58 protein-coding genes, 1 tRNA gene and 1 pseudogene (1 of these 60 cut by a window edge) are annotated in these 53,908 nt (G+C 72.6%); 36 read left to right on the forward strand and 24 right to left on the reverse strand.

What is annotated here, in order from left to right:
* The 4 genes from ACQKQD_RS19315 to ACQKQD_RS19330 all read left to right on the forward strand — a co-directional run.
* On the forward strand, positions 1-543 hold a 543-nt coding region (locus ACQKQD_RS19315; RefSeq protein WP_427509297.1), incomplete at its 5' end, for a methyl-accepting chemotaxis protein.
* 104 nt (positions 544-647) lie between these two features.
* The gene (locus ACQKQD_RS19320) at positions 648-1,064 is read left to right on the forward strand and encodes an FKBP-type peptidyl-prolyl cis-trans isomerase (RefSeq protein ID WP_026605341.1); all 417 of its coding nucleotides are present in this window, start codon (positions 648-650) and stop codon (positions 1,062-1,064) included.
* A 36-nt stretch (positions 1,065-1,100) separates the two neighbouring features.
* A complete protein-coding gene (locus tag ACQKQD_RS19325; protein WP_427509298.1) occupies positions 1,101-2,471 on the forward strand; it encodes a Wadjet anti-phage system protein JetA family protein in 1,371 nt (456 codons plus the stop codon).
* A complete protein-coding gene (locus ACQKQD_RS19330; protein WP_020095807.1) occupies positions 2,464-3,090 on the forward strand; it encodes a DUF4194 domain-containing protein in 627 nt (208 codons plus the stop codon). Before ACQKQD_RS19325 ends, ACQKQD_RS19330 begins: the two co-directional genes overlap by 8 nt.
* 169 nt (positions 3,091-3,259) lie before the next feature.
* Here ACQKQD_RS19330 and ACQKQD_RS19335 read toward each other — a convergent pair whose 3' ends face one another.
* Entirely contained in the window at positions 3,260-4,936 is a 1,677-nt protein-coding gene (locus tag ACQKQD_RS19335; RefSeq protein WP_427509299.1) for a methyl-accepting chemotaxis protein, read from the reverse strand.
* A 176-nt stretch (positions 4,937-5,112) separates the two neighbouring features.
* Between ACQKQD_RS19335 and ACQKQD_RS19340 the strand changes: the two genes are divergently transcribed.
* Positions 5,113-8,550 carry an SbcC/MukB-like Walker B domain-containing protein gene (locus tag ACQKQD_RS19340; protein ID WP_427509300.1) on the forward strand — a complete coding sequence of 1,146 codons (3,438 nt, stop codon included), beginning with the start codon at positions 5,113-5,115 and terminating at the stop codon, positions 8,548-8,550.
* A gap of 70 nt (positions 8,551-8,620) precedes the next feature.
* Here ACQKQD_RS19340 and ACQKQD_RS19345 read toward each other — a convergent pair whose 3' ends face one another.
* The gene (locus ACQKQD_RS19345) at positions 8,621-8,836 is read right to left on the reverse strand and encodes a hypothetical protein (RefSeq protein WP_020095810.1); all 216 of its coding nucleotides are present in this window, start codon (positions 8,834-8,836) and stop codon (positions 8,621-8,623) included.
* 413 nt (positions 8,837-9,249) lie between these two features.
* Between ACQKQD_RS19345 and ACQKQD_RS19350 the strand changes: the two genes are divergently transcribed.
* Genes ACQKQD_RS19350 through ACQKQD_RS19360 form a run of 3 tightly spaced genes read left to right on the forward strand, consistent with a single transcriptional unit; the run spans position 9,250 to position 11,390 of the window.
* Positions 9,250-10,380, forward strand: coding sequence for a S1C family serine protease (locus ACQKQD_RS19350; protein ID WP_427509301.1), 1,131 nt, complete (start codon positions 9,250-9,252; stop codon positions 10,378-10,380).
* Complete coding sequence (locus ACQKQD_RS19355) at positions 10,377-10,625, forward strand: hypothetical protein (RefSeq protein WP_020095812.1); 249 nt, start codon at positions 10,377-10,379, stop codon at positions 10,623-10,625. The genes ACQKQD_RS19350 and ACQKQD_RS19355 overlap by 4 nt, the downstream gene beginning before the upstream one ends.
* A 3-nt stretch (positions 10,626-10,628) precedes the next feature.
* Positions 10,629-11,390, forward strand: coding sequence for a J domain-containing protein (locus tag ACQKQD_RS19360; protein WP_091924947.1), 762 nt, complete (start codon positions 10,629-10,631; stop codon positions 11,388-11,390).
* Between the two features lie 137 nt (positions 11,391-11,527).
* Here the strand turns inward: ACQKQD_RS19360 and ACQKQD_RS19365 are convergent, their stop codons facing one another.
* A complete protein-coding gene (locus tag ACQKQD_RS19365; RefSeq protein WP_091924950.1) occupies positions 11,528-12,997 on the reverse strand; it encodes a D-alanyl-D-alanine carboxypeptidase in 1,470 nt (489 codons plus the stop codon).
* A 338-nt stretch (positions 12,998-13,335) separates the two neighbouring features.
* Between ACQKQD_RS19365 and ACQKQD_RS19370 the strand changes: the two genes are divergently transcribed.
* From ACQKQD_RS19370 to ACQKQD_RS19390, 5 genes are all read left to right on the forward strand, one after another.
* Positions 13,336-13,680, forward strand: a complete 345-nt coding sequence (locus tag ACQKQD_RS19370) for a phasin family protein (RefSeq protein ID WP_427509302.1) — start codon at positions 13,336-13,338, stop codon at positions 13,678-13,680.
* A 205-nt stretch (positions 13,681-13,885) separates the two neighbouring features.
* Complete coding sequence (gene clpS / locus ACQKQD_RS19375; protein WP_026605344.1) at positions 13,886-14,272, forward strand: ATP-dependent Clp protease adapter ClpS; 387 nt, start codon at positions 13,886-13,888, stop codon at positions 14,270-14,272.
* Positions 14,273-14,310: 38 nt separating this feature from the next.
* A complete protein-coding gene (gene clpA, locus ACQKQD_RS19380) occupies positions 14,311-16,797 on the forward strand; it encodes an ATP-dependent Clp protease ATP-binding subunit ClpA (RefSeq protein ID WP_026605345.1) in 2,487 nt (828 codons plus the stop codon).
* Positions 16,798-16,889: 92 nt separating this feature from the next.
* A complete protein-coding gene (locus ACQKQD_RS19385) occupies positions 16,890-17,174 on the forward strand; it encodes a hypothetical protein (RefSeq protein ID WP_020095819.1) in 285 nt (94 codons plus the stop codon).
* 64 nt (positions 17,175-17,238) lie between these two features.
* The gene (locus tag ACQKQD_RS19390) at positions 17,239-18,537 is read left to right on the forward strand and encodes a flavin monoamine oxidase family protein (protein ID WP_091976921.1); all 1,299 of its coding nucleotides are present in this window, start codon (positions 17,239-17,241) and stop codon (positions 18,535-18,537) included.
* A 21-nt stretch (positions 18,538-18,558) separates the two neighbouring features.
* On the opposite strand, the gene ACQKQD_RS19395 is transcribed toward ACQKQD_RS19390, so the two are convergent.
* The 3 genes from ACQKQD_RS19395 to egtB are packed head-to-tail and all read right to left on the reverse strand — an operon-like array spanning position 18,559 to position 21,912.
* Positions 18,559-19,623 (reverse strand): adenylate/guanylate cyclase domain-containing protein, encoded by a 1,065-nt coding sequence (locus ACQKQD_RS19395; RefSeq protein ID WP_056525392.1) that lies wholly within the window; start codon positions 19,621-19,623, stop codon positions 18,559-18,561.
* A gap of 27 nt (positions 19,624-19,650) precedes the next feature.
* Positions 19,651-20,625, reverse strand: a complete 975-nt coding sequence (gene egtD / locus ACQKQD_RS19400; RefSeq protein ID WP_427509303.1) for an L-histidine N(alpha)-methyltransferase — start codon at positions 20,623-20,625, stop codon at positions 19,651-19,653.
* A gap of 18 nt (positions 20,626-20,643) precedes the next feature.
* A complete protein-coding gene (gene egtB / locus ACQKQD_RS19405; RefSeq protein WP_427509304.1) occupies positions 20,644-21,912 on the reverse strand; it encodes an ergothioneine biosynthesis protein EgtB in 1,269 nt (422 codons plus the stop codon).
* A 294-nt stretch (positions 21,913-22,206) separates the two neighbouring features.
* On the opposite strand from egtB, the gene murI reads away from it, so the two are divergent.
* The 3 genes and pseudogenes from murI (at position 22,207) to ACQKQD_RS19420 (ending at position 23,913) form a co-directional block, all read left to right on the forward strand.
* Complete coding sequence (gene murI, locus ACQKQD_RS19410; RefSeq protein WP_205833387.1) at positions 22,207-23,082, forward strand: glutamate racemase; 876 nt, start codon at positions 22,207-22,209, stop codon at positions 23,080-23,082.
* A 248-nt stretch (positions 23,083-23,330) separates the two neighbouring features.
* Positions 23,331-23,576: pseudogene (locus ACQKQD_RS19415) on the forward strand (cache domain-containing protein); the annotation flags it as partial.
* 94 nt (positions 23,577-23,670) lie between these two features.
* Positions 23,671-23,913 carry a hypothetical protein gene (locus tag ACQKQD_RS19420; protein WP_427509424.1) on the forward strand — a complete coding sequence of 81 codons (243 nt, stop codon included), beginning with the start codon at positions 23,671-23,673 and terminating at the stop codon, positions 23,911-23,913.
* Between the two features lie 59 nt (positions 23,914-23,972).
* Here the strand turns inward: ACQKQD_RS19420 and ACQKQD_RS19425 are convergent, their stop codons facing one another.
* Complete coding sequence (locus ACQKQD_RS19425; RefSeq protein ID WP_020095826.1) at positions 23,973-24,164, reverse strand: hypothetical protein; 192 nt, start codon at positions 24,162-24,164, stop codon at positions 23,973-23,975.
* 424 nt (positions 24,165-24,588) lie between these two features.
* Positions 24,589-24,801 (reverse strand): hypothetical protein, encoded by a 213-nt coding sequence (locus tag ACQKQD_RS19430; protein WP_427509305.1) that lies wholly within the window; start codon positions 24,799-24,801, stop codon positions 24,589-24,591.
* A 242-nt stretch (positions 24,802-25,043) separates the two neighbouring features.
* On the opposite strand from ACQKQD_RS19430, the gene ACQKQD_RS19435 reads away from it, so the two are divergent.
* The 4 genes from ACQKQD_RS19435 to ACQKQD_RS19450 all read left to right on the forward strand — a co-directional run bounded on the left by ACQKQD_RS19435 (position 25,044) and on the right by ACQKQD_RS19450 (position 27,387).
* Positions 25,044-25,256 (forward strand): hypothetical protein, encoded by a 213-nt coding sequence (locus ACQKQD_RS19435; RefSeq protein WP_020095828.1) that lies wholly within the window; start codon positions 25,044-25,046, stop codon positions 25,254-25,256.
* A 106-nt stretch (positions 25,257-25,362) separates the two neighbouring features.
* Positions 25,363-25,620, forward strand: a complete 258-nt coding sequence (locus ACQKQD_RS19440; RefSeq protein ID WP_042673854.1) for a hypothetical protein — start codon at positions 25,363-25,365, stop codon at positions 25,618-25,620.
* 123 nt (positions 25,621-25,743) lie between these two features.
* Entirely contained in the window at positions 25,744-26,385 is a 642-nt protein-coding gene (locus ACQKQD_RS19445; protein ID WP_042673855.1) for a DUF47 domain-containing protein, read from the forward strand.
* Between the two features lie 15 nt (positions 26,386-26,400).
* A complete protein-coding gene (locus ACQKQD_RS19450; protein WP_020095831.1) occupies positions 26,401-27,387 on the forward strand; it encodes an inorganic phosphate transporter in 987 nt (328 codons plus the stop codon).
* Positions 27,388-27,420: 33 nt separating this feature from the next.
* Here the strand turns inward: ACQKQD_RS19450 and ACQKQD_RS19455 are convergent, their stop codons facing one another.
* The 4 genes from ACQKQD_RS19455 to ACQKQD_RS19470 form a co-directional block, all read right to left on the reverse strand.
* Entirely contained in the window at positions 27,421-27,771 is a 351-nt protein-coding gene (locus ACQKQD_RS19455) for a GCG_CRPN prefix-to-repeats domain-containing protein (protein ID WP_427509306.1), read from the reverse strand.
* Positions 27,772-27,855: 84 nt separating this feature from the next.
* Positions 27,856-28,119: a GCG_CRPN prefix-to-repeats domain-containing protein gene (locus ACQKQD_RS19460; protein WP_042673859.1), complete on the reverse strand. Its 264-nt coding sequence runs from the start codon at positions 28,117-28,119 to the stop codon at positions 27,856-27,858.
* A gap of 181 nt (positions 28,120-28,300) precedes the next feature.
* Positions 28,301-29,674, reverse strand: coding sequence for a sensor histidine kinase (locus tag ACQKQD_RS19465; RefSeq protein ID WP_427509307.1), 1,374 nt, complete (start codon positions 29,672-29,674; stop codon positions 28,301-28,303).
* Positions 29,674-30,408, reverse strand: coding sequence for a response regulator (locus ACQKQD_RS19470; protein ID WP_427509308.1), 735 nt, complete (start codon positions 30,406-30,408; stop codon positions 29,674-29,676). The genes ACQKQD_RS19465 and ACQKQD_RS19470 overlap by 1 nt, the downstream gene beginning before the upstream one ends.
* Before the next feature lie 151 nt (positions 30,409-30,559).
* On the opposite strand from ACQKQD_RS19470, the gene ACQKQD_RS19475 reads away from it, so the two are divergent.
* On the forward strand, positions 30,560-31,639 hold the full coding sequence (locus ACQKQD_RS19475) for a tartrate dehydrogenase (protein WP_427509309.1): 1,080 nt from the start codon (positions 30,560-30,562) through the stop codon (positions 31,637-31,639).
* Positions 31,640-31,664: 25 nt separating this feature from the next.
* Here the strand turns inward: ACQKQD_RS19475 and ACQKQD_RS19480 are convergent, their stop codons facing one another.
* Positions 31,665-32,720 (reverse strand): serine endopeptidase, encoded by a 1,056-nt coding sequence (locus tag ACQKQD_RS19480; RefSeq protein ID WP_427509310.1) that lies wholly within the window; start codon positions 32,718-32,720, stop codon positions 31,665-31,667.
* 260 nt (positions 32,721-32,980) lie between these two features.
* On the opposite strand from ACQKQD_RS19480, the gene ACQKQD_RS19485 reads away from it, so the two are divergent.
* From ACQKQD_RS19485 to ACQKQD_RS19500, 4 genes are all read left to right on the forward strand, one after another.
* Entirely contained in the window at positions 32,981-33,442 is a 462-nt protein-coding gene (locus tag ACQKQD_RS19485) for an anaerobic typically selenocysteine-containing protein (RefSeq protein ID WP_427509311.1), read from the forward strand.
* 4 nt (positions 33,443-33,446) lie between these two features.
* A complete protein-coding gene (locus ACQKQD_RS19490; protein ID WP_427509312.1) occupies positions 33,447-33,866 on the forward strand; it encodes a thiol-disulfide oxidoreductase DCC family protein in 420 nt (139 codons plus the stop codon).
* Between the two features lie 4 nt (positions 33,867-33,870).
* Positions 33,871-34,086, forward strand: a complete 216-nt coding sequence (locus ACQKQD_RS19495; RefSeq protein ID WP_012317770.1) for a hypothetical protein — start codon at positions 33,871-33,873, stop codon at positions 34,084-34,086.
* A 158-nt stretch (positions 34,087-34,244) separates the two neighbouring features.
* Positions 34,245-34,379 (forward strand): hypothetical protein, encoded by a 135-nt coding sequence (locus tag ACQKQD_RS19500; RefSeq protein WP_267965754.1) that lies wholly within the window; start codon positions 34,245-34,247, stop codon positions 34,377-34,379.
* A 467-nt stretch (positions 34,380-34,846) separates the two neighbouring features.
* Here ACQKQD_RS19500 and ACQKQD_RS19505 read toward each other — a convergent pair.
* Together ACQKQD_RS19505 and leuC are read right to left on the reverse strand one after the other, a co-directional pair.
* Positions 34,847-34,931, reverse strand: a tRNA-Leu gene (locus ACQKQD_RS19505).
* A 67-nt stretch (positions 34,932-34,998) separates the two neighbouring features.
* A complete protein-coding gene (gene leuC, locus ACQKQD_RS19510) occupies positions 34,999-36,411 on the reverse strand; it encodes a 3-isopropylmalate dehydratase large subunit (protein ID WP_427509313.1) in 1,413 nt (470 codons plus the stop codon).
* Between the two features lie 244 nt (positions 36,412-36,655).
* On the opposite strand from leuC, the gene ACQKQD_RS19515 reads away from it, so the two are divergent.
* Both ACQKQD_RS19515 and ACQKQD_RS19520 read left to right on the forward strand, forming a co-directional pair.
* Positions 36,656-37,621 (forward strand): 2-hydroxyacid dehydrogenase, encoded by a 966-nt coding sequence (locus ACQKQD_RS19515; RefSeq protein WP_056525355.1) that lies wholly within the window; start codon positions 36,656-36,658, stop codon positions 37,619-37,621.
* Positions 37,618-38,529 carry an AprI/Inh family metalloprotease inhibitor gene (locus tag ACQKQD_RS19520; protein WP_427509314.1) on the forward strand — a complete coding sequence of 304 codons (912 nt, stop codon included), beginning with the start codon at positions 37,618-37,620 and terminating at the stop codon, positions 38,527-38,529. Before ACQKQD_RS19515 ends, ACQKQD_RS19520 begins: the two co-directional genes overlap by 4 nt.
* A 42-nt stretch (positions 38,530-38,571) precedes the next feature.
* Here ACQKQD_RS19520 and ACQKQD_RS19525 read toward each other — a convergent pair whose 3' ends face one another.
* From ACQKQD_RS19525 to ACQKQD_RS19540, 4 genes are all read right to left on the reverse strand, one after another.
* The gene (locus tag ACQKQD_RS19525) at positions 38,572-39,186 is read right to left on the reverse strand and encodes a cytochrome b (protein WP_091679862.1); all 615 of its coding nucleotides are present in this window, start codon (positions 39,184-39,186) and stop codon (positions 38,572-38,574) included.
* A gap of 67 nt (positions 39,187-39,253) precedes the next feature.
* On the reverse strand, positions 39,254-39,820 hold the full coding sequence (locus ACQKQD_RS19530) for an NAD(P)H-dependent oxidoreductase (RefSeq protein WP_244526927.1): 567 nt from the start codon (positions 39,818-39,820) through the stop codon (positions 39,254-39,256).
* Between the two features lie 184 nt (positions 39,821-40,004).
* Entirely contained in the window at positions 40,005-40,664 is a 660-nt protein-coding gene (locus ACQKQD_RS19535; protein WP_427509315.1) for a class I SAM-dependent methyltransferase, read from the reverse strand.
* 2 nt (positions 40,665-40,666) lie between these two features.
* Positions 40,667-41,830: a glycosyltransferase gene (locus ACQKQD_RS19540; protein WP_091679870.1), complete on the reverse strand. Its 1,164-nt coding sequence runs from the start codon at positions 41,828-41,830 to the stop codon at positions 40,667-40,669.
* 137 nt (positions 41,831-41,967) lie between these two features.
* Here ACQKQD_RS19540 and ACQKQD_RS19545 point away from each other — a divergent pair, with 137 nt between their 5' ends.
* Positions 41,968-43,179, forward strand: a complete 1,212-nt coding sequence (locus ACQKQD_RS19545) for a DNA topoisomerase IB (protein ID WP_427509316.1) — start codon at positions 41,968-41,970, stop codon at positions 43,177-43,179.
* Between the two features lie 35 nt (positions 43,180-43,214).
* Here ACQKQD_RS19545 and ACQKQD_RS19550 read toward each other — a convergent pair whose 3' ends face one another.
* Together ACQKQD_RS19550 and ACQKQD_RS19555 are read right to left on the reverse strand one after the other, a co-directional pair.
* Complete coding sequence (locus ACQKQD_RS19550; protein ID WP_427509317.1) at positions 43,215-43,901, reverse strand: LuxR C-terminal-related transcriptional regulator; 687 nt, start codon at positions 43,899-43,901, stop codon at positions 43,215-43,217.
* A gap of 212 nt (positions 43,902-44,113) precedes the next feature.
* Entirely contained in the window at positions 44,114-45,010 is an 897-nt protein-coding gene (locus ACQKQD_RS19555; RefSeq protein ID WP_427509318.1) for a GGDEF domain-containing protein, read from the reverse strand.
* 74 nt (positions 45,011-45,084) lie between these two features.
* Here ACQKQD_RS19555 and ACQKQD_RS19560 point away from each other — a divergent pair, with 74 nt between their 5' ends.
* Complete coding sequence (locus ACQKQD_RS19560; RefSeq protein WP_091679876.1) at positions 45,085-45,441, forward strand: hypothetical protein; 357 nt, start codon at positions 45,085-45,087, stop codon at positions 45,439-45,441.
* Here the strand turns inward: ACQKQD_RS19560 and ACQKQD_RS19565 are convergent.
* Positions 45,413-45,802, reverse strand: coding sequence for a hypothetical protein (locus ACQKQD_RS19565; RefSeq protein ID WP_020095852.1), 390 nt, complete (start codon positions 45,800-45,802; stop codon positions 45,413-45,415). The two genes, ACQKQD_RS19560 and ACQKQD_RS19565, sit on opposite strands and share 29 nt — an antisense overlap.
* Positions 45,803-45,951: 149 nt before the next feature.
* Entirely contained in the window at positions 45,952-46,182 is a 231-nt protein-coding gene (locus tag ACQKQD_RS19570; protein WP_026605348.1) for a hypothetical protein, read from the reverse strand.
* A 319-nt stretch (positions 46,183-46,501) separates the two neighbouring features.
* On the opposite strand from ACQKQD_RS19570, the gene ruvB reads away from it, so the two are divergent.
* From ruvB to ybgC, 3 genes are all read left to right on the forward strand, one after another.
* A complete protein-coding gene (gene ruvB, locus ACQKQD_RS19575; protein WP_042669274.1) occupies positions 46,502-47,557 on the forward strand; it encodes a Holliday junction branch migration DNA helicase RuvB in 1,056 nt (351 codons plus the stop codon).
* Positions 47,558-47,924: 367 nt separating this feature from the next.
* Positions 47,925-48,650: a DUF4142 domain-containing protein gene (locus ACQKQD_RS19580; protein ID WP_042669273.1), complete on the forward strand. Its 726-nt coding sequence runs from the start codon at positions 47,925-47,927 to the stop codon at positions 48,648-48,650.
* Positions 48,651-48,740: 90 nt separating this feature from the next.
* A complete protein-coding gene (ybgC, locus tag ACQKQD_RS19585) occupies positions 48,741-49,193 on the forward strand; it encodes a tol-pal system-associated acyl-CoA thioesterase (RefSeq protein ID WP_091679884.1) in 453 nt (150 codons plus the stop codon).
* 3 nt (positions 49,194-49,196) lie between these two features.
* Here the strand turns inward: ybgC and ACQKQD_RS19590 are convergent, their stop codons facing one another.
* Entirely contained in the window at positions 49,197-49,985 is a 789-nt protein-coding gene (locus ACQKQD_RS19590; RefSeq protein ID WP_427509319.1) for an HpcH/HpaI aldolase family protein, read from the reverse strand.
* A 308-nt stretch (positions 49,986-50,293) separates the two neighbouring features.
* Between ACQKQD_RS19590 and tolQ the strand changes: the two genes are divergently transcribed.
* The 4 genes from tolQ to tolB form a co-directional block, all read left to right on the forward strand.
* Positions 50,294-51,010, forward strand: a complete 717-nt coding sequence (tolQ, locus tag ACQKQD_RS19595; protein WP_012317751.1) for a protein TolQ — start codon at positions 50,294-50,296, stop codon at positions 51,008-51,010.
* A gap of 27 nt (positions 51,011-51,037) precedes the next feature.
* Complete coding sequence (locus ACQKQD_RS19600) at positions 51,038-51,484, forward strand: ExbD/TolR family protein (RefSeq protein WP_020093363.1); 447 nt, start codon at positions 51,038-51,040, stop codon at positions 51,482-51,484.
* Positions 51,485-51,493: 9 nt separating this feature from the next.
* Complete coding sequence (gene tolA / locus ACQKQD_RS19605) at positions 51,494-52,831, forward strand: cell envelope integrity protein TolA (RefSeq protein WP_427509320.1); 1,338 nt, start codon at positions 51,494-51,496, stop codon at positions 52,829-52,831.
* 66 nt (positions 52,832-52,897) lie between these two features.
* Positions 52,898-53,908: the 5' portion of a Tol-Pal system beta propeller repeat protein TolB gene (tolB, locus tag ACQKQD_RS19610; protein WP_091976958.1), read on the forward strand. It continues 327 nt past the right edge of the window; the window shows 1,011 of its 1,338 coding nt (coding positions 1-1,011); its start codon is at positions 52,898-52,900; its stop codon lies off the right edge, out of view.

Raw genomic sequence — 53,908 nt, forward strand, 5'->3', positions numbered from 1 at the left:
CTGGTCCGGGACCTGAGCGAGGCCGTGGCGCGGATCGGCGACGTGGTCGGGCTGATCTCGACCATCGCGGGCCAGACCAACCTGCTGGCGCTCAACGCCACGATCGAGGCGGCGCGCGCGGGCGCGGCCGGCCGCGGCTTCGCGGTGGTGGCCACCGAGGTGAAGGCGCTGGCCGAACAGACCGCCCGGGCCACGGAGGAGATCGCGGGTCAGATCGGGCGGGTGCAGGCCTCGACCGGGCAGGCCGTCGCGGCGATCGGGACGATCACGGCCCGCATCCGGGACATCGACGGCGTGGCGACCACGATCGCGGCGGCGGTGGAGCAGCAGGGCGCGGCGACCCGCGAGATCGTCCGCAACGTCGGACAGGCGGCGCAGGGCGCGGCCGCGGTCACCGGCCACGTCGCCGGCGTCGCCGCGGCCTCCGGCGCGACCGAGGCGGCGGCGGGCGAGGTCCTGGGCGCGGCCGCCGCCCTGTCGGCCCAGGCCGCGCACCTGACCGAAGAGGTCGGCCGCTTCCTCGACGGCGTCCGGGCCGCCTGAGCGGCCGGAGCCGCGGTCGGCGGCCTCCCTGGCCTGGACGGGTTCGAGGCGATAGAAGGCCTCCCGACGGCCGGCGCGCACGGCGCCGGCTCCAGGGAGAAACCATGCCTCGCCTGTCCCCCCTCTTCGGAGCCGCGTTGATCGCCATGACCACAGCCGCCAATGCCGAGACCGTGACCACCCCGTCGGGCCTCAAGTATCAGGACGAGGTCGTCGGCACCGGGCCCGAGCCGAAGGCCGGCCAGACGGTCACCGTCCAGTACACCGGCTGGCTCGACGAGGGCGGCAAGAAGGGCAAGAAGTTCGACTCGTCCCGCGACCGCAACCAGCCCTTCAGCTTCCCCCTCGGCGCCGGCCAGGTGATCAAGGGCTGGGACGAGGGCGTCGCCACCATGAAGACCGGCGGCAAGCGCACCCTGATCATCCCGCCGCAGCTCGGCTACGGCGCCCGCGGCGCCGGCGGCGTGATCCCGCCGAACGCCACGCTGATCTTCGACGTCGAGCTCCTCGGCGCGAAGTAAGCGGCACGGCTGCGCGACCGCGGGAATTTCGACACGATGCTGTTCGCGCAGCTGTCCGACGAGCTGTTCAAGCCGCTGGCCTCGCCGAGCCGCGGCTTCAACGCGGCCCTGCTCCTGCACCTGCACCGGCGCGTCCTCGGGGCCGAGCCGGTGCGCAAGGCCGAGCTCCTGGCCGAGATCGGCGACTTCGCCGCCGGCTGGAGCGACCCCGAGGTCAGCGGCGACGAGCCGATCTCGGCCGACCCGGCCGAGCGCCGCACGGCGCTCTACCGGCGCCTCCTCGACACCGGCTGGCTGATCGAGCGCCGCGAGCGCTACGTCCCGGTCGCGGAGTTCGACCCCGAGGCCCGCCTCCTCCTGGAGGAGCTGTCGCGGCTGGAACGGGGCGAGACCCGCTCCTACGGGGGCGCCGTCCTGGAGGTGCTGGGCGGCCTCGAGAGCGCCCTGTCGGACCCGGCGAACCGCTCCGAGGCGCTGTCCAACGCCGCGCGGGGCGCGGCCGCCTTCCTGTCCCACGTGCGCGGCCTCGCGGCCGGCATGCGCAAGGTCGAGGAGCGCATCCTGCGCGAGCCCGACCGCGCCAAGACCTTCCGGCTGTTCTTCGAGGATTTCGTCGAGCGCCACCTGATCAGCGACTACCGGACGCTGCACACCCGCTTCAACCCGTTCCGCTTCCGGGCCAGCGTGGTGCGCGAGGCCGGCCGGGCGCTGCGCGACGCCCTCACGGTCCGGGCCCTGGCCGAAGGCCTGATCCGCGAGGGGCGGAGCGCCGATCTCGACACGGCGCAGCGGGCCGTCCGGGCGGATCTCGCCCAGATCCTCGCGGTGTTCGAGGGCCTCGACAACCACCTCGACGCCGTCGACGCCGTGGTGGCGCGCCTGGAGCGCCGGATCGCCTCCGCGCTGCACGTGATGGACCGCCCGGACCCGAGCGGCGTCGAGCGCGTGGCCGCGATGCTGCGCGCCGTCGGGGAAGCGGAGATCGCCCCCGAGGTGCCGGGCGACGTCTCGCTGCTGCGGCCGCCGATCGGGCACGCGCATCTCCAGGCGCCGCGCGCCCGCAAGTCGGCCATCGACATGGAGCCGCTGCCCGACATCGAGGACGACCCCGTGGTCGATGCCTTCGCGGCCGCCAAGGCGGAGTTCCGCCGCCGCACCACCGTGACGCCCGAGAGCATGAGCGCCTTCGTGGAGGCCCGGCTCGGCAAGGCGGTGCGGCTGCGCGGGTCGCAGATCGTCATCGCGGGCGTCGACGACTTCATCGTGTTCCAGCGCCTGCGCGAGATCGACGTGCTGTTCGACGCCAAGCTCGGCGCGCGCTACGCCCTGACCCGGCTGCCCGAGCGGGTGGTCAACGGCTGGCTGGACTGCCCGGATTTCCTGCTGGAGCGCCGTCCCCGTGCTTGAGGGCTTCCGCGCGATCATCGACGGCGACGAGCCGCCGCCCCCCGGCGCCCGGGCGCCGGACGCCGAGGAGCTGTGCCGCGCCCTTCAGGTGCTGTTGAAGGGGCAGGTGATCTACGCCGAGACGCAGGGCATCGGCCGCTCCTACGAGCTCGCCCGGCACTACGCGCCGTTCTTCACCGACTACTTCGCCTGCCTCGGCTACGCGCTGACCGTCTCGCACCGCGACCAGATGGTCTCGCTGAGCCCGGCCGCCGACGCCCCGCGCCACGACATCGTCTCGGAGCGCCTGCGCAAGGACGAGACCCTGGTGCTGCTGGCGCTCCGGCTCCTCTACGAGGAGGGCCTGCGCGACCACCGGGCCGGAACGGACGGGATCGTCGACTGCACCACCGACGAGATCGTCGAGAAGATCCGCGCCGTGGCGCGCAACGAGCCCCCCGAGGAGGGCCGGCTCGCCGACATCCTGCGCCTCTACGCCAAGCGCGGCGGCCTGCGCCTCGGCGAGCGCGACCGGGTCGAGCGGGTCACGCCGCTGTCGCTCCTGCCGGGGCTGACGGTGCTGGCCTCCGACGCCTGGATGGAGCGCCTGCGGGCTTGGTCCGAGGCCGGCGAGGCCTGATTCCGCCGTCCGGTCGACCAGTTCGGCGCCGTCTTTGCGAGCGGAGCGAAGCAATCCAGCCAGCGCCACGATTGCCGGCGTCGCGCTGCCCTGGGTCACTTCGCTGCGCTCGCGATGACGGAGTGAGATACGTCAACCGCGACGTGCGGCCGAACCCACGTGACCGCGCTCAGGCCGCCCGGACCGTCGCCAGGAAGTGCTCGACCTCGCTGCCGAGATGGGCCGCCTGGCGGGCCATCTCGGAGGCCGAGGCCAGGACCTGCGCGGCGGCCGCGCCGGTCTCCTCGGCGGCGCCGGCGACGCCGCTGACATTGACGGTCACCGACTCGGTCCCGGTCGCGGCCTCGGCGACGTTGCGGACGATCTCCTGCGTGGCCGCGCCCTGCTCCTCCACCGCCGCCGCGATGGAGTTGGCCATGCTGCTGATCTCGCGGATGCGGCCGGCGATGCCGTCGATGGCCTGGACGGCCTGGCCGGTCGAGCCCTGGATCTGCGCGATCTGCGCCGAGATCTCGGCCGTCGCCTTGGCGGTCTGGTCGGCCAGCGCCTTCACCTCGGTGGCGACGACCGCGAAGCCGCGGCCGGCGACGCCGGCCCGGGCCGCCTCGATCGTGGCGTTCAGCGCGAGCAGGTTGGTCTGGCTGGCGATCGCCGAGATCAGGTCGACCACCTCGCCGACCCGGCGCGCGCCGGTGCTCAGGGCCTGGACGAGGTCGGCCGTGGCGGCGGCCTCGCGGACGGCGGCCTGCGCCAGGTCCGCCGAGGAGCCGACCTGGCGGCCGATCTCGTTGACCGAGGAGCCGAGCTCCTCGGCCGCCGCCGCGACCGTGGTGACGTTGGAGGAGGCCTCCTCGGCCGCCGCCGCCGCGCTGGTGGACTGGCCGGCCGTCTGCGTCGCCGTCGCGGTGAGGCTCTGGGCCGTGGACTGGAGCTGCGTCGCCGCCGACGTCACCGAGCCGACGATGCCGCCGATCGCGGATTCGAACCGGTCGGCGAGTTCGCGCGTCGCCTGCCGGCGCTGCGCCTCGGCGCCGGCACGGGCCTGCGCGGTCTCGGCCTCGAGGGCGCGGGCGTGCAGCAAGTTCTCCCGGAACACCGCGACGGTCGCCGACATGGCGCCGATCTCGTCCCGCCGCGCCGCGTAGGGGATCTCGGCCTGGGTGTCGCCGTCGGCGAGCCGCCGCATGGACAGCGTCATCCCGGAAAGCGGCCGCGACACGCCCGTGAAGGCGTACAGCATGGCGCCGAGCGCGATGACGAGGCTGACGAGCAGGCTCACGACGGTCGTCCGGACCGCGTCGGCCTGGCTGTCGCGGGCCGCGCGTCCGGCCGCCTCGCCGTTCCGGATGTTCAGGTCGGCGAGGGCGCGGGTCGCGCTGGAGGCCGCGAGGTAGTTGGCGTTCATCGGCCCGCGGAAATAGGCGAGCGCCTGATCGTGCTGGTCGGCCGGGAAGGCGCGCAGACGGGTCCAGTCGGCCTGCTGCACCGCCAGCTTGGCGAGCAGGTCGTCGTAGATCCCCTGCTCCTCCTTCGACGCCACCAGGCTGCGGTACGCCTCGGCCTTGGCCTGGCGGTTCCGCATCATCTCGTCGGCGTTCTTCAGGCTGGTCTCGCGCTCGGCGTCGGTATCCGCCGTCACGTAGCGGAACTGCCACAGTCGCGAGCGCATCACGAGGGCGTTGATCGCCTGGGCCTCGTTGATCGACGGCACGGCGTTGTCGATCAGCTCCGCGAGCCGCTGGTCGACCGCCTGCATCTTGTAGAGGGTCACGCCGCCCTGAACGATCGCCGCCAGGAGCAGGAGGGCGAAGAGGCCGCTGAGTTTTGCTTTGAGACTGAGACGCATCGGTCGGTTCCGGTCGTGCAGGCGAGACCCGCAGGACATGAACAGTTTGTGCTAACAGGGTTATAACCTGAGGTAGGATCAGGCTTCACGGGTTCGCGTGTGTCGGCTTGCATACGCGGCCGAGTCCGGCCAACTGGGCCGCTCATTCCTCGCCACCGACCCGACCCACCGACACCGTGTACGTCCTCACCGACATCGCCATCTCGAACTGGTACCTGATCCGCCGCGAGCAGATCCGCCTGCGCGGCGCCGCGGCGCTGGTCGGGCCGACCGGCGCCGGGAAGTCGACGATCTTCGACGCGGTCGGCACGGTCCTGGCCGGCAACAACGCCAGCCGCCTCGCCCTCAACGCCTCGGCCTCCGGCCGCAGCGCCCGCACCGTGCGCGACTACTGCCTGGGCTGGATCAGCGACCCGGCGGAGGGCGGCCGCCCGACGCGGGAATCCTGCGAGACCGTGCTGGTGCTGGTCTTCGAGAACCCCGATTCCGGCCGCGTGGTCTCGGTCGGCCTCGCCCTGGCGGCCCGGGCCGCCGAGCCGAAGGAGACCGTGCTGTCGCGCTTCATCGCGGTCGGGCACCGGTTCGAGGTCTCCGACTACGCCCGCACCGCCCCCGGCGGCACCTACACGGCGCCCTGGAGCGAGATCGCCGCGGAGCTGCGCGCCCGCGCGTCGAGCTTCACCGAGTACCGCACCTCCGGCGAGCGCTTCACGGCCGACGTGCTGGCGACCCTGCGCGAGGGCGCGCCGGCGCCGGAGCCGCGCCACTTCCTGCGCAGCTTCGCCAACGCGGTGGCGTTCAAGCCGATCTTCGACACCAGCGCCTTCGTGCGCGCCTTCGTGCTCGAGCCGGAGCCCCTCGACGTCGAGCGCGTGCGCCACTCCATCGCCAACTGGCGGCGCCTCCGGGAGACCATCGCCGAGCTGGAGACCCGGCTCGGGCGCCTGCGGCGCCTGCGCGACCGCTACGAGGCCTGGGGCGAGGCGGTCCTCGCCGCCGCGACGCACGAGCTGCGGGCGGCCAGCGCCGATCTGCGCCGCCGCAGTCTCGACCTCATCGCCGTCCGGGGCCGCCTCCGCGAGGGCGCCGACACCCTGCGCATCGCCCGCGAGCGCGTCGCGGCGAGCCGCGGCTACGTCCGCGAGATCGACGGCGAGATCGCCGAGAAGAAGGCGCTGGCCGCCGCGGGCGCCGCCGAGGGCCGGCTCGCGGCCTCGACGCTCGGCCTGTCCATGCTGGAGCGCGACCGCAAGGAGCTGATCGGCCGGATCGGCGACCTCGTCGCCCTCGTCGGGCAGATGGCCAAGCTCCAGCCGGTCGCCCCGATCCTGCGGCAGAGCTGCCCGCAGGCGGCCCGCCTCGCCGAGGCCTGCGCCCGGGCGGGCCTGCGTCGGGACGCCTCGCCCGAGGAGATCCTGCGCCCCGACGGCCCGCTGGCCGAGCTGACCGACGGGCTGGCGCGCCTGCCCGACTTCGACGAGGCCCTGGAGCGGGCCGCCGAGGACGCGGCGCTCAAGGCCCGCGCGCAGGAGAGCGAGGCCGAGCGCACGGCCCCGCGCACCGGCGGCGGCCCGGCGGCGCGGCTGTCCTCCGATACGGTGGCGTTCCGCGGCGAGCTGGAGCGACGCGGGATCGACGCGCTACCGATCTGCGAATTGGCCGAGATCGTCGACCCGACCTGGGGGCCGGCGCTCGAAGGGCTGCTCGGGCGCGCCCGCGAGGCCCTGGTGGTCGCCCCGGACCGGCTGAGCGAGGCCCTCAGCGTGCTGCAATCGGGCCGCGACCGCTTCAGCCGCTGCATCCTGGTCAAGACCACCGACACCGCCAAGCAGCGGTCGCGCCGCTACGACGACGGCCCGCTCACCGTGATCGAGACCAGCGACCCCCACGCCGAGGCGTTCCTCGGCGTGCGGCTCGGCGGCTACGACCTCGCCCGGGACGATGCCGAACTGGCGCGCCTGTCCCGGGCCGTGGCGCCCAGCGGCCGGACCACGGCCGGCATGGCCTACACGGTCACCCGCAGCGTCGACCTGCTGATGACCCGCGGCCATCGCGGGCCGACCGCCGACAGCCGCCGCGCCCACGAGATCGCCGTCGCGGAGGCGCGGCGCCTGCGCGGCGAGGCCGCGGTCCTGCGCGAGGCCGCCCGGACGGCCGCCGCGATCCGGGCCCGCGTCGCCCGGGGCCTCGACGCGGTGGATGCGCTGCGGGCCGAGCTCGACGGGCTGGAGGGGCGGCGGCGCACGCTCCAGACCGAGCGGGAGGGCATCGAGAAGCGCGACACGGCCGGGCTCGCCGCCGAGATCGCCGCGCTGACCACCGAGCGGGTCGGCTATCTGCGGGAATTGTCGGAGGAGCTGGAGCCGAAGCTCGACCGCCTGCTCGCCGACGAGGCGGCCCTGCGCGCCCGGATGGGGCCTATGCGCGAGGCGGTCCGCGCCGCCCTGTCGGCCCGCCGCGCGGCCCTGCGCCAGCTGAGCGCGGGCGACGCGGCGCGGGTGCGCCTCGCCCGCGCCGAGCCCTTCGACCTCGGCGCGGTCGCCGAGGCGCGGCGGGCGCTCGCCGGCCTCGACGCCAAGGCGGCCGGGGCGCGGGTGAGCGCCGAGCGCGGCCTCGCCCGGGATTCCGCCGAGGCCGCCCGCTCGCACGGGCGGATCGCCGAGCGCGAGCTGGCGGAGGCCTGCGCCGCCTGGCGGGTCGAGAACCCGCTGGCCTCGGGGGACGCCCCGGCGATCGACGGCTTCGCCTGGGTGCGCCGGGAATACGAGGCGGTCGAGGGGCACGAGCTGCGCCGCTACCGGGCGCAGGCCGAGCGGGCCGAGTCCGAGATGCGCCGCCTCATGACCGAGGACCTGCTGACGCGCCTCGCCGACCGGTTCGAGCGGGTCCATGCCCGGCTCGCGGCCCTGAACGAGCGGCTCTCGGCGCGCAGCTTCACCGGCCAGACCTACGCGTTCGAGGCGGCGGTGGACCGCCGCTACGCCGCCGTCCACGCGCTGGCCACCGAGACCGCCCGCTCGCCCGAGGCCGCGCAGGCGCTGCTCGCCGGCGAGGCGGAGGGGCCGATGGCGGCCGCGCTCGAGGAGATCACCGCGCTGATCGCCGGCGCGGACGACGCGGCGCGGCTCGCCGATTACCGCAACTACTTCGTCTACGAGATCGGCATGCGCGACCGGGCGGGCAACCGCACCACGATGTCGGCCCGGGCGCTGCGCGGCTCCGGCGGCGAGGCGCAGGCGCCGTTCTACGTGGCGATCGCCGCGTCGCTCGCCAGCGCCTACTACCCGGGCGACCGGCCGGGCGACGAGAATCCGGGGCTCGGCCTGTGCCTGCTCGACGAGGCGTTCTCGAAGCTCGACGTGCGCAACAGCCAGGCGCTGGTCGATCTCTACCGCGCCTGGGGGCTGCAGCTCCTGATCGCCGCCCCCGAGGACAAGCGCACGACGCTGACCGAGGTGATGGACACGATCGTGACGGTCTACAAGAGCCCGGATCTGACCTCGGTCCGGATCGAGGCCGAGCACCCGCTCGAGGCGGCCCGCCGGGCGCTGCACGCGATCAACCCCGACCAGGTCGGGATCGAGGGCTTCCGTCAGTCGGACGCCGCGGAGTGAGCCCGCGGGGCACCGGGGCGGGGCTGCGCGCCGCCGTCCCCGGTATCCCCGTTCTCCGGGTGATCGATCGTCAGTTCAGGTAGGTGCGGATCCAGTTCGGCGAGAGGATCTCGCCCTCTTCGGTGATGATCCAGGGCTGCTTGGCCGGGTCGGCCAGGGCGCCGGCCGCGGCGGCGATCGCCTCCCGCAGGGTCCGGTAGCGCTCGGGCTGCGCCAGCGGGGCGGTCGCCGGGGCGGTGCGCCAGATCGTCAGATCCGCGGGCCGTTCCAGAGCTTCGGTTTCCATGGGTACTCGTCCTTCCGAACCGTTTTGGACCGTTCAGATCGCCGCCGCCGGGCTCTGCCGAGGGGCTGCGGCGATCGATGGTCTGAGCGTCAATGCAAGCATCTCTGCGGCAGCTTTGCGATCAATTCGGGCGGTTCTCGAAACCAGCATCCGGTGCCGAGGCACGAGTTCGGGCGCGGTTCGGTGTTCCATGTCCGTATTGAGCGCGACTGAGCTGCCCTGGACTTGCGAGAATTGTGGCTCCTGAATGATGACCATTCCGTTAGCCAGTCTGCGCCGGTCGCCGACGTGCGCCAGAACACGTCAGGGGCCTGTCGGCGGCGGCGCCTCTCTGTGTTGACGCCCCGATCCTGAACGCGCACTTAAGGCTCGGCCCGTCGGGGCCCGCCTACGCGCTTCTCTCGGAGTCACCCGTGCCGGATCGTACCGTGCGCATCGTCCTCGCCGCGGTCCTGGTCCTGCTGGCGCTCTACGTCGCCCAGCCCTACCTGCAGCCGCTGCTCTACGCGGCCGACACGCCCCGGGCGATCACGGCCCGCGGCGATCTGGCGCCGGCCGAGTCCTCGACGGTCGCGCTGTTCGAGCGCGCGAGCCCGTCCGTCGTTCACGTTTTCGCGCAGGGCGCCGCGCAGAACCGCGACCTGCTCGACCTCGACGACCAGGGCGGTGAGCAGGGCGGGACGCAGACCGGCACCGGCTTCGTGTGGGACGGCGCCGGCCACATCGTCACCAACACCCACGTCGTGCAGAACGCCGCGCGGAGCGGCGGCTCGGTCTCGGTCCGGATGAGCGACGGCGAGGTCGTGCCCGCCACCCTCGTCGGGATGGCGCCGTCCTACGACCTCGCGGTCCTGCAATTGGGGCGGGTGCGGACCATGCCGCCGCCGCTGGCGATCGGCACCTCGTCGGACCTCAAGGTCGGGCAGTCGGCCTTCGCCATCGGCAACCCGTTCGGCCTCGACCACACGCTGACCACCGGCGTCATCAGCGCCGTGCGCCGCCGCATGCCGACGAGCGAGGGCCGCGAAGTGTCCGGCGTCATCCAGACGGACGCGGCGATCAACCCGGGCAATTCCGGCGGCCCGCTCCTCGATTCCGCGGGCCGGCTGATCGGCGTCAACACCGCCATCGTGTCACCGTCCGGCGCCAGCGCCGGCATCGGCTTCGCGATCCCCGTCGACGTGGTGAACCGGATCGTGCCGGAGCTGATCAAGGCCGGCCGCGTGCGCAATCCCGGCATCGGCATCATCGCCGCCCAGGAGGCGGCCACCGCGCGGCTCGGCATCGACGGCGTGGTCATCGTGCGGGTGCTGCCCGGCTCCCCGGCCGCGCAGGCCGGTCTGCGCGGCGTCGACCCGCAGACCGGCGACCTCGGCGACGTGATCGTCGAGGCCAACGATCGCCCGGTCCACCGCCTCGCGGACCTGACCGCGGCCATCGAGGAGGCCGGCCTCGGCGCCGGCGTGACCCTCAAGGTGGAGCGCGACGGCGGGATCCGGCAGGTCCGCGTCACCACCGCCGAGGTCGCGGAGAACCGGCGATGACGCGCGCGGCCCTCCTCCTGACCCTGATCCTCCTCGCCGCCGCCGCGCGGGCCGGCGAGGCGCCGACGCGCGCGCGCCTCTGCCCGGAGAACCTGCCCGAGGGCGTGCGTCTCCCGCCGCAGCCCGGCTGCGACGCGAGCGTGCGCCCGCCGACGCCGCGCCGGCCGGGCCACTTCGATCTCGGGGACGGGACGAGCATCCAGATCGGCGGGAGCGCGTCCGCCCTCTACGGCGTGCGGCGCTGAGCGATGGTGCTGTTCGCCGGCCTGCTCGCCTGCCTGACCCTGTGGTGGCTGTCGAAGAACTCGGGCGGCCTCGGCCGGAGGCTCCGCGGCGGTCTCCGGGCTGGCCTCGGCGCCGCCCTCGGGCGGGCGCGTCTGCCGACCTTCGGCGCCTTCGCGCTGCTCGCGGCCGGGTTCCTGCTCCTGCGCGGGAACTTCGTCCTCGCGGCACTGCTCGGGCTGAGCGGCGTCTGGATGATCGAGGGCCAGGCCGCCATGACCGCGCGGCTGCGCCGGCTGATCCGGCCGGGATCCGGCGAGCGCCCGCGCGACCCGGAGGACCGCCGCTTCCGCACGGTCCTGATCGACGCCCTCGTGCGCCCGGACGGCAGCCTGCGCACGGGCCGCGTCATCGCGGGGCCGGGCGCCGGCGCGTGGCTCGACAGCATGCCCACCGGGGCCGTGGTCGAGCTGCTGCGGCTCTGCCGGATCCGCGACGCCGCGGGTGCCGCCCTGCTAGAGCCGTATCTCGACCGCCGGGCGCCCGGATGGCGTGTAGACGCTGAGGGCGATCGCGACCCGCGGCCGCGCCGTCCGCCGCATCCAGGGGCGATGACGCAGGAGCAGGCGTACGAGATCCTGGGGCTTCAGCGCGGGGCGACCGCTGAGGAGATCCGGTCGGCCCACCGGTCTCTCATGAAGCGCGCCCACCCCGACCAGGGGGGCAGCGCCGAGGGCGCGGCGCGCGTCAACGCGGCCCGGGACAGGCTTCTGAACCGACATCGCTGAACTCCACGCGCGTTGTCAGAGAGTTACCGATCGTCGGCCGCGGACGAACTCGGTCGCGGCCGTTCCGTATCCGGCGCGCGGGCGCGCCGGTGCTCGCGAAACGCGGCGCGCGGGCGCGCCGGCGGGTCTCGCGGGTCTCAGCTCCGCGTGGCGAAGCAGCTGAAGCCGCTGCGCTTCAGGGCCGAGCAGGCCTCCTGGGCGGAATCCTGCTCGGCGAAGCCCGAGAAGCGGGCGCGGAACAGCGTGGTGCCGCCGTGCTCGACCTTGACCGTGTAGGGCGCGGCCTTCGACAGGCTGCCGCCGACCTTGGCGCGCGCCTCCGAGAGCATCGTCCGGGCCTTGGACTCGTCGTCCATGGCGCCGAGCTGGATCACCCAGGCGGTCGGGACGACGCGGGCGCCGGAGACCGCCTTCGGCGGCTCGTCGCGCTCGAGGGAGGCCACGCGGGCCGTGGACTTGGACGCGCCCGGGAAGGGCGGCTGGGCGTTGCCGCCGCCGGCATAGGCCTGGGCCGCCTTCGGGATGCCCTGCGGGCCGGGCTTCCAGGTGCCGCCCGGCGTCGTCGTCTTGGCGGGGGACAGGTCGAGGGGCTCGCCGGTGGTGCCGGTCGTCTCGACGTCCTCGTCGTCCGCCGAGGCGACCTGCGTGCGGGTCCGCGAGACCGCGTCGGCGACGACCGCCGGGCGGGCGCGCTCGGCGACCTCGGTAACCGGCGCCGAGATCCGGGCGCCGGCATAGGCGCGCGGCAGGCTGGCGCGGACGAGGTCGGCCATGATCCGGTCGCGGCTCGCGCCGGACTTGCCGCCCAGCACGATCGCCACGATCTGGCGCCCCTCGGACTTCGCCGCGGTCATCAGGTTGAAGCCGGAATCTCGGGTGTAGCCGGTCTTGATCCCGTCGACGCCCTGGACGTTGCCCAGGAGGCGGTTGTGGTTGCCGATCACCCGGCCGCGGAACGCGAAGGACCGGGTCTGGAAGTAGCGGTAGTAGTGCGGGAACCGGTCCTGGATCGCCCGCGCCAGCACGGTCAGGTCGCGCGCGGTGGTCAGCTGGTCCGGATCGGGCAGGCCCGAGGCGTTGGCGTAGTGCGTGCGGCTCATGCCGAGGGCGTGGGCCTTCGCGGTCATCATCTGGGCGAAGCGCTCCTCGGAGCCGGCGATGTTCTCGCCGATGGCGCAGGCCACGTCGTTCGCCGACTTCGTCACGATCGCCTTGATGGCGTCCTCGACCGAGATGGTCTGGCCGGGGCGCAGGCCGAGCTTGGACGGCGCCTGGGCGGCGGCGTGGGCCGAGATGGTCAGGTCGGAATCGAGGGCGAACTTGCCCCGCTCCATCTGCTCGAACAGCATGTAGAGCGTCATCACCTTGGTGATCGAGGCCGGGTGCCGCAGGGCGTCCTCGTTCACCGCGTGCAAGGTCTTGCCGCTCTTCACGTCCACGACCATCGCCGCGTAGGGCGGGTTGTAGCCGCCGCCGGCGCGGGCATGGTGGTGGTGCCGACCGCGCCGGGCGTCGGCCGGTGAGGCCATGGCCGTCAGGACGGCGGCGGCCAGGATCGCGGCCGGGAGCGCTGGAATCGTCCGGGAGCGGCCTACTACGCTACGCATCACGCCTGATTGCCTCGCGAGACCGGATCTGGCCGGTCGTATCCCCTGCAGAGCCTTCCGCCGATCACGTGGCCCCGCTGCATCAGTGGAGAGTTAGGCAAGTGCAGTTACAGGCCCGTTAATGCGATCGCGGCGAGTGCCGGATCGTGCCGGTCCGGCATCCGCTTACCGGCCGTTCCCGACCCGCTGTTGCCGGTCGGCCATGCCGTGCCGGTTGCGGCCGGCCGCTCTTACAGGCCCGAGCTTGACGCTGGCTGTCGTGCCGCACACTCTCGCGGCGATCCGAAACTGTCGGTCGCGGATGGCGGGCCGGCTCGGCGGCGGACCGGAGATCGGCGATGCAGAGACCCCCTGCCCTCCCCCTGAGCCCGGTCGCCTCCGGCTTCGGGACGCCCCTGCGGCGGTTCGGGATCGCGAGCCGGGCGGCCCAGACCCTCGGCATCGAGTATCTCGACTCGGTCAAGAAGGCCCTCGACGATCTCGGGGCGACCTGGGGGGCGCTGGCGGCGGCCCGCAGCCCGACCGAGATCCTGGCGGTGCAGGCCGCGTACCTGCAGCGGGCCGGGGAGCGCGCCGCGGCCCGCTCGGCCGCCGCCGGCGACGCAATGCTGGGCCTGACCGGCGCGTTCCTGCGGCCGACGGCGCTGGCGCCGGCCGCGGCCCGTCCCGGCCCGGCGCGCTAGCGGGTCGGCCATCATGCATCGGGGACGCGCGGTGCAGGGCGGACAAGTGCGCACAGGCGTCTGGCGAAGTCGGCTCACCGTCTGTAGATTAAACGGCGTGGAGCTGAGCGCTGCTCCCGGCAGGCCAGGATCAGGATCGGCCGTGAGGGCCGGCGGCGCCCGCTCCGAGCGAGGGATCGGTTCGACGCACATGAGACAGGTCCCCATGCAGGGCACCGCGAGTTCGACCAGGGAGCACCGGCCGGCGCGTATCGCGGTCACGGCATCCGGTTCGCGCACGCCCGGGGGCGACGACCGGTCCAACACCGCGATCATCACGCGCACGAAGCCGCGGACCAAGCGGCCGAGTCTGTACCGGGTACTCCTTCTGAACGACGACTATACGCCGATGGAGTTCGTGGTCCTGGTGGTCGAGCGGTTCTTCAACAAGAGCCACGAGGACGCCTACCAGATCATGATGCACGTGCATCAGAACGGGGTCGGCGAGTGCGGGGTCTTCACCTACGAGGTGGCGGAGACCAAGGTGACGCAGGTCATGGACTTCGCACGCAAACACCAACATCCTCTCCAGTGCGTTATGGAAAAGAAATAGGCGCCGCTCGCGGTAGGCACGAAGGACAGAGGCCAGCTTTGCCAAGCTTCTCACGCAGCCTAGAACAAGCCCTCCACCGCGCCCTGGCGCTCGCCGGGGAGCGCCGGCACGAATACGCGACGCTGGAGCATCTCCTGCTCGCCCTGGTGGATGACCAAGACGCGGCCGCGGTCATGCGCGCCTGCAACGTCGAGATCGACACGCTCAAGCGCAGCTTGGTCGACTACGTCGACACCGAGCTCTCCAACCTCACCGGCGACGGCCGGCAGGACGCCAAGCCCACGGCCGGGTTCCAGCGCGTGATCCAGCGCGCCGTGATCCACGTCCAGTCGTCGGGCCGCGAGGAGGTGACCGGCGCCAACGTGCTGGTGGCGATCTTCGCCGAGCGCGAGAGCCACGCCGCCTACTTCCTGCAGGAGCAGGACATGACCCGCTACGACGCGGTCAACTACATCAGCCACGGCATCGCCAAGCGGCCCGGCGCCTCCGAGGCGAAGCCCGTGCGCGGTGCCGACGAGGAGGGCGCGTCCGAGCGTCCGAGCGACGAGGGCGATCCCCGCGGTGCCAAGAAGAAGGGCGACGCGCTCGACGCCTACTGCGTCAACCTCAACAAGAAGGCCCGCGACGGCAAGATCGACCCGCTGATCGGCCGCGAGAGCGAGGTCCAGCGGACGATCCAGGTCCTCTGCCGCCGACAGAAGAACAACCCGCTGCTGGTCGGCGATCCCGGCGTCGGCAAGACCGCGATCGCCGAGGGTCTGGCGCGCAAGATCATCCAGCACGAGGTGCCGGAGGTCCTGGCCGACGCGACCGTCTTCTCCCTCGACATGGGCACGCTGCTCGCCGGCACCCGCTACCGGGGCGACTTCGAGGAGCGCCTCAAGCAGGTGATGAAGGAGATCGAGGCGCACCCGAACGCGATCATGTTCATCGACGAGATCCACACGGTGATCGGCGCCGGTGCGACCTCGGGCGGGGCCATGGACGCGTCGAACCTGCTCAAGCCGGCGCTCGCCTCCGGCACGCTGCGCTGCATCGGCTCGACCACCTACAAGGAGTACCGCCAGTACTTCGAGAAGGACCGCGCCCTGGTGCGGCGGTTCCAGAAGATCGACGTCAACGAGCCGTCGATCCCCGACACGATCGAGATCGTGAAGGGCCTGCGGCCGTACTTCGAGGAGTTCCACAAGCTCAAGTACACGACCGAGGCCGTGAAGGCCGCGGTGGAGCTGTCGGCCCGCTACATCAACGACCGCAAGCTGCCCGACAAGGCGATCGACGTGATCGACGAGACGGGCGCCTCGCAGATGCTGGTGCCGGAGGCGCGCCGCAAGCGCACCATCGGCATCAAGGAGATCGAGGCGACCATCGCCACGATGGCCCGGATCCCGCCGAAGACCGTCTCCAAGGACGACGCGGTGGTGCTCCAGCACCTGACCGAGAACCTGAAGCGCGTGGTCTACGGACAGCCGAACGCCATCGAGGCCCTGACCTCGGCGATCAAGCTGGCCCGGGCCGGCCTGCGCGACCCGGACAAGCCGATCGGCTCGTACCTGTTCGCGGGCCCGACCGGCGTCGGCAAGACCGAGGCCGCCAAGCAGCTCGCCGCCTCGCTCGGCGTCGAGATGCTGCGCTTCGACATGTCGGAGTACATGGAGCGCCACACGGTGAGCCGCCTGATCGGCGCGCCCCCCGGCTACGTGGGCTTCGACCAGGGCGGCCTGCTCACCGACGGGATCGACCAGCACCCGCACTGCGTGCTCCTGCTCGACGAGATCGAGAAGGCGCATCCGGATCTGTTCAATATCCTGCTGCAGGTGATGGACCACGGGAAGCTGACCGACCACAACGGCAAGCAGGTCGATTTCCGCAACGTCATCATCATCATGACGTCGAACGCGGGCGCCTCGGATCTGGCCAAGGCGGCCTACGGCTTCACCCAGTCGAAGCGCTCCGGCGACGACGTCGAGGCGATCAACCGGCTGTTCGCGCCGGAATTCCGCAACCGGCTCGACGCGATCATCTCGTTCGGCCACCTGCCGAAGGACGTGGTGGCGAAGGTGGTGGACAAGTTCGTCCTCCAGCTCGAGGCGCAGCTCGCCGACCGCAACGTCACGATCGAGCTCTCCGACGAGGCCCGGGACTGGCTGGTGGAGCACGGCTACGACGACGCGATGGGCGCGCGCCCGATGGCCCGGCTGATCCAGTCGACCATCAAGACGCCGCTCGCCGACGAGGTCCTGTTCGGCAAGCTCAAGGACGGCGGCGCGGTCCGCGTGGTCGTCCGCAAGCCGGAGGACGGCGAGGCCAAGGCCGGCGCTAAGGACAGCCTGGGCTTCGACTTCCCGGCGGGTCCCGTGACGCCCAAGCCCGAGAAGGACGTGACCAACGCCGCCAAGCGCCACAAGCGCGCCAAGCCCCGCACCGCGGCCCGGAAGAAGACGCCGAAGGACAACAAGGGCGGCGGCGGCAGCTCGGGCGGCGGCGTCCGGACCGTGCCGAAGGTGCCACTCGTGCGCGCCTAATGGTGTGCAGGCCGGCCGGCGGCCTTCCGGACTCGGGGGCCGCCGGTCTATGACCGCCGCGACGCGCATGCGCCGCGGCGAGGAGGCGCCCGATGACTGACAACCTGCACGAGGGACCTCTGTCCCCCGTCGCGCAGCCGGCGCCCCCCAAGAAGCTTACCCGGCGCGAGGAGCGGCGCCGGCGTCGCCAGCGGCGCCGCCGCGGCGAGGAGGTGCTGGCCTGGGTGCTCGTGCCGTTCATCTGCTTCGGCATCTACTGGGGCATCGCCGCCGGCTTCGACTTCTTCGGCACCTCGCCGGGCCAGGTCTGGGACCAGCTGATGCAGGTCAAGGCCATGATGGAGAAGCGTTCGGGTCCCCAGGGCGCGCGCGGCTAGCGCGCCGCCCCTGTCCGGACGCGGGAGGCGACGCCTCCGGAGACGGTTCCGAGCGGGCGCGCCCATGACACCGACCCGTCGATCGCTGCTCGCCGCCCCCCTCCTGGCGATGCCGGCCCTCCGGGCCCGCGCCGGCGGCGGATCCGTGGTCGTCGTCGGCGCCGGGGCCGCGGGGCTCGCGGCCGCCGCCCTCCTGCGGGCGGCCGGGCAGAGTTTCACCCTCGTCGAGGCCCGGGACCGGATCGGCGGCCGCGCCTTCACCGAACGGGCGCTCGGCGCCGCGTGCCGGTTCGACGCCGGCGCCGAGTACATCCACTGGGCCGAGCGCAATCCCTGGGCGCCCATCGCCCGGGCGGCCGGGGCGCACGTCGCCCGCGAGGACGGCTGGGCGCGCCGGCTCGTCGTCGACGGCCGTCCCGCCACCGTCGCCGAGGCGGCGCAGCGGCGCGCCGGCTTCTCCGGCCTCGACGCGCTGCTCGCCCCGAAGGGCGGCGACCCGTCCCTGGCGGAGGCGGCCCGGGCCGGCGGCCCCGACGCCGCCCTGGCGGCGGCCGGCCTGAGCCGGCTCTCCCTCGGCGAGGATCCCGAGCGGGTCTCGGCCGTGGACTACGACCGGCTCTGGTCCGGCTCCGACCTCTGGATCGACGGCTACGGCGACCTCGTGGCGCGGCACTTCGCCGACCTGCCGGTCAGCCTCGGCTGCCCCGTGCGGGCGATCGACTGGTCGGGCCGCGGGGTCCGGGTCGAGACGGCGCGGGGCACGATCGCGGCCGCCGCCGCCATCGTCACGGTGCCGGTCGGCGTGCTGAAGGCCGGGGCCGTGGCGTTCGCGCCGGACCTGCCGGACGCCGCCCGGACGGCGCTCGACGGCCTGTCGATGGGCGCCTACACCAAGATCGGCCTGCGCCTCGACCCCGCGCGCCTCGACGGCGCCGACCTCGGCGACGCGGTCTCGGTGGCGACGGGCGGCCCGACGATCTACTTCGAGATGCAGCCCTTCGGCCGGTCCCTGGCGGTGGCCAATCTCGGCGGCGACCTCGCGCGCGACCTGTGCCGGGCCGGTGAGGCGGAGGCGGTGGCGCTCGCCACCGAGCGCCTGGTCGCGGTCCTCGGCGGCGGCGCCCGCAGCGCCGTCCAGGCCGGGCGCCTCGCCGGCTGGTGGACGGACCCGCACGCCCGGGGCTCCTACTCGATCGCCGCCCCCGGCCACGCGGAGGCCCGCGACCGCCTGCGCGCGCCGGTCGGCGGGCGCGTGTTCTTCGCCGGGGAGGCGCTGGCGGGCGGCGGCGCCATGACGGTGGGCGGGGCGACCCTCGACGGCGAGCGCGCGGCCCGGGCGGTGCTGAAGGCGCTCGGCGCCTGACGGGCCCGTCGCCGCGGCGGTTCACGCGGTCGCGGCGCGGCTCGGCAGCGGTCGCGCGGGTGCCGCGACGGCGGCCCGGCGCCGGATCGCCGCCACCGCCAGGGGCTCGGCGCGGCCGCGCAGGGCGTGGGCCCCGAGATCCTCCGCCACGAGGTCGTCCGGCAGCGGGCCGAGCCGGGCGAGGAGGTCGGCCGAGACGAGGACGTCGACCCCCAAGGTCTTCGACAGGGCCTCGAGCCGGGCCGTCGTGTTCACGACGTCGCCGAAATACGCGATCTTGTGCCGCTCCAGCCCGATCTCGGCGGTCACGACCGGGCCGCAATGCAGCGCGGCGCGGAACTGCGGCACCTGCCCGAAGCGATCCCGCCAGCTCTCCGCCTCGGCGGCGAGGCGCTCCTGGAACGCGAAGACGCAGCGCAGGCAGGCGGCGTCGCGCAGGCCCCGCTCCATCGTCCAGGTCACCAGCGCGAGGTCGCCGACGTAGTCGTCGATGGAGCCGCGGGCGCGCGCCACCGGCAGCGCCAGGGCGTTGAACACCTGCCCGAGGTAGGCCTGCGCCGCCCGGTCGCCGTGGCGGTCGGCGAAGCGCGTCGACCCGGTCACGTCGAGGAAGAGGAAGATCCGCTCCTCGCTGATCGGCCGGTGGTAGCGCCCGATCAGCAGGTTGGCGAAGACGCCGGGGCCGATCAGGTCGCGGACCCGGAACACGAACACCACCAGGGCCGAGATGCCCAGCGCGTAGAGCAGGCCGGACTGCGACATCAGCATCGCGTTCCGCTCGCTGTACATGAAGCGGAACAGCTGGTTCAGCACCGTGCTGGCGACCGCGTTCCCGACCACGATCAGCGCGATGTAGAGCGCCACGGTGGCGAGCAGGAACAGCGGCGTCGCGAGGCCGCGGATGCGGTCGCGCAGCCGCGGCGCCAGCAACTGCCGCTCGTAGAGCAGGATCGGCGTGCCGATGATCGCGCCGCGGATCGCCGTCCCGGTCAGCGGGGCGATCCCGAAGATCACCCCGTAGAGGAGCCCCGCCAGGGCTCCCAGGGCGGGCGCCACCAGCAGGAACCAGCGCGGGCCGAAGCGCATGGGTTCGCGTGCCCCGCCCGACCCCGCTCAGTCCAGCCGGAGCGCGTGGACCGAGAACAGCTGGTCCGGGTCGGTCCAGACCGTCAGCCACGTCCAGCCCGCCCGCTCGGTCAGCGCGCGGAACGTGGCCGGCGTGTACTTGTAGCTGCTCTCGGTGTGGATCGTCTCGCCCGCCGCGAACGCGAAGGTGTCGGTGCCGACCCGCACCGCCTGGGCGTCGCGGGCGACGAGATGCATCTCGATCCGCGAGGCGTCGGTGTTGAACACCGCCCGGTGGCTGAACGCGCCAGGCTCGAAGCGGCCGGCGAGCTCCCGGTTGATCCGGGTCAGGAGGTTGAGGTTGAAGGCCGCCGTCACGCCCTGCGCGTCGTCGTAGGCGGTCTCCAGCACCGCCGGGTCCTTCACGAGATCGACGCCGACGATCATGTGGGCGCCCGGCCCCAGGATCCGCCCGAACCGGCGCAGCAGCGCCTCGGCCTCGTGCGGGTCGAAGTTGCCGATGGTCGAGCCCGGGAAGAACCCGGCGCGCGGCAGGCCGTTCAGGCTGTCCGGCAGGTCGAAGTCGCGGGTGAAGTCGGCCACGACCGGCTCGACCCGCAGGTCCGGGAAGTCGCCCCGCAGGACCTCCGCCTGCCCGCGCAGGAACTCGCCGGAGACGTCCACCGGCACGTAGGCCGCGAGGGTGTCGAGGTGGCGCAGGAGACGGCGCAGCTTCACGGTCGAGCCGCTGCCGAACTCCACCAGCGCCGCGTGGGCCGGCAGCAGGGCGGCGATCTCGGGCCCGCAGGCGTCGAGGATGCCGATCTCGGTCCGGGTCGGGTAGTATTCCGGGAGCCGGGTGATCGCCTCGAACAGCGCGGACCCGGCCTCGTCGTAGAAGTATTTCGGCGACAGGGCCTTCTGGGGCTTGGACAGGCCCGCGCGGACGTCGTCGAGGAAGCTCAGCGGCGGCGCGTCCAGCGTGACCGGCGTCGCGTCGGCGAAGGTGGGCTTGATGGTCAAGGGCGGCTCCGGGGCGCGTCAGGCGGCGTCGGCGAGGCGCAGGCCGGTGAACTGCCAGCGCTGGTGCGGATAGAAGAAGTTGCGGTACGGCAGCCGGGCATGGCCCTCTGGGGTCGCCACCGACGAGCCCCGCAGCACGAACTGGTTGGCCATGAACTTGCCGTTGTACTCGCCGAGAGCCCCCGGGAGCGGCCGGTACCCCGGGTAGGGGACGTAGGCGCTGCGGGTCCATTGCCAGACGAGGCCGAAGGCGTCCGGCAGGCCGCCGTCGCGGGCCGCGACCTCCCACTCGAACTCGGTCGGCAGGAAGCGGCCGGCCCAGCGGGCATAGGCGTCGGCCTCGTAGTAGCTGACGTGGGTGACGGGGGCGTCGAGGTCCACCGGGCGCTCGCCGCCCAGCGTCATGGTCGCCCACCCCTCCCCGTCCCGGCGCCAGTAGCCGGGGGCCTCCCAGCCCTCCGCCGGTCCGGCGTACCAGCCGTCGGAGAGCCACAGCTCCGGCTTGGCGTAGCCGCCATCCTCCATGAAGGCGAGCCACTGGCGGTTCGTCACCAGCGCCCGGTCGAGGCGGCCGGCCGGGATCAGCGTCTCGTGGCGGGGCGACTCGTTGTCGAACGAGAACCCCTCGCCCGCATGCCCGATCCACGCGATCGCGCGGTCGAGGGTGACCTGGCCGGCCTGCGCCGCCGCCTTCGGGAAGCGCCAGTCCGGGTCGTAGGCCGGGTTCAGTGGGTTCTGCGCGAAGGCGTGCAGGATGTCGGTGAGGAGGAGCTCCTGGTGCTGCTGCTCGTGGTAGAGGCCGATCTCCAGGATCGGCAGCACCGCCTCGAGCGCGCGCTCGGAGGCCTGGCCCAGCAGGGCCTCGACCGCCCGATCGATATGGGCGCGGTAGGCCGCGACCTCCGCCATGGTCGGGCGGGTGATCATGCCGCGCTGGATGCGCGGCTGACGGGGACCGGCCGCCACGTAGTACGAGTTGAACAGGTAGTGCAGCCGCGCGTCGTAGATCGCGTAGCCCGGCAGCTGCTCCCGCAGCAGGAACTGCTCGAAGAACCACGTGACGTGCGCCCGGTGCCACTTGGTCGGGCTGGCATCGGCCATCGACTGGACCTGCTGGTCTTCCGGCGAGAGCGGCGCGGCGCGGCGCTCGGTCTCGCTCCGGACCTGCCGGTAGGCGGCGATCCAGGCGGCCCGGTCGATCGGCCGGGCCGTGACGTGCGGCGGCGGGAAGGCCGGTGCCGCGGGGTCGCGTCTCTCGTCCGGGCGCAGTGCGGCTGTCGCTGCCATGACGATGATCCCTTTTTTCGGGCCTGACCGAGAACCGTCTTCTCGACCCCGGCCGGCGCGCAGAAGATATGTTCCGGCCGTGTTCCGACAACCTCTGCAAGAGCGGACGCGGCAGCTTCGCGTGCGCCTGGTCGGCGCGCGGTCGCCGCTCGGCCCACCGGGCCTCTTCGCCGCGTCGGCGCGCCGGTTAACGGAACGGGTTGGGGATCACGGGTCTTTCTCTCGCCGCAGTGACACCGCCTTAACCCTCGCTGCCGAGATTTTGGGACGCTCTTCGAGGAGTCCGGGGTTCTCATGCGGATCGATCTGATGGCCGGGGCCAGCCTGTCCGCCGCCGCTCTGCGCTGCGCCGCAGAGCCGACCATCCTGGTGTTCGATTCCGGCCTCGGCGGCCTGACCGTCCTCGACGCGGTGCGGCGCGCCCGCCCGGATGCCCGCTACGTCTATGTCGGCGACGACGCCGCCTTCCCGTACGGCCGGCTCTCGGAGGCGACGCTCGTCGCCCGCGTCCTCACCGTGATGGAGCGGCTGGTCGCGACCCACCGGCCCGACCTCGTGGTCATCGCCTGCAACACCGCCTCGACGCTGGTGCTCCCGGCACTGCGCCAGCGCTTCACGACGCCTTTCGTGGGGGTGGTCCCGCCGATCAAGCCCGCCGCCGAGGCGACGCGCTCGCGGCTCGTGACCCTGCTGGCGACTCCCGGCACGGTGGCGCGCTCCTACACCCACGACTTGATCGCGACCTACGCGGGCTCCTGCGCGGTGACGCTGGTCGGCTCGCAGAACCTCGCCGGCTTCGCGGAGACCGAGCTCGCGGGCGCGCCGGTGGACGACGCCACCCTCGCCGCCGAGATCGCCCCCTGCTTCGTCACCGAGGCGGACGGGCGGCGCACCGACGTGGTCTGCCTCGCCTGCACCCACTATCCGCTGCTGCTGCCGCGCCTCCAGGCGGTCGCGCCCTGGCCGGTGACCTGGATCGACCCGGCGCCCGCCATCGCCCGGCGCGTCGTGCAGCTGATCGGCCCCCTCCCCCGCGAGGCGGACCGGCACGGCTCGGCGCTCGGCGCCTTCACGGCCGGCACCTGCCTGACCGACGCCCTGCGCGCGGCCCTCGCCGCCCGGGGCATCGGCGACGTCGCCGTGGAGGCGGTGCCGCTGCCGATGCAGTGAGGCAGTGCGGCGTCTCTCGCCCTGTCATCCCTTGTTCGGGTGATGACCGGTTCAGGCTGACAGGTCTCTCATTCCACCGGTTCGACACGTCATGTTGAAAGCGGGAGAGGCCGATGGCGTCCAGGGCTTCGAGACTGGCGATCCTCGCGCTGCTCGGACTGGGACCGGTCGCGCCGGCCCGGGCCTGCGGTGACGGTGAGGCTCCGGTATCCTGCGACGATCCGAGCCCGAATGGCTTCGCCTCCTGGATGCTCGGCCGCGTCGATCGGGCCCTGAAAGCCGACCGGACCCGGGCGCTCCAGGACTTCACCGACGGCACGCGCGGGTTCCGCACCGCCGACACCTATGTGTTCTGTATCGATGCGGACGGCGTCATGACCGCCCACCCGAACCCGATCCTGAAGGGGCACGACGTCCGCGACCTGCACGACCGGACCGGCCACCACTTCATCCGCACGATGCTGGACACGGCCAGGCCCGGCCAGATCTCGGTGATCCGCTACCTGTTCCCCAAGCCGGGCAGCACCGTCGAGGAGCCCAAGACCACCTACTACACCCGGGGCCGGGGACCAGACCTGCGCGGTCGGCGTGTACGACGCCGACGCCGCGGCCCCGACGGTCGCGACGCCCGAGGGCCGCGTCGCCCTGCTGCGCCAGAAGCTCGACGGCCAGATCCCGAGCAGTGCCCGCGCGGACTGGACCGCCTTCCTGGAGGCCCTGAACGCGCAGGGCGACGAGAAGGCGACGGCGATCGCCGAAGCCCGGCGCGAGCTGAGGGCGGCCGCGAGTGCGCTGGATCAGGCCGGGCTCGGCGCGGCGCGCGGCGAGTAGGCGGGGCGGCCGGGGGCGGCTCGGGCGCCGCGTCGGGGTCGCCTGTCAGGCCGTGCCCGTCACCGCAGGATCTGGGCGCCCGCGATCTGCGCCGTGGCGACCGGGGCCGCGTCGGCCTCGGCGGGCACGACCAGATGGACGAACAGCATGCCGGCCGCGACGATGAGCGCCAGGGCGAGGATGCGCCACAGTTCCAGGATCGGCTCCTGCGCCGGGGCATCCTGAATCGCTCGGTTCGTCTCGCTCGGCATCGCTTCCGCTTTCCCGCCTGTGACCCTCCGGATCGGACACCCGGAGGATGAACGCTTGGTAAAATCCGCCCCGATCGGCCCGGCCCGCCGAGGCGGGCTCGGCGGGGAGCGGGGTCCGGCGTCGGGATCGTCGCCGCCACCGCGAGGCAGAGGGAGCGGGCGCTGGCGATCGCCTCGCCGACCGGGGCCGTGTCGCAGCGGAATGGGGCCGCAGCGGGACGGGCCCGGTCCCGCGGCGTGCGGTGCCGCACCCGCTGACGTTGCGGCCGGGGCGCGGTCCCGGTCACGAGGCCGAGCGCGGAGGCCGCACCCCGTCGTCTCGGATCCACCCGCACGTCCAGGAAGCGAGTGGGACGGGCTCGGGTGAGACGTCGATGGCCGGCGCGGATCCGGGCCGGTCCCGGTGCCCGCGGGTCCGGTCGACCTACGCGGCGGCCGGCAGGGCGGCGACCTCGCAGCTGTCCGCGCGCAGGCGCCAGTCGACCACCCGGGCCCCCGCGCAGAGCAGCGCCTTGGCCTGCCAGACGGCCGACACCTCCGACTGCGCCCGGACCAGGATCGCGCGCTGCCGCACCCGGTGCTCGTGGCCGGTATCGTCCGCGACGGTCTTGTAGAAGGTGACGCGATAGAGGCGCATGGTCGGGGCTCCGGTTGGGCGCGGGGATCGTGGGAGACCGGGGCGGCGCGCGCATTGATCCCGCGCAAGGACGGGACGCCTGCCACGAGCGCGGGCGTCGCGGGTGGGCGCAATCAGTTGTCGACAGTTGAATACCCGGCGATACAGGGCGTTGATTACATTCGCGGGAATGGTCTAGCTTCATCAGCAATCGTCCGCAGTCCGGAACGGTCCGCGGCGGGGCTCCAGACCGGGAGTGCCTGATGTTCGAGAGCGTGTTCTGGGGTGCGGTACTCGTCGCGCTGATCGGTTCGGCCGCGCTGGTGGCGATCGGCGCCAGCGTCCAGCCGCGGTTGGGTCGCAAGATGGAGATGGACGCGCGCCTCGCCGATCCGCGCCGCACCTTCGGGCGCAAGCGGCGCTGGGCGCGTCCGCCGCGGACGATGCGGCGCCCCGGCCTGCTCCCCATGCGGTGACTAGCGCTGCACCAAAGACGTACATCTCCCGCCGCCGGCGCGCGTGATAGCTACCTGTTCACTGCGGAAATGCAGTGTTCACGCCGGGCTGGAGGGATCGGTACTGATGAGCGTGCGTCAGATTTGTGATCAGGTTCGGATCGCCGAGCAGGCCTTCACCGCCGCGCTCGGCAACATGAAGGCCGCAGGCCTGCGCGAGTCGCTGACCCGCGAGCTCCAGGAGATGGAGAGCGCCGAGATCGACGCCGGGCAGGACGCGGCCGCGGCGCGGTCGGCCTCCTGGAAGCGGGTCAAGATGCTGCACGGGCTCGGCTACCCGGTGGATTTCGGCTGGCTCCACGCCGCCGCCAGCCCGGTCCGCTGAGCGGCGCCGCCCCGCCGGCAGATTGTTTGCCGGCTGCCGGATCGGGTCGGCGCTCTCGCCCGTTGTGCCTGCCGGGTGTCGTCGCACCCGGCCGCCGCGCCGACCTCTCGATCCGGACACGCCATGCTGGCTTGGTTTCGCGCCCTGATGCCGCGGGAGGACCGGTTCTTCGATCTCTTCGAGCGTCACGCGCGGACGCTCGAGGACGGCGCGGCCGCCCTGCGAGGACTTCTCGACGGGACTCAGGCCGTCCCGGCGGCCTACGCGGCGATCGCGGCCCACGAGGACGCGGCCGACGGGATCACCCGCGAGGCGCTGCTGGCGGTCCGCCGGACCTTCATCACGCCGTTCGACCGCGGCGACATCCAGGCCCTGGTCGGCTCCCTCGACGACGCCATCGACCAGATGCTCAAGACCGCCAAGGCGGTCCAGCTCTTCGAGGTGACCACCTTCGAGCCGGCGATGCGCGAGATGGGCGCGGTCATCCAGGAGGCCGCGCAGGTCACCGCCGAGGCGCTGCCGAAGCTGCGGGCCCTCGGCGAGAACGCCGCCGCGCTGAACAGCCTGACCGAGCGCGTCATCGAGCTGGAGGGGCGGGCCGACGACCTGCACAATGACGGGCTGAAGGCCCTGTTCAAGGCCTCGGGGCGGGACCCCATGGCCTTCCTCGTCGGGTCCGAGCTGTACGGCCACCTGGAGAAGGTCATGGACCGGTTCGAGGACGTGGCGAACCAGATCAGCAGCATCGTCGTCGAACATGTCTGAGCCGCAGGTCGCCGCGTGACGCTCCTCGTCGTCCTCATCGTCCTCGCCCTGGTCTTCGACTTCCTGAACGGGCTGCACGACGCCGCGAACTCCATCGCCACGATCGTGTCGACGCGGGTGCTGGCGCCCCGCTACGCCGTGTTCTGGGCGGCGTTCTTCAACTTCGTGGCCTTCCTGGTCTTCGGCCTGCACGTCGCCGGCACCGTCGGCTCGGGCATTATCGACGTCGCGACGGTGGACGACCGGGTCATCATGGGCGCGCTCGGCGGCGCCATCACGTGGAACCTGGTCACGTGGTACGCCGGCATCCCGTCCTCCAGCTCCCACGCCCTGATCGGGGGCCTGCTCGGCGCCGGCATCGCCAAGGCGGGGGTCGGCGTGATCGTCTGGCCCGGCGTCATCGCCACCAGCGCCGCCATCGTCCTCTCGCCGGCCCTGGGCTTCGCCCTCGGGCTGCTGCTGATGCTGGCGGTCTCGTGGATCTTCGTCCGCTCGACGCCGCACGCCGTGGACCGCGTGTTCCGGGGCCTGCAGTTCGTCTCGGCCTCGCTCTACTCGCTCGGCCACGGCGGCAACGACGCCCAGAAGACCATGGGCATCATCGCGGCCCTGCTCTACGCCCACGGCGAGAGCGGGGCTTTCCACGTGCCCCTCTGGGTGGTGCTGTCCTGCCAGACCGCCATGGCCCTCGGCACCCTGATGGGCGGCTGGCGCATCGTCCACACGATGGGGTCGAAGATCACGCGGCTGTCGCCCATGCAGGGGTTCTGCGCCGAGACCGGCGGCGCCGCGACGCTGTTCGCCGCGACGGCCTTCGGTATCCCGGTCTCGACCACCCACACGATCACGGGCGCCATCGTCGGCGTCGGCGCCGCGCGCCGGGTCTCGGCGGTCCGCTGGAACGTCGCGCAGGGCATCGTGATCGCCTGGGTGATCACGATGCCGGCCGCGGCCCTGGTCGCGGCCCTGACCTACGCGGCGTCGGGGCTCGTCCTGCCGTAGGGGACGGGCGCGGCCGGATCCGGCACGGGGTCACTAGCGATGGTGCCAGCCGCCGTGGTGCCAGCCACCGTGCCAGCCCCGATGCCAGCCGCCGCGCCATCCCCCATGCCATCCTCCATGCCAGCCGGCATGGCGGAAGCCGCCCCAGCGATAGCCGCCGCCCCACGCGAAGCGTCGGTGCCAGCGGTAGCCGTAGTGCCACCGGTAGCCGACGCGCGGATAGACCGGGACGTAGACGAACGGCCTGTAGCCCAGATTCGGCCGGCACCAGCCGTAGACGTTGCGGTGGAAGCCGGGCCCGCAGCCGTCGCGCGCCTCGGCGCTCGAGCCGGCCAACAGGACCCCCGCGGCGAGCGCCACGGGCAGGACGAGAGTGCGGATCATGACTCAACTCCGGGAGTGTCTCCACGGGAGTCCGGCCGCGGGGCCGGACGCGGAACGGGGGACGCGATCGAGCGTCCCGGCGTCTCAGTTCGGCCAGCAGCGGCGGCCGTAGGGGCCGATGTGGAAGCCCGCCGGGCACGAGCGGCCGCGGATGTAGCCGCCCCACTGGCCGCCGGTGCGGCAGCCGCCGTACGGGCCGCGATGGCCGTAGGGACCGCAGCCGCCGTAGACCTGGATGATCCGGGCGCCGTCGGCGCCGTCGGAGACGGCGTCCTGCACCAGCGGCAGCGCCGAGGCGGGCACCGCGAGGCTCACGAGGAGGGCGGCGGGAGCGAGAACCTTCAACATCGGTGATCTCCTTCTGCTCGATCGGTCAGCGCGGCCCGGGGCCGGCTGCCGCCGCCGGGACGGAGGATCCGCCGCGGCGTGTGAGCGAAGGTTCGTCCGCGCGCGCTGCCCGGATGTGACCGGGGAGCGCCGTCCTGTAACGATGTGTAACGGCCGGTTGCGGGCCCGTTGCGGCCCGCCCTCAGGACAGGCTCGGCAGGGTCACGACGAGCCGCGCGCCGCCGTCCGCGCCGGCCTCCGCCACCACCGTGCCGCCGTGGGCCTCGGCGATCTGCCGGCTGATGGCGAGGCCCAGGCCTGTCCCGCCGGTCTGCCGGCTGCGCGAGCGCTCGACCCGGTAGTACGGGCTGAACACCGCCGTCCGCTCCGCCTCGGGAATGCCCGGCCCGTCATCCTCGACGACGATCCGGCACACCGTCCCGGCCCGGCTCACCGCCACCGCCACCGAGGAGCGTCCGAACTTGACGGCGTTCCCGATCAGGTTGGCCACGACCCGGCGCAGGGCGACCGCGTCGCCGGCCACGGTGGCGTCCCGCACCTCCTCGCCGGTCAGGCTGATCGTGGCGCCCTGGGCGGCGTGCTCGGCTACCTCGACGGCGACGAGATCGGCGAGATCCACCGGCGCCCGGGTCGCCTCGACGGCGGTGCCGCGGGCGAACCCCAGGGACGCCTCGATCAGCTCGGTCATGGCGTCGAGATCCGCCACGAGCTTGTCCCGGAGCAGCGGCTCCGCCACCACCTCGGCGCGGAGGCGCAGCCGCGTCAGGTAGGTCTTGAGGTCGTGCGAGATGGCGCCGATCAGCAGCGAGCGCTCGGCCATGAGGCCGGCGATCCGCTCCTGCATGCCCTGCACCGCCTGGGCGAGACGCCGGATCTCGGGCGCCCCCCGGGGGGCGCTCACCCGCTCCGGGGCGCGGCCGTCGAACCGGGAGACCGCGTCGGTCAGGCGGCGCAGCGGCGCGAGTTCGTGGCGCGTGCCGACCAGGACGAGACCGGCCGCCGCGGCGCCGAGCACCGCCACCCAGAGGCTCAGCGGCTGGCCGAACAGCCACGGCATGAGCGAGCGATGATGCTCGGCCGCGCTGATCACGGCGTACCGGCCGTCGGGCAGCCGGTAGGTCGCCAGCGCGAGGCGGCCGATCGGCCCGGTGCGCTCGGCCTGCGCGATGTTGGCCGGATCGACGCCGCGGCGCAGCAGGGCGGCGTCGGTGTAGGCCTGGACGCGGTCGGCCGGCTCGGCCGTCATCCGCTGGATCCGCGTTTCCAGGCGGGGCTCGCGGATCAGGTCGACGGTGTCGGGCGGCGCGTCGACGATCTCGGCCCGCAGCACCTCGCCGCTGACCGCCTTCAGGATGGCCGGCCTCTGGGCGGGATCCGCGTCGCGCAGCAGCGTCATGATGCCGGCGGCCTGGTCGACCCGCGGGAAGCGCGAGCCCGCGGGCAGCCGCTCCTCCCGGCGCTGCCAGTGATCCAGGGCCACGGTGGCGAGGACGAGCAGGGAGAGGGCGCCGAGCAGGAGCAGCATGATGCGCCCGAGGAGCCCGACGCGGCCCATCACGGCGTTCCGGAGCGGACCGGGGCGGCCAGGATGTAGCCGGCATTGCGCACGGTCCTGAGCAGGGACGCGGCCTGACTGCCCGAGGCGTCGAGCTTGTGCCGCAGGCGGCTGACCTGGACGTCGATGGTGCGGTCGAAGGCGTCGGCGGTCCGGCCCCGGGTCCAGTCGAGGAGCTGGTCGCGCGAGAGCACCCGCTGCGGCCGGGTGACGAAGCAGTGGAGCAGGTCGTACTCGGCGCTGGTCAGCGGGATCTCGGCGGCGGGATCGCCGGTGATCACGGTGCGGGCCGCGAGATCGACGACGAGGTCGGCGACACTGAGACGCTCGGGGGCGGCTGCGGCGGGCTGGCCGCCGGCGCCGTGGGCCCGTCGCAGGACCGCGCGGATCCGGGCCAGCAGGACCCGCGGGTTGAACGGCTTCGAGACGTAGTCGTCGGCGCCCATCTCCAGGCCGAGGACCCGGTCGATGTCCTCGTCCTTGGCGGTCAGCATCACGACGGGCGGCCCACCGGCGTCGCGGAGGCGGCGGCAGATGGAGAGGCCGTCCTCGCCGGGCAGCATCCAGTCGAGGACGACGAGGTCGGGCGCGGGGCCCGCCGCGATCAGGCGGTCGAGGGCCGCGCCGCCGTCGAGGGCGACGGCGCGGAACCCCTCGCCCTCCAGGTAGCCGGCGAGCAGGGCGCGGATGTCGGGATCGTCCTCGACGATGGCGATGGTGGTGCCCTCGTGCATGGGGCGAGCATAGGGGTGGCCGGCGGCACGGCAACGCGAAACTGCACAGTGTCACAAAACGTTACACGTCCCGATCCGGACACCGAGCCCGCGCCCGCCGTCACGCGCTCGCTTTCTCGTCTCGCCCCCGAAGACACACGGGAAAACACCCATGACGAAGACCTACAATATCGCGGCCATCCCCGCGGACGGCATCGGCGTCGAGGTCATCGCCGCCGGCATCGAGGTGCTCGACGCGCTGGCCGAGAAGACCGGCTCCTTCGCCTTCCAGTTCGACCATTTCGATTGGGGATCGGACTACTACAAGAGGCACGGCGCGATGATGCCGGCCGACGGCCGCGACCAGATCCGGAACCACGACGCGATCTTCTTCGGCGCAGTTGGGGCGCCGGACGTGCCCGACCACATCACCCTCTGGGGCCTGCGGCTCGCGATCTGCCAGCCCTTCGACCAGTACGCCAATGTCCGCCCGACCCGGATCCTGCCGGGCATTACCAGCCCGCTGCGCAACGTCTCGGGTCCGGAACTCGACTGGGTGATCGTGCGGGAGAACTCGGAGGGCGAGTACGCCGGCGTCGGCGGACGGGTCCACCAGGGCCACCCCAACGAGGTCGCCACCGACGTCTCGATGATGACCCGCTCGGGGGTCGACCGGATCATCCGCTACGCGTTCGAGCTCGCCCGCTCCCGCCCGCGCAAGCTGCTCACCGTGGTCACCAAGTCCAACGCCCAGCGCCACGCCATGGTGATGTGGGACGAGATCGCCGCCGCGGTCGCGAAGGACTTCCCGGACGTGACCTGGGACAAGATGCTGGTCGACGCCATGACGATGCGCATGGTGACGAAGCCCGAGACCCTCGACACGATCGTGGCGACGAACCTGCACGCGGACATCCTGTCGGACCTCGCGGCGGCGCTCGCCGGGTCGCTCGGCATCGCGCCGACCGCCAACATCAACCCGGAGCGGACCTACCCGTCGATGTTCGAGCCGATCCACGGCTCGGCCTTCGACATCGCCGGCAAGGGCATCGCCAACCCGGTCGCGACCTTCTGGACGGCGTGCCAGATGCTGGAGCACCTCGGCGAGAAGCCGGCGGCCGACCGGCTGATGCGCGCGGTCGAGCGGGTCACCGCGGATCCGAACCTGCACACGCCGGACCTCGGCGGCACGGCGACGACCCGTCAGGTGACCGACGCTGTCATCGCGGTGATCCGGGGCGACAACGCCTGAGGCGTGCCCGGGTGCCCGGGCGGCCTCAGGGTGCCTCGCTCGCGAGATCCGGGCTCCGGGTGCCGCAGGCCCGGCAGAAGCGCTCGAAGGTGCTCTTGCGCTGCGCGCAGGATGGGCAGTGCGCGAAGATGCCGAGCCCGCAATGGGGGCAGAAATTCGTGCTCGGGTCGTCGAGGGCGATCGGCCGTTCGCAGCCCGGGCACGCCTTCTTGGCGAGGCGCGCCAGGGCCTGGTCGGTGGCGATCTCGGTTCGCCGCTCGGCGTCCGGGCGCGCCTCCACCACGGCCTGCCGGGCGCGGTAGGCGTGCAGCGCGTTGATCGCCGCCCGGCCCGCGACCAGGGTGACGATCACGCCGACGCCGTACTGCACGTAGCCGCCGTAGCTCGGCATGTAGGGCACGAGCTCGACGAAGAACGCGAAGGCCGCCGCGAAGGCGAAGCCCCACACGAAGGGCCAGTTGCGGGTGCGGCGGCGCTTGAGCAGGAGCCATCCGGCGAGGGCCAGCAGCGGCAGGGTCAGGGCGAGGCGATAGCCGAAGACGCGCAGCTCCTGGCCGCGCTCGGCCGCGTCGAGGCGCGTCTGCGCGGCGGCCCGCAGATCGGTGTCCACGCGCAGCTGCGCCGCCTCGCGCTCCGACAGGTCGAGCCCCGTCCGCGCCAGGGCCGCGAGCCGCTCCTCGATGGTGCGCTCGGCGGCCTTCAGCGCGTCGAGCTGCTGCGTGCGCGCGATGAGCCCGGGATCCTGGTCGACCCGCTGCGTGGCGTCGCGGGTCTTCAGCCAGTTGGCGAAGGTCTCGCGCGCGCCCTCGGAGGCGGCCTGCGCAGCCTCGAGGGCGAGCTGGTCCTGCTCGACCGTCCGGCGGTTGTCGTCCTGCTCCCGGCGGATCTGCTTGAGGGCCTCGGCCGACGCCGTGCCCTGGTCGGTGTCGAGGAACTGGTCGAGAGTGTAGCGGTGCTCAACCTGCGGCAGATCGCCGACGACCAGCGAGCCGAGCCCGATCAGGAACCACGCGAAGACCAGCGCGACGAGCCAGAGCGCCAGAGTGAACCAGCGTTCGGAGAGCCTTGTACCGGACCGCACGCGAATCGACCTCGCCGAAAACCGAAGCGGGTCCTTATACCGCGCGACGCGCCCGGGATACCGCGCGACGCGCCCGGGATATGCCGGCTGGCCCGGCTTCCGGGCCCGCGGCCGCGAGCGCGGGCAACTTCCCGCCGCGACCGGGATCGCTCGCATCCGACCGGGTGCGGCGTTGCGCCCGGGAACGTCGCGGACCGAGCCGCCATTCCCGGCGGTGTGCTCGGCGGAGCGCGCTGCCCCTCCAATCCGGACGTATCGACATGCTGACACTCGCGCGCGGATCGGCGACGCTCCTGGCTCTCTCTGCTGTCCTGGCCGCAGGGCCGGCCCTGGCTCAGGGCAAGCCCCTGCCGCCGCCCGCCACCGACGCGATGCCGCCCGTGGAGCTGACGATCAGCCTGAAGGACGGCAAGCCGGTCTGCGACCCGGCCGAGCTCAAGCTTCCGGCCGACACCAACGTCGCGCTGAAGATCGTGAGCAGCGCCGACGCGCCGGTGACGATCACCGCGCCCGGGCAGTTCGAGAACGGCCTCGTGCTGCACGCCGACGGAGACCTCGTGCATGTCGCCAGCGAGAAGGGCTACATGGTCAAGCAGAACGGCAAGGGCACGCTGCGCCTGCGGACGATGAAGGCCGGGCAGGAGGAGTACGCCTGCACCAGCACGCGCAACGCCGACGCGCCCTTCAAGGGCAAGCTCGTCCTGAGCCCGCCCGCGAACTGAGCCCATGAGCACCGGCGCGGCCATGGCCGAGGATCGCTCCGACGGGCGGCTCAGCGTCTACTACGACGGCGGCTGCCCACTGTGCCGGGCCGAGATCGACCAGTATCGCCGGTGCGCCGGCGCGGACCGGCTCGCCTTCGTCGATGTCGGCTCCGGGGCGCCCGAGCCGGCGCTCGGCGCGGATCTCGACCGAGCCCGGGCCCTGCGCCGCTTCCATGTCCGGACCGCGGACGGGCAGCTGATCTCCGGCGCCGCCGCGTTCGCGCGCCTCTGGCGGACTCTGCCCGGCTGGCGCTGGCTCGGTCGCCTGGTCGACCTGCGCGTCCTCGGTGTCCGGCCGATTCTGCCGGTCGCCGAGCTGGCCTACCGGCTGTCGCTGCCGCTGCGGCCGCGCCTGGCCCGGCTGATGGCCCGCCTCCGGTGAGCCGATGGCGACCCGCTGCGTCCACTATGTCGGCTTCCGGGACGACCGGTACTGGAACGCCTACCGGATCTTCGGCGGTCCGCGCGTGATCCACCGGCGCTGGGATTTCTACGCGACCCGCGACGTCGGACCGGACGACGTGGTGGTGTTCGCCGAGGGTGACGAGACGCAGCCCGTCGCGGACAGGAACGCCACGGACCTCGACGAGCGCTGGCTGTAGCGGTCACGCGGGGCGTGCCCCTGCCGGGAAATGGGCTCCCGCGGATGCCGCCGCGTCTCCGTGCCGGAGGAAACCCCAGCACCTTAAGAGGTATTGCGCCCCCACAACAATTCGCGAGAGTAGCGGTGAGCTTCCACTCGCAATCGAGGAGGTCCGCGGTGGTCGAGATCCGTATATCGGAGGACAACGACGGCCGCTGGACGGTCTACGCGCCGGGGCTGGTGGTCACCGATCTGACGCACGAGGAAGCCCAGGCTTTCGCGGCGAGCTACCGGCGCGTCACCGCAGCGTGATCGGGCGAAGCCGGCGCGGCCGTGCCGGCGGGTTTGCGTGGATCCCCGGAGGGACGTCACGCCGCCGCGCGCACGGCGCTGTCGCAGCGCGGGGCACGAAAAAACCGCCGCGGCCGGAGCCGGGCGGTTCGAGGTGATCTCGCTGGGGGAATGTCGAGACTTCGTCTACGCGCGGGATGGCAGCGCGGTTCCGGTCTCGAGGTCGAACGGTGCCCCCTGAGGCCCGGACGACCACTCCTACCGCCGCGCCTCCTCGCCGCCCCGTGATCGCATGGCTCGCCACAGCTGAGGAAACGGCGGCACAGCGCCGGGGCCGGTCGGTCGGACGGGGCGACCGATACGCGGACAGTGGGTCGGGCTTTGACGGCCCGAGAGGCGGGACGGGCGACCGCATCCTCGGTCCGCAGATCCCGCACCCCAGAAACAACAAAGCCCGCCATTGCGTTGGCGGGCTGCTGTCAGGCATTTGGTGCCCAGGAAAGGACTCGAACCTTCACCTCTCGCGAGACTGGTACCTGAAACCAGCGCGTCTACCAATTCCGCCACCTGGGCTCGCCGTCGGCCATCGGCCGGCGACGGCTCCGTTTAGGCAACGGAGCCGCCGGCGTCAATCGCGATTTCAGCCCTGCGGCCACTCCCGGATGTCGACGAAGTGTCCGGTGACCGCCGCGGCCGCCGCCATGGCCGGAGAGACGAGGTGCGTGCGTCCGCGGGGACCCTGGCGGCCCTCGAAGTTGCGGTTCGACGTCGAGGCGCAGCGCTCGCCCGGACGCAGCTTGTCCGGGTTCATGCCGAGACACATCGAGCAGCCCGGCTCGCGCCAGTCGAAGCCCGCCGCCTTCAGGATCTTGTCGAGACCCTCGGCCTCGGCCTGCGCCTTCACGAGGCCGGAGCCCGGCACGATCATCGCCGAGACGCCCTCGTGCACCTTCCGGTCGCCGACGACCCGCGCGACCTCGCGCAGATCCTCGATGCGGCCGTTGGTGCAGGAGCCGATGAAGATCCGGTCCAGGGTGATGTCGGTGATCCGGGTGCCCGGCGTCAGGCCCATGTAGGCGAGCGCCTTCTCCTTCGACTGCCGCTTGTTCTCGTCGGCGATCTCGGACGGGTCCGGCACGCGGCCCTGGATCGAGATCACGTCCTCGGGGCTCGTGCCCCAGCTGACGATCGGCGGCAGGTTGGCCGCGTCGAGACGCACCTCGCGGTCGAAATGCGCGCCGGCGTCGGTGACGAGGCTCTCCCAGTAGCGGCGGGCCGCGTCGAAGGCCGCGCCCTTCGGCGCCTTCGGGCGGTCCTTCACGTAGGCGAAGGTCGTCGCGTCGGGGGCGACCATGCCGGCGCGGGCACCGCCCTCGATCGACATGTTGCAGATCGTCATCCGGCCCTCCATCGAGAGCGCGCGGATCGCCTCGCCGGCATACTCGATGACGTGGCCGGTGCCGCCGGCAGTACCGATCTCGCCGATGATCGCCAGGATGATGTCCTTCGCGGTCACGCCGGGCGGCAGCGTGCCATCGACGGAGGCGCGCATGTTCCGGGCCTTGCGCTGCACCAGGGTCTGGGTGGCGAGCACGTGCTCGACCTCCGAGGTGCCGATGCCGTGGGCCAGCGCCCCGAAGGCGCCGTGCGTCGAGGTGTGCGAATCGCCGCACACGATCGTCTGGCCGGGCAGCGTGAAGCCCTGCTCCGGGCCGATGATGTGGACGATGCCCTGGCGGCGGTCGAGGGCGTCGTAGAACTCGATGCCGAAGTCGCGCACGTTCTCGGCGAGCGCCTCGAGCTGCGTGCGGCTCTCGGGATCCTCGATGCCCTGCGAGCGGTCCGAGGTCTGGACGTTGTGGTCCACGACGGCCAGCGTCTTCTCCGGATGGCGCACCTTGCGGCCGGCCACGCGGAGACCCTCGAAGGCCTGCGGGCTCGTCACTTCGTGGACGAGGTGCCGGTCGATGTAGAGGAGGCTGGAGCCGTCCGGCTGGACATCGACGACGTGGTCGTCCCAGATCTTGTCGTAGAGGGTGCGCGGGCTGGTCATCGGTCTTCGTCTTCGGCGATTGGGGTCGGTGCAGAACTCTCGCGATGATGCGTGGTCCTTAGTAGGCATCGCGCGCGGTTTTCGAAAGAGGCGAGCCCTGTGCCGGCCGAACGGCCGCCCGGCTGATCCGCGCGGTTGTCACCGCCGGCCGCTCCTGCGCGCTGGCGCCCCACCCCGCACAGGCTCTATGCCGGGACGGGGGAGGCGGCCGACACCGACGCGCGGCCGAACGTGGGAGTGAACGATGGCTGAGGCCCCGGTCGAGATCCTGTTGCTCCGGAAGATGCACCCGCTGGTGGAGAAGGCCTTCGCCGGGCGGTACGGGGTCCACCGGCTGGCGGAGGCCGCGGACCCGGAGGCCCTGCTCGCCGAGATCGGCCCGAGGATCCGGGCGCTCTGCGTCGGTGGCGGGGTGGACGGGGCGCTGATGGACCGGCTGCCGAACCTCGAGCTGATCGCGAATTTCGGCGTGGGCTACGACGCCGTCGACGCCGCCGGGGCGCAGCGGCGCGGGATCGTCGTCACCAACACGCCGGACGTCCTCACCGACGAGGTCGCCGACCTCGCCCTCGGCCTCACCCTCGCCACCCTGCGGCGGATCCCCCAGGCCGACCGCTACCTGCGGGACGGCCACTGGCCCAAGGCGCCCTTCCCGCTCACGGCATCGCTGCGCGGGCGGCGGGTCGGCATCCTCGGTCTCGGCCGGATCGGGCGGGCGATCGCCCACCGCCTGGAGAGCTTCGGCGTCGCGATCGACTATCACGGCCGCAGCCGGCAGGCCGACATACCCTACACGTATCACGATACGTTGATCGGCCTCGCCCGCGCGGTCCACATCCTGATCGTGGTGGCGCCCGGCGGCGCCGACACGCGCAACCTCGTGGACGCGGCCGTGCTGGAGGCGCTCGGTCCCGAGGGCATCCTGATCAACGTCGCCCGGGGCACCCTGGTCGACGAGGCGGCGCTGACCGCGGCGCTGAAGGCGGGCACGATCCTCGGCGCCGGCCTCGACGTCTTCGAGAACGAGCCGCACGTGCCCGCGGATCTCGCCGCCCTCGACAACACGGTGCTGCTGCCGCATGTCGGGTCGGCCTCCGAGCACACCCGCGCGGCGATGGCCCAGCTCGTCGTCGACAACGTCGTCTCGTGGTTCGAGGGACGGGGTCCGCTGACGCCCGTCGCCGAGACACCCTGGAGACCGACCGCGTGAGACAGGCTCGGGCCGCCCTGCTGGCCGCATCGGCGCTGATCGCGGCCGCCGCGATCGTCCGACCGGCCGCCGCCCAGGACGTGCCCGCCGCCACAGACGAGGCCGCACCGCCGTCCCCTCCTCCGGCCGCGGAGACGCTCGCGGCGCCCCCGGCTCCGACCGCGCCGCCGAGCCTCCCCGAGAAGCTCGGGCAGGTGCCGGGAACCTGGGACCTGTCGCGGGACGGCACCAACCGCCGCTGCGTCATGACGCTGGTGCTCGACAGCGGCGAGGCGGGGCAGCGGCTGCGCTTCCCGGCGGGATGCCGGAGGGCCCTGCCGGTCCTGAACGGGGTCGCCGGCTGGCTCTTCGTCGACGGGGCCGTCCGCCTCGTCGACCGCAACGTCCGCCCGGTCCTCGATTTCGCCAAGCGGCCGGACCAGCGCAGCCTCGTCGCCCAGGCCGAGGGCGGCGAGCGCTACAGTCTCGTTCCCCTCGACATCGTCGCGATGCGGCCGGCCGACGCGGCCGCCGCGCCCGAGACCGCGCCGACGGATCCGGCGAGCCCGGCCCCCTCCCCGCTCCAGACCGCGGCCCCGGTGCCGGCCGAGCTGCAGCCGCCGGCGACCGCCTCGGCCGCGACCGCCTCGGCGGGGCCGGCGCCGGGCCTCTACGCCCTCGACCGCTTCCAGCAGCGCGATACCTGCCGGATCAACCTCGACGGGGTCGGCGGCGGCGTGCACATCGTCCCCGGCTGCCACGACAGCGGCCTGGAGGTGTTCGATCCGGTGCGCTGGCGCTACGCGAAGGGCCGGATGACGCTGACCGCCAAGCGGGGCCACAGCATCGACCTCGTGCCGAGCGGCGACGGCCGGTGGCGGCGCGATCCCGAGGTCGGCACCACCTTCGTCCTGCGCCGCGTCGATTGAGCGCACCGCGCGACGACGGCCGCGCGCTCGATGACGGGCGCGTCAGCGCGACGAGCCGCGCCCGTCCTGGACCGGCAGCATCCGCTCCAGCAGACCGTCGCGGCGGATCACCAAGTGCCACGCCGTGCCGGCGACGTGCAGCAGGACCAGGGCGTAGACGAGCCACTGGCCGAACACGTGGATCGACTCGAAGATCTTCTGCGTCGCGTCGTCCTTCGGCAGTCCCGGGATCGTGAACAGCCAGAAGTACGGCGTGTCGCGCCCGGACAGCGCGCTCAGCAGGTAGCCGCTGATCGGCATGATCAGGAAGATCGCGTAGAGCAGGAAGTGGTTGACGCGCCCGATCAGCGTCAGGAGCCGGGGCGCCTGCGGGTCCGGCGGCGCGGGCCGGATCATCCGCCAGAGGATCCGCACAACCACGATCGCGAGGATCGTCAGGCCGACCGACTTGTGCAGCACGAACATGCTGCCCTTGGCGGGCGTCGGCGGCAGGCTGATCGCGACCCAGGCGAGCGGCAGCACGGCCAAGACCAGGGCGGCGTTCAGCCAGTGCAGCGCCTGCGAGACCGGATGGTAGCGTGGCAGTCCGGACGCCGTGACGTAGGTGGCGGGCAGCGCGGTCGGCGCCTTGCCGGCCGTGAGCGGAGAGCCTGACATGATCCCTCGCGGATGAGCGTGGTCCCGCTTCGATCTAGGGCTCGCCTCCGGCCGGAATAGTCTCCCGTCAGACGGATACGCCGGTCGCGGTCGTCCGCGACACGTCGAGCAGGGCTGCGAGTTCCGCGGCCGCGGCGCGCAGCCGGATCGCCACGGTCTCGTCGACGATGCGGCCATCCACCAGGTCGTCGGACCCGGCATAGACCGAGGTCGGCGCGACGTGGGCCGCGAAGAAGCCGAACAGGGGCCGGAGCCCGTGCTCGACCACCAGGGCGTGGCGCAGGCCCCCGCCCGTCGCGGTCAGCGCCACCGGCATGCCGATCATCCGGGCCGGGTCGACGAAGTCGAAGACGTGCTTGAACAGCCCGGCATAGCCGCCCTGGTAGACAGGCGTCCCGACGATCAGCGCGTCCGCCGCCTCGATCGCCTCGACGAGGCGCGCGGCGGGCGCCGAGAGGTCGTCCCGCTGCGTCGCGCCGAGGCCCGGGCCGGCATCCATCAGGTCGTACACGGCGAGGTCGATCCCGCGCAGGCGACCGAGTTCGGCGCCGAGGGCCTCGACCAGGATGCGGGTACGCGAGGGTCGCTTGGCGCTGCCCGAGAAGGCGACGACGCGGGCACGGCTGGGCTTCACACTCGACTCGACACTCACCACGAAACCTTCCGCCGCAGCACGCCCTGATCCGGGACTCCGAACACCCTGGCGCATGCGCGGCACGCGACGCGGGTCGATTCGACGGTAACGCATTCCCGCGCCGGATAAAGCCTCGGCGCGGCCGCGCGGGCGGCGGTTCGGCGGGACCGTCTCGGCGGATCCGTCATCCGCGGAGCCGCCAGACGTGGCTGCGCTTGATCTCGGAATCCTCCAGCGCGCGCGAGACCGGAACCTCGTAGGTCGCGAGGCAGTCGAGGCGGTCCCGCGGAAGGTAGGTGCGGCCCGGATCGCCGATCAGCACGGTGACGCCGCGCGCCTGCAGGCGAACGAGCCAGGCGGTCACGGCCTCGGCGAGGTCGCGCTCGTAGAACACGTCGGCCGCCAGGACGAGGTCGGCCCGGGGATCCGTGGCGAGGAGATCGTCGGCGATCGCGGCGACGCGGTCGCCGACGCCGTTGGCCGCGGCGTTCAGCCCGATCGCCGCGACGGCGAAGGGGTCGAGGTCGCTGGCGACGACGTGGCGCGCCCCGGCGCGGGACGCCGCGATCGCGACGAGGCCGGACCCCGAGGCGAAATCCACCGCGCGCGCGCCGTCCGCGACGTCCGGGTTGTCGAGGACGTAGCGGGCGAGCGCCTGGCCGCCCGCCCAGGCGAACGCCCAGAACGGCGGCGGCAGCCCGATCGCCTGCAACTCCTCCTCGGTCCGCTGCCAGAGATCGGTCGCCTCGTCGGCGACGTGCAGGCGGATCTCGGGCGCGTGGGGGACGGGCAGCAGGCGTGTGTTGGCGCGGATGAAGCCGGCGGGATCGTCCGGTGCGCGCACGGTCAGGCCTCCAGCAGGTCGCGCCACACGGCGCGGACTTGGTCGGTCACCGCCGTCTCGGTGAAGCCCCCGGTCTCGATCCGCGCCCGCGCGGCCGCGCCCAAGCCGGCGACGAGACCGGCATCGCCGCTCAGGCGCGCCAGGGCGGCGGACAGAGCCGGCGCGTCGTCCGGGGGAACGAGCAGGCCCTCGACGCCGTCGCGCACGAGGCTGCGGCAGCCCGGGACGTCGGACGCGACCAGCGCCCGGCCGCAGGCGGCGGCCTCCAGCAGCGTCCGCGGCAGGCCCTCCCCGCCGCGCGAGGGCAGGCAGGCGACGTGGTGGCCGGCCCAGACCCCCGCGACGTCGGTCGTCGGCCCGTGCCAGACGATGCCGTCGCGGCTCCAGGCGCGCAGGGTATCGGCGCCGATCGCCCGCCGGTTCGACGGGTCCGGCGCGCCGTACAGCGCCAGCTCCACCGGCGCGCCCTGGCTCCGGGCGAGGCGGACGGCCTCGACGGCGACGTCGATCCCCTTCGACCACAGCATCCGGGCGACGACGGCCACCCGCAGCGGCGGCATCGGCGGCAGCGGCTGCGGGACGAGGATCGCGGGATCGACGCCGGCGCCGCCCACCACGGTCACTGACCGGTCGAGCGGGTCCAGGCCCAGGGCCAGGGCGTCGTCGGGGTTCTCGAACAGGAAGCGCGTCCGCGACGAGGCCAGCGGCCCCCGGATCAGCGCCCGCAGGGCGAGGCGCGCCGCCCGGCCGAGGCGGTCGCTCCGGGCGCCGACGAGGCCGAGGCCGGTCAGGGCGAAGACGCGGGACGGGATGCCCGCCATGGCGGCGGCCGTGCCGCCGACCAGGATGCCGCGCAGGGCGATGCAGTGGACGATGTCGGCCTTCAGCGCCTTCAGGATCGCGGCGAGCTGCCCGGCCGCGTAGCCCGCGGCCATCGGGTTGAGGCTCGCCCGCTCGGCCTCCAGGTTGACGACCTGCGCGCCGGTCGCCTCGATGGCGGCCCGGTGGAGGCGGACCCGCGTCACCACCGCGACCGAGAGACCCATGCCGACGGCGGCGCGGGCCATCGGCAGGAAATGCGAGGCGAAGAACCAGTCCTCGGTCACCACGAAGACCAGGCGGCGCATCGGAACGGGCAGGTTCCCGGGTTCGGCATCGGACTGCATCCGTCCCCTCTAGCACGGCGGCGGGGCCCGTCCTGCGACGGATGTGCAGGCCCGGAACGGCGATCCCGTGCCGCCGGTTGTCCAAGGCCTTCTCGCCGGGCGAGGCAGCCCGGCGGCGTCGATGGGAGGGGCTGTTCATGGCGTGCGTCGAGACGGCGGAGAGCGGCGGAGACCTCCGCGCCGCGGCCGAGGAGGCCGGGCTCGTCTACGTCGATGACGGCCGGCCCGGGCTGACCCGCCGCCGCAGCGGCACCGGCTTCCGCTACCTCGACGCGAAGGGCAAGCCGGTGCGCGACAGGGCCGTGCTGGCCCGCATCCGCGGCCTCGCGATCCCGCCGGCCTACACGGACGTCTGGATCTGCCCGCGCCGGAACGGCCACATCCAGGCGACCGGCCGCGACGCGAAGGGGCGCAAGCAGTACCGCTACCACCCGGACTTCCGGCAGGCGCGGGAGGCCAACAAGTTCTCGCGGATCATGGCCTTCGCGGACGCGCTGCCGGGCATTCGCCGGCGCGTCGACGCCGACATGAGGCGGCCGGGCCTGCCCCGCGACAAGGTGCTGGCCACCGTGGTCCACCTGCTCGAGACCACGCTGATCCGCGTCGGCAACGACGATTACGCGCGGACCAACAAGAGCTACGGCCTGACGACCCTGCGCGATCCCCATGTCCGGATCGAGGGTTCGGCTCTGTCGTTCCGCTTTAAGGGCAAGAGCGGCAAGACCTGGGACGTGTCGCTGAAGGACCGGCGGGTCGCCCGGATCGTCAAGGCCTGCCAGGACCTGCCGGGCCAGGAGCTGTTCCAGTATCTCGACCCGGACGGCACCCAGCGCGACGTCACCTCCTCGGACGTGAACGCGTACCTGCGCGAGATCACCGGCGAGGACTTCACCGCCAAGGATTTTCGGACCTGGGCCGGCACGGTGCTGGCGGCGCTGGCTCTGCGGGAGTTCGAGAGCTTCGACAGCGAGGCCGGAGCCAAGCGCAACATCCGCGCGGCCATCGAGAACGTCGCGGGGCGCCTCGGCAACACGCCGACGATCTGCCGCAAGTGCTACATCCACCCGCAGATCCTCGACTGCTACCTGGAGGGCGGCCTGCTCCTGCAGGTGAAGGACGCGGTCGAATCGGAGCTGAGCGAGGACCTGTCGAGCCTGCGGCCCGAGGAGGCGGCGGTGCTGGGACTCCTGCAGGCGCGCCTCTCCGCCGCCGAGGACGCGGTCAAGGCCGGAGGTCGGGTCAAGCCGGCGGGCGCGCGGAAACGCGGGGCGAAGGCGCCAGAGCGGTCCAAGAGCGGGACGACGGCCAAGCGCGCGTCCGGAGCCCGGAAGGCGGCCGCGGCCGCTTAGGGGGGCGGTCTCGCCGAGACCGCCCGATCCCCCTCTCAGTGCCGGGACTGGCTGTCGTTGCCCGAGGACCGGTTGTCGGTGCCGCGCCGAACCTGATCACTGGAATCGACCACGGGGGCCAGGCCGAGCTGGCGGGCCAGAGAGACCAGGTCCTTGAGCCGGCCGGTCTGGGTCTTGCGCCGCAGGTTGAGCCGGTGAGTCTCCACCGTTCGCACGCTGAGCGCCAGCCGCCGCGCGACCTCCTTGTTGCTGAACCCGGAACTCAGGAAGCGCAGCACCTCGGCCTCGCGGGGCGTCAGCCCGAGGCTCTCGCCGGCCTCCGGGGGCATCGCCACCGGCTGCTCCGGCGGGACCAGCACGTCTGAGCCCTCCGCCAGCGCCAGCAGCGCCGCGCCGAGGTCCCGCGGCGACTTGGAGCGCGCCACGAAGGCGTCGGCGCCCGCCGCCAGCAGGGCGCGGAGGTCGTCCGCCGTCAGCGCGCCGAAGGCGACCAGCGTGCGCAGCGCCGGCTGGCGCTCCTTCAGGGCGACGATGCGGGCGATCCCGTCGGCCAGCCGGATCTCGTCGAGGAAGACCAGGGCGACGCTACTGCCGGCGTCGGCGCGCTCGAGATCGGCCTCGCCGATGGTGTGGAATTCGGGCATGTGCTCGAGGGTGGCGCGAACCGTCGCGCTCAGGTCCTCCGGCTCATCCAGGATCAGGACGCCAACGGCCGTACTCATGACCTCGCACCTCTCTCTCCCGGCTTGATACAGGCGGCCGGGATCGAAGGCGAAGTTCCAAGATCCGTTCCAGCAACAACTCGCGAATATTAAGCTTTATATTGGCCGAATCGCTCCCCAGAAACGGATACTCGGCGAATCAATGCGCCGATCTGGGACGACGGTGGGACACCGCTCGACGGACTGTGCCGATCCGGGACGGGCGGTCCGGCTCAGCCCGCGACGGCGCGGATACCCTCGCTGTGATCCGGCACCACCCGGTTCCGGCCGCCGCCCTTCGCCGCGTAGAGCGCGACATCGGCCCGCTTGACCAGGGCCTCGACGCTGTCGCCGTCGCGCCACGTGCTGACGCCGAAGCTGCAGCTCAGCGCGATCGGACCCCGCGCCCCGCGGATCCGCAGGGCCTGGACGTCGGCGCGCAGGCGCTCGGCCTGCGCCACGGCCTCCGCGAGCCCGCGGCCGGGCAGGATGACGGCGAATTCCTCGCCGCCGAGGCGTCCCGCGATCCCGGCACCGGCGATCAGCTCGGCCACGGCCTTGATCGCCACGTCGCCGACATCGTGCCCGTGCTCGTCGTTGATGCGCTTGAAGTGATCGATGTCGAGGAGGATCGCCGAGACGGCGCCCGGCCTCGGGTCTCGCGCCGCGGCGGCCCGCGCGCGCTTGAAGAAGGCACGCCGGTTGTAGGAGCCGGTCAGCGGGTCCGTCTCGGCGAGGCGGATCAGCTCCTCCTGCATGGTGGTCAGGCGCTCGGCCGCGCGCAGGCGCGCGTTCAGCTCCTCGGCGCTCGGCGGCTTCTCGATGAAGTCGTCGGCGCCGCTGTCGAGGGCCTCGGCCAAGCTGCGGACGTTGCGGGCCGACGACATGGTGATGACGTGCAGCGGCCCGCGGGATTCGGCGAGGAGCCGGGCCGACCAGCAGAGTTCGAGCCCGCAGAGCGGCCGCACCTCCAGGCTGGTGATGAGGACCCGGACCGCCGGCGTCGCCGCCAGGAACTCCAGCGCCCGCTCCGAATCCGTGAACGGGTGCACCGCGTGGCCGCGCGGCTCGATCAGGGACGCGATGATCTGCAGCACGACGCGGCTCGAGTCGACGATGACGATCTGCATGGCGTGACCCGCACCCGATATCCGCGGTGTAAGCTGGAAGGCTTAACCGCCCCCCAACGGAGCTGAACCCCGGTATGAGCGTGGCCATTACCACTCCAGATCGGCGCTATATCGTTGTCCGGGCGCGTCTGTGGCGCCGCGCGAATCCCGACCTGTCGGAAACCTGTCGGGCCGCGCTGGTGCAGCGCCTGATGGCGGCGCGCCGGGGCGTGAAGGAGGCCAAGCGGGCCGAGCGCGCGGGCGAGCCGGGCGCCGCGGAGGCGCTCGCCGCCGCCAGGGCCGAGGTCGATGCGGCGAAGGTCGGACTCGGCGAGCGCGGCCCGGTCTGGTGGACGGACGGCGCGCCCGACCTCAACCGGCGCCTCGTCCGCAACACGCCCTACGCGGCGTGGTTCGCGGCGCTCAGCGCCGGGGAACCTGAACCGCGATGACCCGGGCCCCCGCGACCGGGTCGGCCCCGACGGCGCGCGCGCCGCGGCGGCCGTAGGGGGCGGCGTTGATCACCGTCAGGGTCGGCTCGGCCGCCGGAGCGGCCTGGATGCCGGTCACCGTCGGCACGCCGTAGGTGCCGTAGCTCCAGGGCGTGGGCACGATCTGGGTCGGGCGCGGCACGCGGGTCAGCGGGGCGCCGATATAGGTGCCCCGCACGAACTCGCCGGCAAAGCCCGGATCTGCGGCGTAACCGGGCGCGTAGGCGACCGGAGCATAGGGATCGGCGCTCCGGAAGGTCTGCGCCGACGCGGGCGCCGCCGCCGCCAGAGCGAGCAGGGTCACGATCGTCCGGTTGGCCATGGGTCCGGCTCCGAGGGGTGTCGGCGGGCGCGGTGCGCGCCGGGTGCGGGGCCAACAGACCGGTTCACCGGCCGTTCCGCGTCTCCAGTCGCGCAGAGTGCGTAACGGTCCCGTCATGCCCAGCCGATCGGCCCCCGGGTGCGCACCGGTCAGCGGCAGGTGGTGATCCGCCGGACCACCCAGCCCTCGCCCTCGATCCACAGACGGCGGCGGGCCCGGCTGCAGGTGACGTCGTCCTCCCGCTCCGCCGAGACGGGATGGACCTGCGGGTTGGCCTCGGCGACCTTGGTCTCGGCCGGGCCGTTGGCGGCCTGGGCCGCGAGCGGAACGGCGAGCATGACGGTGCCGGCTGCGGCGGCAGCGATCGTACGGAGTTTCATCGGGGAGAAGCGCCCTGCGGCCATGCTTGGAGGTTTGGTCCAGGAATGCTCGGGCCGGCGGTTCGGTTGCATCCCGGTTGCGTCGATCGCGACGGCCCGTGCGCTCGCTCACATCGCCGGTGGCGCCACACGGGCTGACGCCTGGCCACGACACTTGGCCACGACACTTGGCCACGACACTTGGCCACCTTGCCCGGCCGCGGCGCTTAGACTTCCCGGCTTTCACGGGTAAGGAAGAACAAAACCGGACGCGCCGGTGCCCAGCCGTCCTGCGAGACCGCCCATCGCGGGCCGCGGCACGGTCCACGAAGCAGGGTTCATGAGCAAGTCGAAGCCTCCGACCAACGCGCTCCTGACACCGGAGAAGCGCACCGAGGACGTCGATCAGACGATCCGCCCCCTGAGCCTGTCCGAGTTCATCGGTCAGCGCGCGGCGCGGGCGAACATGCAGGTGTTCATCGAGGCGGCGAGGAAGACCGGGCAGGCGCTCGACCACGTGCTGTTCGTCGGGCCGCCGGGCCTGGGCAAGACCACGCTCGCTCAGATCGTGGCGCGCGAGCTCGGCGTGAACTTCCGCTCGACCTCCGGGCCGGTGATCGCCAAGGCCGGCGACCTGGCCGCCCAGCTCACCAACCTGGAGGAGCGCGACGTCCTGTTCATCGACGAGATCCACCGGCTCAACCCGGCGGTCGAGGAGATCCTCTACCCGGCCATGGAGGATTACCAGCTCGACCTGATCATCGGCGAGGGCCCGGCGGCGCGCTCGGTCAAGATCGAGCTGCCGAAGTTCACGCTGGTCGGCGCCACGACGCGGGCGGGGCTGCTGACGACGCCGCTGCGCGACCGGTTCGGCATCCCGATCCGGCTGGAGTTCTACGAGATCGACGAGCTGGAGCAGATCGTGGCGCGCGGCGCGCGGGTGCTGGGCTTAGGGATGTCGGCGGAGGGCGCCAACGAGATCGCCCGTCGGGCGCGGGGCACGCCGCGGATCGCGGGGCGGCTCTTGCGGCGGGTGCGGGACTTCGCGGTGGTGGCGGAGGCCGAGACGGTGACGCGGGCGATCGCCGACCGAGCGCTGCAGCTCTTGGACGTGGACGGGGCGGGTCTCGACGTGATGGACCGCAAGTACCTGAGCCTGATCGCGCGCTCGTTCGGGGGCGGGCCGGTGGGCATCGAGACAATCGGGGCGGCGCTGTCGGAGCCGCGGGACGCGATCGAGGACATCATCGAACCCTACCTGATCCAGCGCGGCTTCGTGCAGCGCACACCCCGCGGACGCGTCCTCACCCGACACGCCTACCGGCACATGCAGATGCCGGAACCGAAGCGCGAGACGCCCGGGCAGTTCGGCTTCTTCGGTGACGGAGAGCCCTGAGGACCGGTCAACGCGTCTCCATGCATTGAATTCGGACCAGCATTTCACCGGGCACATGCGCGGATCGCGAGATGCTGCGCGCGGCAGCCGGGTGAGTTCCGCGTCGCGATCTCGGCAAGTCGCTGCCGTAACAGCCATTTTGTCGATCGGCTCGGAACAATATTGCCAAGCTTAGGCGGGGGTCTCGCCGATCACGTACGTGTAAAAACTGCCCGAGTGCGTGGAACAGCGCCGAAACGCGACAGTTGGGGAGGCGACCGCGCCGGGTCCGCTCGGCGCCGGCAAGGCTGTCCCGATCAGGGTCCTGCCCTCCGATCGCGGCAGATCTTCGCGATCTCAAGAACAACGTCAGGGATAAACTTCCGCCATGAAGAAACTCACGCTCGCCGTGCTCGGCCTGTCCGTCGCCGCCATCTCGGCGCCCGCCTTCGCGCAGGACGCCCTGCCGATCCGCGTGCTGCCCTTCGCCAATCAGGACGGCGTCGGCGCCGCCGCGACCGAGACCCCCGCCTTCCGGGCGGAGGCGCTGCGTTCGGACGCCGCCAGCATCGAGGCGAGCCGGATCGCCCTCCAGCGGTCGCGCAACCCCCGGGTCCGCAACTACGCCAACCGCGTTCTCGTGGAGCGCAAGGCGACCACCGACGCGCTGCTGCCGCCGAACACCTCCCTGACCCGCAACGGCTCGGTGGTCTCCGACAACCAGGGCATCCGCACCGACCTGAGCAACCCGGTCGGCCTCGTGCTCGCGCCGGTGACGGTGGCCGCCAACATCGGCACCGGCATCGTCGGCGGCGCCCTCGGCGCGGTCGGTATCGTCGACAACAGCCCGGCCGAGCCCGGCCGCCGCGTGGCCCTCGGCGAGCGCGGACAAGCGCGTCTGGCGCAGCTCCAGGCGGCCCCGAACGGTCGGGCCTTCGACCGGACTTACATCGACCAGCAGGCCCGCTCGGACGCCCGCACCCTGGCGCTCTACGACGCCTACGCCAAGCAGGGCGACAACGCCCAGGGCCGCAAGTTCGCCACCGAGGCCCTGCCCTACATCGCCGACGAGCACGCCCACTCGGCGAGCCTCGCGGCCCGCATCGGCGGCTGAGCGCCGCGAATGGCGTGATCTGCGCGAGGGCCGCCCCAGGGCGGCCCTCTTCGTGTTGCGCCTTCGCACAGCCCGTCGCTAAAGGGGCGCATGAGCGCGATCGAGCCCGCCAAGAATGGATCCGCGGAGGACGGTGCCCCGCCCCACCGGATGGGCGTGCGCGTCTACTACGAGGACACAGACTTCTCCGGCTTCGTCTACCACGCCAGCTACCTGCGCTTCCTCGAGCGCGGCCGCACCGAATTGCTGCGGGAACTCGCCGGCGACCAGTCGGACCTGCACCGCGACGCACGCGGCCTCGTCTTCGTGGTGCGGCGCATGAGCCTCGATTTCCTCCGGCCGGCCCGGATGGACGACCTGCTCACCGTCGTGACCCGCACGCGCGCCCTGCGCGGCGCCTCGATGCAGCTCGCCCAGGACGTCCGACGGGGCGACGAAGTGCTGGTCTCCGCGGAGGTCACAGTCGCCTGCGTGCGGGACGGCCGCGCCGTCCGCCTCCCGGACGCGCTGCGGCGGCGGCTCGCGCCCGGCGAGGCCGCCTAGACCTCAGCCGGCCCGCGCCGGGTCGGCCTCGCAGAGCACCCGCGCGAAGGCGTTGACGATGGTCAGCGCGTCGTACTCGACCGAGACCAGCTGGTAGCCCATCCCGACCATCTCCCGGGCCCGGGCCGGCGACGGCGCGAAGGCGCAGGGGATCTTGCCCGCCGCCCGGGTCTTGCGCGCGATCTCGCCGAGGGCCGCCGTCACCGCCGATCCCAGCGGGTCGATGGCCGCCCCCTTCGACAGGGCGATCGACAGGTCGGCGGGGCCGACCAGGACGCCGTCGATCCCCGGCACGGCGAGGATCGCCTCCAGGTCGGCGATCCCCGCCTCGGTCTCGCACATGGCGACCGTGAGCGCCCGGTCGTTGGCGCCCGCGAGGTAGTCCGCGCCGCTCCGGAGCCCCGAGAGCCACATGGCCCGGTCCGGTCCCCAGCTCCGCTGGCCGACCGGCGGGAATTTCGCGGCGGCGGCCAGAGCCTCGGCATCCGCGACGGTGTTGATCATCGGCGCCACGACGCCGGCGGCGCCCGCGTCGAGCATCCGCGAGACCATGGCGAAGTCGCCCACCGGCACGCGCACCAGGGTCGATTTGCCGGCGAGGGCGACCTCGGTGATCGCCGCACACGACGTCTTGTAGTCGTAGGTGCCGTGCTGCTGATCCAGCAGGACGGCGTCGAATCCGGCGCGCGCCAGGAAGCCGGCCAGCATCGGGTCGGCGATCATGGACCAGCCCAGGAACCGGGCCGGGCCGGTGGGCAGCAGATCGGGCAGGCTGGGAACGGGGAGGGTCATGCACGTCCTGCGTTTCTCAGGGCTGTCGACTCGGCGCCGTGGGCCGCGACCATACGGGAGGCGCTTTCGACAGGTCCAGCCCGGACGGCCCGTCGGACGGCGGCACATGCCTCAGGATCGCCCGGATCGAAACCGATCCTTAACCCTGCCGCGCCCTTAACGGAGGCGATGCCACGGCGGGGCGCGGGGGCCGTCGACGGCCCTTACTTTCGACAGATTCGCGGGCGACAGCGTTGATATCGCTCACGGATCCGGCGGACGCGGGCCTCGCCCGGCGCATCGCGATCCGGAGCAGGAGACCTCGACGGATGAACCCAGCCGACGCGATGCAGGCCGCGCCTGTCGCCGACATGACGCTGCTCGGCCTGTTCCTGCAGGCCCACTTCGTCGTGAAGATCGTGATGATCGGGCTGCTCAGCGCCTCGATCTGGTGCTGGTCGATCATCGTCGACAAGACGCTGCTGTTCCGCCGGACCAAGGCCGAGATGGACGCGTTCGAGGACGCCTTCTGGTCCGGCCGCTCCCTGGAGGAGCTGTTCCGCTCGTTCAACGACCGGCCGGCCACGGGCCTCGCCGCCGTCTTCGTCGCCGCCATGCGCGAGTGGAAGCGCAGCTTCGAGGGCTCCGGTCGGCAGATCCAGTCGCTGTCGCAGCGCATCGAGAAGCAGCTGGACGTCACCATCCACCGCGAGGTCGAGCGGCTCGAGTCGCGCCTGCTGTTCCTCGCCTCTATCGGCTCGGCCGGCCCGTATATCGGCCTGTTCGGCACCGTCTGGGGCATCATGACCGCCTTCACGTCGATCGCGGCCTCGAAGAACACCTCGCTCGCCGTCGTCGCCCCCGGCATCGCCGAGGCGCTGTTCGCCACCGCGATCGGTCTGTTCGCCGCGATCCCGGCGGTGCTCGCCTACAACAAGCTCCAGGCCGAGGTCTCCAAGGCGCAGTCGCGGCTGGAGAGCTTCGCCGACGAGTTCTCCGCCATCCTCTCCCGCCAGATCGACGAGCGGCTGCCGCTCGCCGCCTGAACCGGGTGATCCAGAGGAGACCGATCCATGGGCATGGCAGCGGGCGCATCGCAGGGCGGCAAGCGCCGCCGGCGCCGGGGCCGCCGCGGCGGACCCATCAATGAGATCAACATGACGCCGTTCATCGACGTCGTGCTCGTGCTCCTGATCATCTTCATGGTCGCGGCGCCGATGATGACCGTCGGCGTCCCCCTCGACCTGCCGCAATCCAAGGCCTCGCCGCTCAATTCCGACGTGAAGCCGATCACCCTGTCGATCCGCCAGACCGGCCAGGTCTTCCTCGGCGAGGACGAGCTCACCGACGACTCGATCGTGCCGAAGCTGATGGAGACCGCCAAGACCGGGACCGAGGAGCGCGTCTTCGTGCGCGGCGACAAGCGGGTCGATTACGGCCGCGTGGCGCAGGTGATGGCGATCGTGACCGGCGGCGGCTTCAAGAAGGTCGCCCTCGTCACCGAGCCTGAGCATCAGTAGGGCCGTCCCGTGGAGTTCCGCTTCGACCGCAAGGAACCGGGTGTCTGGATCTCCGCCGGCACCCACGTCGCGCTCCTCGCGCTGGCGCTGGTCAGCGTCGCGGCCCCGGCCCTGCCGGAGGCCCAGGAGGGCGTGCCTGTCGAGGTGATCACCGAGAACCAGTTCTCCGAGATCACAAAGGGCGAGCGTCAGGCCGACAAGCCGATGCCGAACGCCACCTCGCGGGCCGACCGCAAGGCCGAGAAGTTCGAGGACCGCGAGCCCGAGAATTCCAAGCAGGACGCGCCGACCGCGCCGACCCGCACGGCCGAGATGAAGCTCGCCAACGCGGACGAGATGCCGCTGCGCGCCGAGCCCGATCCGCAGGAGGCGGCCCAGGCCGCCAAGGCGGCGGAGAAGGCGGCGCAGGAGAAGCGCGACGCCGAGAAGGCCGGCGCCAAGGCGGCCGAGAAAGCGGCCGAGAAGGCCGCCGCGGAGAAGGCTGCCGCCGCCAAGGCCGAGGCGAAGGCCAAGGCCGAGGCGGTCGCGAAGGCCGAGGCCGAGAAGCGCGAGCAGCTCGAGAAGCTGATCGAGAAGCAGGAAGCCGAGGCCGCGGCGGCCGCCCAGAAGGCCGCCGCGAAGAAGGCCGAAGCCGCCAAGGAGGCGGCCAAGGAAGCGGCCAAGAAGGCCGCCGACGCGAAGGCCAAGGCCGAGGCCGAAGCCGAGCGTCAGAAGGAGATCGCGGAGGCCAAGGCCGAAGCCGAGCGCGAGAAGGCGGAGGCCGCCGCCAAGGCGAAAGCTGAGGCCGCGAAGGCCGAGGCGGCCGCCAAAGCCGAGGCCGCCGCCAAGGCGAAGGCGAAGGCCATGGCGGACGCGAAGGCCAAGGCCGATGCCGAGGCCAAGGCGCGCAAGCAGGCCGAACTCGCCGACAAGTTCAACGCCGGCGACATCCGCTCGATGCTCGCCTCGAAGGCGCCGTCGCAGTCGACCGGCGCCACAGGCCACGCGGTGCAGAAGGTGGCGGCGCTCGGCGCCGCGACCGGCAACGCGCAGCGCCTCTCGCCGTCGCTGCGCGACGCCCTGGTCGGCCTGCTCCAGCAGCAGATCGAGCGGTGCTACTCGGCGCCCCCCGGCGCGGCCCAGGGCGTGGTCCTGCCGGTTCTCGACATCCGCCTGAACCCGAACGGCTCGCTCAGCACGGAGCCGCGGATCATGCGCGGCGGGGCGAGCGCGGTCGACCAGTCGATCGCGCAGGCCGCACTCCGGGCGGTCCGCCGCTGCGCGCCGTACAACATTCCGGCCACCTACGCGCCGTACTACAACGACTGGAAGGCCATCAACGCGGAGTTCGAGTTCACGGCGACCTGAGGTCTTCCAGCCAGTGTCCCGCCGTCCCCGCGTTCCCGTCTGATCGTCACTCGGATCCGACCCACCATGCTGCACCTCCCCTCCGTCGGGCGCCTCCCGACGTCCTATGCCGCGCGCCTGCTCGCGCTCCTCGTGATGCTCACGGGCCTTCTGGCGGGGCCGGCCCAGGCGCAGCTGCAGCTGCGCATCGGCGGCGGCAACTTCCAGCCGATGCCCATCGCCATCGCGGATTTCGGCGGCGACCCGAGCCTCGCGGGCCTCGTCTCCGGCGTGGTCACCAACGACCTGCGCCGCTCCGGCTACTTCACGCCGCTCGACCACGCCCGCTTCCCCGAGCAGCCGAACTTCGACGCCGCGCCGAACTTCGAGAAGTGGCGCGCCACCGGCGTGCAGGGCCTCGTCACCGGCCGGGTCGTCCGCGAGGGCGGCCGGGTCAAGGTCGAGTTCCGGCTCTGGGACGTGACCAACGGCCAGCAGATGACCGGCCAGCAATACGGCACCGACGCCGCCAACGTCCGGCGCACCGGCCACCTGATCGCCGACGGGGTCTACACCAAGATCACCGGCCTCGGACCCTGGTTCGACAGCCGCATCGCCTTCGTGGACGAGACCGGTCCCAAGGAGAACCGGCGCAAGCGCTTGATGGTCATGGACCAGGACGGCGCCAATGTCCGGGCGATCACCACCGGCGAGATGTCGATCGTGGCCCCGCGCTACTCGCCGGCCACGCAGGACATCGCCTTCATGGCCCAGGCCACCGGCCACCAGCCGCGGGTGCAGATGATCAACCTGGAGACCGGCTCCCGCCAGGCGCTCGGCAACGTCGATTCGATGAGCGCGAGCCCGCGCTTCTCGCCGGACGGCCGCAAGATCGTGATGAGCGTCCAGCAGGGCGGCAACGCCGACATCGTCACGATGGACCTCGCCTCGAAGGCCCAGCGCTCGATCACCAACGGCATGGCGATCGACACCTCGCCGACCTACTCGCCGGACGGGTCGCAGATCGCCTTCGAGTCCGACCGCGGCGGCTCCCAGCAGGTCTACGTGATGGGGGCGGACGGCTCGAACCCGCACCGG

Source organism: Methylobacterium sp. NPDC080182 (assembly GCF_050281105.1).
Lineage (GTDB): Bacteria > Pseudomonadota > Alphaproteobacteria > Rhizobiales > Beijerinckiaceae > Methylobacterium.

What these genes read in the sequence shown, in the direction of transcription:
- ACQKQD_RS19320 (WP_026605341.1), top strand. Translation starts at nt 648, where the DNA reads ATGCCTCGCCTGTCCCCCCTCTTCGGAGCCGCGTTGATCGCCATGACC.
- ACQKQD_RS19325 (WP_427509298.1), top strand. Translation starts at nt 1,101, where the DNA reads ATGCTGTTCGCGCAGCTGTCCGACGAGCTGTTCAAGCCGCTGGCCTCG.
- ACQKQD_RS19335 (WP_427509299.1), bottom strand. Translation starts at nt 4,936, where the DNA reads ATGCGTCTCAGTCTCAAAGCAAAACTCAGCGGCCTCTTCGCCCTCCTG.
- ACQKQD_RS19345 (WP_020095810.1), bottom strand. Translation starts at nt 8,836, where the DNA reads ATGGAAACCGAAGCTCTGGAACGGCCCGCGGATCTGACGATCTGGCGC.
- ACQKQD_RS19355 (WP_020095812.1), top strand. Translation starts at nt 10,377, where the DNA reads ATGACGCGCGCGGCCCTCCTCCTGACCCTGATCCTCCTCGCCGCCGCC.
- ACQKQD_RS19360 (WP_091924947.1), top strand. Translation starts at nt 10,629, where the DNA reads ATGGTGCTGTTCGCCGGCCTGCTCGCCTGCCTGACCCTGTGGTGGCTG.
- ACQKQD_RS19365 (WP_091924950.1), bottom strand. Translation starts at nt 12,997, where the DNA reads ATGCGTAGCGTAGTAGGCCGCTCCCGGACGATTCCAGCGCTCCCGGCC.
- ACQKQD_RS19370 (WP_427509302.1), top strand. Translation starts at nt 13,336, where the DNA reads ATGCAGAGACCCCCTGCCCTCCCCCTGAGCCCGGTCGCCTCCGGCTTC.
- clpS (WP_026605344.1), top strand. Translation starts at nt 13,886, where the DNA reads ATGCAGGGCACCGCGAGTTCGACCAGGGAGCACCGGCCGGCGCGTATC.
- ACQKQD_RS19385 (WP_020095819.1), top strand. Translation starts at nt 16,890, where the DNA reads ATGACTGACAACCTGCACGAGGGACCTCTGTCCCCCGTCGCGCAGCCG.
- ACQKQD_RS19390 (WP_091976921.1), top strand. Translation starts at nt 17,239, where the DNA reads ATGACACCGACCCGTCGATCGCTGCTCGCCGCCCCCCTCCTGGCGATG.
- ACQKQD_RS19395 (WP_056525392.1), bottom strand. Translation starts at nt 19,623, where the DNA reads ATGCGCTTCGGCCCGCGCTGGTTCCTGCTGGTGGCGCCCGCCCTGGGA.
- egtB (WP_427509304.1), bottom strand. Translation starts at nt 21,912, where the DNA reads ATGGCAGCGACAGCCGCACTGCGCCCGGACGAGAGACGCGACCCCGCG.
- murI (WP_205833387.1), top strand. Translation starts at nt 22,207, where the DNA reads ATGCGGATCGATCTGATGGCCGGGGCCAGCCTGTCCGCCGCCGCTCTG.
- ACQKQD_RS19425 (WP_020095826.1), bottom strand. Translation starts at nt 24,164, where the DNA reads ATGCCGAGCGAGACGAACCGAGCGATTCAGGATGCCCCGGCGCAGGAG.
- ACQKQD_RS19430 (WP_427509305.1), bottom strand. Translation starts at nt 24,801, where the DNA reads ATGCGCCTCTATCGCGTCACCTTCTACAAGACCGTCGCGGACGATACC.
- ACQKQD_RS19435 (WP_020095828.1), top strand. Translation starts at nt 25,044, where the DNA reads ATGTTCGAGAGCGTGTTCTGGGGTGCGGTACTCGTCGCGCTGATCGGT.
- ACQKQD_RS19440 (WP_042673854.1), top strand. Translation starts at nt 25,363, where the DNA reads ATGAGCGTGCGTCAGATTTGTGATCAGGTTCGGATCGCCGAGCAGGCC.
- ACQKQD_RS19445 (WP_042673855.1), top strand. Translation starts at nt 25,744, where the DNA reads ATGCTGGCTTGGTTTCGCGCCCTGATGCCGCGGGAGGACCGGTTCTTC.
- ACQKQD_RS19455 (WP_427509306.1), bottom strand. Translation starts at nt 27,771, where the DNA reads ATGATCCGCACTCTCGTCCTGCCCGTGGCGCTCGCCGCGGGGGTCCTG.
- ACQKQD_RS19460 (WP_042673859.1), bottom strand. Translation starts at nt 28,119, where the DNA reads ATGTTGAAGGTTCTCGCTCCCGCCGCCCTCCTCGTGAGCCTCGCGGTG.
- ACQKQD_RS19465 (WP_427509307.1), bottom strand. Translation starts at nt 29,674, where the DNA reads ATGGGCCGCGTCGGGCTCCTCGGGCGCATCATGCTGCTCCTGCTCGGC.
- ACQKQD_RS19470 (WP_427509308.1), bottom strand. Translation starts at nt 30,408, where the DNA reads ATGCACGAGGGCACCACCATCGCCATCGTCGAGGACGATCCCGACATC.
- ACQKQD_RS19475 (WP_427509309.1), top strand. Translation starts at nt 30,560, where the DNA reads ATGACGAAGACCTACAATATCGCGGCCATCCCCGCGGACGGCATCGGC.
- ACQKQD_RS19485 (WP_427509311.1), top strand. Translation starts at nt 32,981, where the DNA reads ATGCTGACACTCGCGCGCGGATCGGCGACGCTCCTGGCTCTCTCTGCT.
- ACQKQD_RS19490 (WP_427509312.1), top strand. Translation starts at nt 33,447, where the DNA reads ATGAGCACCGGCGCGGCCATGGCCGAGGATCGCTCCGACGGGCGGCTC.
- ACQKQD_RS19495 (WP_012317770.1), top strand. Translation starts at nt 33,871, where the DNA reads ATGGCGACCCGCTGCGTCCACTATGTCGGCTTCCGGGACGACCGGTAC.
- leuC (WP_427509313.1), bottom strand. Translation starts at nt 36,411, where the DNA reads ATGACCAGCCCGCGCACCCTCTACGACAAGATCTGGGACGACCACGTC.
- ACQKQD_RS19515 (WP_056525355.1), top strand. Translation starts at nt 36,656, where the DNA reads ATGGCTGAGGCCCCGGTCGAGATCCTGTTGCTCCGGAAGATGCACCCG.
- ACQKQD_RS19525 (WP_091679862.1), bottom strand. Translation starts at nt 39,186, where the DNA reads ATGTCAGGCTCTCCGCTCACGGCCGGCAAGGCGCCGACCGCGCTGCCC.
- ACQKQD_RS19540 (WP_091679870.1), bottom strand. Translation starts at nt 41,830, where the DNA reads ATGCAGTCCGATGCCGAACCCGGGAACCTGCCCGTTCCGATGCGCCGC.
- ACQKQD_RS19545 (WP_427509316.1), top strand. Translation starts at nt 41,968, where the DNA reads ATGGCGTGCGTCGAGACGGCGGAGAGCGGCGGAGACCTCCGCGCCGCG.
- ACQKQD_RS19550 (WP_427509317.1), bottom strand. Translation starts at nt 43,901, where the DNA reads ATGAGTACGGCCGTTGGCGTCCTGATCCTGGATGAGCCGGAGGACCTG.
- ACQKQD_RS19555 (WP_427509318.1), bottom strand. Translation starts at nt 45,010, where the DNA reads ATGCAGATCGTCATCGTCGACTCGAGCCGCGTCGTGCTGCAGATCATC.
- ACQKQD_RS19560 (WP_091679876.1), top strand. Translation starts at nt 45,085, where the DNA reads ATGAGCGTGGCCATTACCACTCCAGATCGGCGCTATATCGTTGTCCGG.
- ACQKQD_RS19565 (WP_020095852.1), bottom strand. Translation starts at nt 45,802, where the DNA reads ATGGCCAACCGGACGATCGTGACCCTGCTCGCTCTGGCGGCGGCGGCG.
- ACQKQD_RS19570 (WP_026605348.1), bottom strand. Translation starts at nt 46,182, where the DNA reads ATGAAACTCCGTACGATCGCTGCCGCCGCAGCCGGCACCGTCATGCTC.
- ruvB (WP_042669274.1), top strand. Translation starts at nt 46,502, where the DNA reads ATGAGCAAGTCGAAGCCTCCGACCAACGCGCTCCTGACACCGGAGAAG.
- ACQKQD_RS19580 (WP_042669273.1), top strand. Translation starts at nt 47,925, where the DNA reads ATGAAGAAACTCACGCTCGCCGTGCTCGGCCTGTCCGTCGCCGCCATC.
- ybgC (WP_091679884.1), top strand. Translation starts at nt 48,741, where the DNA reads ATGAGCGCGATCGAGCCCGCCAAGAATGGATCCGCGGAGGACGGTGCC.
- ACQKQD_RS19590 (WP_427509319.1), bottom strand. Translation starts at nt 49,985, where the DNA reads ATGACCCTCCCCGTTCCCAGCCTGCCCGATCTGCTGCCCACCGGCCCG.
- tolQ (WP_012317751.1), top strand. Translation starts at nt 50,294, where the DNA reads ATGAACCCAGCCGACGCGATGCAGGCCGCGCCTGTCGCCGACATGACG.
- ACQKQD_RS19600 (WP_020093363.1), top strand. Translation starts at nt 51,038, where the DNA reads ATGGGCATGGCAGCGGGCGCATCGCAGGGCGGCAAGCGCCGCCGGCGC.